Below are 57671 nucleotides of genomic sequence, written 5' to 3'. Positions count from 1 at the left end.
CTGCCTTGGCGTTCGAGTGAATTACCCTGCGACACACGTTCCGGAGTTTCTTCAGCTGTCTATCTCTCGTTCTACAGCCTGCCGGTCATGGTGCGAGCCGCCCAAGTCGTGCTCGCTCGGTTTCGGCCGTCATAGGGGCATGACCGCAGAGAAGGGAAAGTCCATGAAGAAGACCGCCGCCGTGTTCGCGGGCGCGATCCTCGCCCTGGGCGGGGCCGCCCCGGCGTTCGCCGACTCCGGTGCCGAGGGCGTCGCCGTGGGGTCCCCGGGCGTACTGTCCGGCAACGTCATCCAGATCCCCGTGCACGTTCCGGTGAACGTCTGTGGCAACAGCATCAATGTCATCGGTCTGCTGAACCCCGCGTTCGGCAACGTCTGCGTCAACCACTGACGACGTAACGCGACCAGCCTTCCGGCTGCGCCACGGCCGGCCCTGGACCACCCCGTTTCCGGTCCCGGGCCGGCTTTTCCTGGCTCTGCAGGTGTTTCGAAAGAGGAAGAGAACGAGATTGCGACAGTCCCTGAGCAAGTCGATGGTCGCGGCAGCCGCCGCGACCGGCATCCTGTCCCTGTGCGGCACCCCCGCCCTCGCCGACTCGACGGCGGGTGGCCTGGCCCAGGGCTCGCCCGGTGTGGTCTCGGGCAACGCCGTCCAGGTCCCGGTGGAGATCCCGGTGAACGCCTGCGGCAACACCGTCGACATCGTCGCCGTGCTGAACCCCGCCTTCGGCAACTCCTGCGCCAATGTGGGGGGTTCGGAGGACCGGGGCGACTCGGATGACTCCGGCTACGGCGAGGAGGACTCGGGGTACGGGGACTCCCGCGCCGAGGAGCCCCGTGCGGAGCAGCCCCGCGCCGAGGAGCCGCGCGTGGAGGTGCCCCGCGCGGAGGAGCCGCAGGCCGAGGAGCCCCGTGCCGAGGAGCCTCGCGCCGAGGAGCCGCGGGCGGAGGAGCCTCGCGCCGAGGAGCCGCGGTCCGAGGAGGCCGGGTACGGCGAGGAGGCCCCCGGGTACGGGGAGGACGCCGGGTACGGCAACTCCAAGCCCGAGAAGCCTGAGTACGGCAACTCCAAGCCCGAGAAGCCCGAGTACGGGGACTCGGGCCCGGAGAAGCCCGAGTACGGGGACTCCGGTCCCGAGAAGCCCGGGTACGGCGACTCCGGTGGCGGTGACTCCGGCTACGGCGAGGAAGGCCCGGGGTACGGCGAGGAAGGCCCCGGCTACGGCGGCGAGGAAGGTCCCGGCTACGGGGAAGAGGGCCCCGGGTACGGCGAGGAAGGTCCGGGGTACGGCGAAGAGGGCCCCGGCTACGGCGAAGAGGGCCCGGGCTACGGGGAGCACCCGCCCGGTGGCGGGGAGCACCCCCCGGGTGGGGGCGACCACGGGAAGCCGCCGGAGCTGGCGGACACCGGTAGCGCGGCCATCGCGGGCGCCTCACTGGCCGGCGCCGCGCTGATCGCCGGCGGGGCCGTGCTGTACCGGCGGGGTCGGGCCGCGTCCCGTCGATGACGGGACGGGACGGCACGGACGGAAGCCCCGGGCGGCGGTCGACCGCCGCCCGGGGCTTCCGTCTGTCCGGCGCCCCTCGCGCGGCGCTGGTCACCCGTGCGGGCGAGTGCGGGCACCCGGACGCCCCAACGGCGGTGGCGTGACGGTCTTTCATATGACTGAGTGTCAGTAACCGGCGCACGGACGACATGAGAGACCACGTCAGCCGGCACGAGAGTGGTGGAAGGAGCAGGTATGGCCCCTCAGCATCAGCCACGGTCCCGGTCCAGGCGGCTGGCCCTCGTCGCGGCGACGGTCGCTGCCTCGGCGGTCCTGGCGTCGGGACCGGTGTTCGCCGCGGGGCTGGGGGTGGTCGTCGTCGCCGATCCTCCCGCCCCTGACCCCTCCGCCGCCCCCGCACCCGCCGCCTCCTCCGCACCTGCCGCATCTGCCGCACCTGTCGTACCTACCTCACCTGCCGCGCCCGGTGAGTCCCCCTCGCCCGGGGCCTCGGGGGAGCCGGGTGCGCCGGGTCAGGTCCCCGCCTTCGGCGCCTATCTCGACTACGGGCCGCGCGGGGTCTCCCGGATCGCCGAGCTGAGCCGGTGGCTGGACGGTGCCGACCTGCGCGTGGGGCACACCTATCTCCCCGGTGACCTGTGGTCCAACATCGAGGGGCGGCCCGAGTTCCTCAAGGTGTGGGCCGACTGGCGGCAGGCCCAGGACGACCGGATGTTCGTCCTCAACGTCCCCATGCTGGAACGCAACGAGGCGGGTCTCTCCGACGCCGAGGTGCGCCGACTGCTGCGGCAGGGCGCGGCCGGACGCTTCGACCAGCACTACCGCACCCTCGCCGAGCGGCTGGTGGAGCTGAAGGTGCCGGACACGGTGATCGTGCTCGGCTGGGAGATGAACGGCATCACCTACAGCCACCGCTGCGGCCCCGACCCGGCGGCGTGGAAGCGCTACTGGAACCGGATCGTCACCACCATGCGGTCGGTGCCGGGCCAGCGGTTCGCGTTCGACTTCACCCCGAGCCGCGGCCGGGACGCCGTCCCGTGGCCGCGCTGCTACCCGGGGGACGCCACGGTCGACGTCATCGGGATGGACGCGTACGACCAGCCGTCCGGGATGTCCTTCGACGAGCAGGTGCGGGAGCCGTTCGGGCTCCAGTACCACGTCGACTTCGCCAAGGCCCACGGCAAGCCGGTGTCGTACCCGGAGTGGGGGCTGTTCCGCAACGGCGACAATCCGGAGTACATGCGGCGGATGCTCGCCTGGATGGACGAGCACAAGCCGCTCTACAACACGCTCACCGACTACTGCCCGCACGGTGTCTGGCAGTGCGGTGAGAACCCCCAGGCGTCCGAGGTCTACCGCAGTGTGCTGTCCGGCCGCGGCCGGCCGGTCACCGGACCGGAGCCCGAGCCGACGAAGCCCGGGCCCACGCCCGAGCCCACCCCGGAGCCGACGGAGCCCGGACCGACGCCCGCCACCCCGCCCGGTTGTTCACCGCTGGAGCTGGGTGACTGGGTCGAGTACTGGCTCGGCGGGAAGCTCTGCGTCCGCCTCGACTGGTGGTCGCGCAACCGGTGAGCCGGTCGTGAGTCCGGCCGTGAGTCCGGCCGTGAGTCCGGTCGTGAACCGGTCGTGAGCAGGTGAGGTGCGGAACCGGCGGCGGTCCGGTCAGGGGCCGCCGCCGGTGCCGCGTTCCTTCCCGCGGCGTTCCTGGAGGAGATGGAGAAGCCGCTTGCCGTGGCGGCGGGCGTGGGCGTCGGCGAGGGCCGTCGCCAGCAGTGGGGCGGTGGGGCGGCGGGCGAGCAGCAGCCTTTGGTTGACGACCGGTTCGGGGCGCCAGTGGTGTTTGTACGGCTCGTCGCCGCGCAGCAGGCTGAGGACGCCGGGAGCGTCGCCCGCGCGGGTGTGTTCGGCGCACGCGTCGAGCAGCATCACGGCCACGTCCGCCTTGCCCTCGCGCAGCCGGGGGTGGGCGCCGTAGAGGTAACCGCCGGTGAGGCTGGGGGACTTGAGGGTCAGGTCTACGGCGACGATCTCGTCGTACAGCCGGAACTCGGTGACCACGGCCGTGCCGGAGCGGACCATCGGGCCCGCCGAGCGGATGAGGTGCTCGCGGAAGCGGGGCTGGAGGTGTTCGCCGGTCACCTTGCGGCCCTGCCACTGGAGCCGGTGCAGTTCGACCAGCCGCCGCAGCGCGCGGTCCACGTCGTCCGGGCCGACGATCCGGCGCTCGACGCCGAGCGTGGCCAGTCGGCGCAGTTGGGCGCGGACCCGCTGGCGGGCCTTGGCGGAGGGGAGCCGGGCGACCAGTTCCTCCATCGGCAGGGCGGGCAGTTCCAGGCAGACCGAGTCCGTGACCCGGCGCCACGGTCCGGGCCAGCGGTCGAGGATCCGCTCGACGGCCGCGCCGGGCCGCACCTCGCGGAAGTCGACGAGCGCGGTACGGGCCGCGGCGGCGAGGGCGGTGGTGAGCGCGGCGGCGGCCGGGGGGCCGTGCCCGGGGTCCGGGTCCAGGAGGACGTCGGTGTAGTCGGAGATGGCCCCGCCGAGCGGGACGAGGGTGGGCAGCGGGCGGTGGACCAGCATCAGGGGGGCCGCGGCGACCAGTCGGCCGTGGGGGTCCCGGACCAGGTACAGCCGCAGCCGGCCGGGTCTCCCGTACGACAGCCACCAGGAGTACAGCCAGGGGTGGCTCTGGAAGGGGGTGGCGGTGGGGGTGCGCCGGTAGAGGTCGGCCCAGTCGGCGGCGAGGAGGGCGAAGGCGCGGGGGTCGGTCACCAGCTGGGTGGTGACCCCGGGGGTGGTGACCGTGGGGGTGGTGACAGTCCGGGTGGTGACCTGGGAGGTGGGATGGGGGACGGGTCGGCTGTGAACCCGGTTCACGGTCCTCGCGTCGCGTGTCGAGTCAACACCCCCCAGGTCCGGGGCCGGGTTCACCGGCGCCCGCTCAGATCCGCCGCCACCGCGGGCCCCGGCACGGCAGCCGCCGACCCCGGCTCCGCCGCGTTCTCCCGCGTCCCGTCCGGCCCCCGCTCCTGCCGTCGGGGCCGGACCAGCAGGGCCAGACCGCCCAGCAGACCGCCCGCCGCGGCGCCCACCAGGCCGGTCGTCGCGGGGCCCGCCGAGGACGGTTCCGTGGGCTTGGTGGCACGGGCGAACTGCCGGAGTTCGACATGGGTGGCGGACCGGTTGCCGTCGGCGTGGGCCGTCAGGGCGCGGGCCACCGCGTCGGCCATGTCGACGGCCAGATCGCGGCGGTGCGAGGTGGCGGTGACGGAGACCATCGGGGCGTCCGGCGAGGTCGCCGTCGTGACGCTCGACTTGAGGGTGCGCGCCGGCACCCCCGCCCACACCTGGGCGTCGCCGAGGACCGCGAGCTGGGTGGCGACCTTGCCGTACGCCTGGGCGAAGCCCAGTGCGGCCGTCGGGTCGGACGTGTCCTCGGGGACGGCGACGACATAGCTGGTGGCCGAGTAGGAGGGGGTGTTCAGCGCGCCGTAGCCGCCGCCGGCCAGGCCGCCCGCCAGGACGGCGGTCACGAGCAGCGACCAGGGAGGCAGGTTCCTGGCACGGGCGCGGAGTCCGGGCGCGGGGCGCTGCGGTCGGGCGGAGGTGTCGGTGATCACGGGCGGACTCCCTGGGCTGACGGGGCGGGTGCGGCGGTGGTGGTGGACGGCGGCACGGAAGAACGGGGGGAGGGCGCCGCCGACCGGGGGGTGGGGGCGAGGGCGTCGGCGTAGACCCTCATGAGCCGGGCGGCGCTGCGGGTGATGCAGTAGTGGCGGGCGGCGTCGGGGGTGGTGCGGGCGTGCGGGGGACGGGCCCGGAGTTCGGCGAGGGAGTCGGCGAACGCGGCCGGGTCGCACGGGAGGCGTCGGGCCTCGGCGGCGGAGTGCGGCGGCAGGTCCTCGATGGCGGGGCAGGAGGCATGGCGCACCGGCAGTCCGGACGCGAGGGCCTCCACGACCGCCAGCCCGAACGCCTCCTCGGGGGACGGGGAGGCCAGCGCGTCCATCGCGGACAGCAGGGCGGGCAGATCGGGGCCGGGGGAGCCGTCGTGGACGTAGGGGCGTTCCCCGGCGAACAGGACGCGGTCGGCGACTCCGGCCTCGTGGGCGGTGCGCCGCAGGACGTTCTCCTCCGGGCCGCCGCCGACGAGGAGCAGCCAGCTGTCGGCGGGGAGCCGGGCGAGGGCGCGGACGGCGACATCGAAGCGCTTGCCCGCGGTGAGCCGGCCGACGGCGCCGACGACGAACGCCTCCTCGGGCAGTCCGAGGCGACGACGGACCCGGTGGCGCTGGAGCGGGTCGAAACGGAAGCGGGCCAGGTCGATGCCGTTGGGCACCACCTCGATCCGGGCCGCGGGCACGCCCCAGCGCAGCAGCCGGTCCGCGACGGTCGGCGACACGGCCACGGTCGTGCGGCCGAGCCGCTCGCTCGCCAGATACAGCCCGCGCACCCCTGGGGTGAGGCGGCGGCCCTCCATCTGGGAGTCGCCGAGGGAGTGTTCGGTGGCGACGACGGCCCGCACCCCGGCGAGCCGGGCGGCCGACCGGCCGTAGACGCAGGCGCGGTAGAGGTGGGTGTGGACGAGGTCGTAGCCGCCGGAGCGGATCAGCCGGACCAGCCGGGGGAGGGCGGCGAGGTCACGGTTGCCCGCCATGCCCAGGTGGGTGACGTGCACCCCGTCGGCCATCAGCCCGGTGGCGACCGCGCCCGGGTTGGTCAGGGTGACGACGTCCGCCTGGACCGGCAGATGCCGCAGCAGCAGCCGCAACTGCTGCTCGGCCCCGCCGACGCCGAGCCCGGTGATGATGTGCAGCGCCTTCACGCCGGGGGTCGCCCGGGTGCCCGCCGGCATGTCAGACCCCCGCCGCGGGGCGGCGCCGCAACCGGTGCAGACGCTGCTTGAGGAGGAGTCGTACGGCGGTGTCGTGCTGGCCGATGTGGACGCGCGGGAGGGCGTGGCGGGCGGCGAGGGGGCCGGGGTCGATGGCGCAGCCGTAGTCGTAGCCGGCCTCGCGCACGGCGGCCACGACGCGGGCGTCGATCGTGCCGTACGGGTAGCAGAACCCGCCGACCGGGGTGCCGGTGAGCCGGGCCAGCAGGGCGCCGCTCTCGGCGGTCTCGGACTTGAGGGTGAGGTCGTCGGCGCGGGTGAGGTCGAGGTGGGTGAGGCCGTGCGAGCCGATCTCGACGCCCTCGGCCGCCGCCCGGCGCACCCCGTCCACGGTCAGCAGCGGCTTGCGCGGGCCGAGCGGGTCCCAGGCGTTGTCGCCGCCGAAGCATCCGGGCAGCACGAACAGGGTGGCGTTGAAGCCGTGATGGCGCAGCACCGGGAGGGCGTGGTCGAGGAAGTCGGCGTATCCGTCGTCGAAGGTGAGGCCGACGAGGCCGCGGCCTCGGCCCCGGGCGCGCGCGGCGAGGAGTTCGGCCAGGGAGACGCCCCGCAGTCCGCGCCGCCGCAGCCGGTCGAACTGGGCGGCGAGCCGGTCGGGGGTGACGGTGACGTGGTACGGGTCCTCGGTGCGGTCGCCGACGGAGTGGTACATCGCGATCCACGGGGCGGGGCCGTTGCCGGCCCGGTGGGAGAGGCGGCGGGCGGGGGTGGGCGCGTCGGGGTCAACGGCGCCGGGGTCGGTGCGGAAGCGCATGCTGAAGCCTTCGGGTCGCGGAACGGACGGAGGTCGGGAGCCTTCGGGACGTGGAGCGGACGGCCCCCGGTAGGGGTGCGCAGCCCTGGGCGCCCAGGCCCGCTCCGGTCAGGACGAACACGACGGTCACCACGAGCGCGCCGGCCAGGAGGCCGAGGGCCGGCGAGTCGGGGCCGCTCGCGGCCAGGGCGCCCGCCGCCGTCGCCACCAGCGCGGCGCGCAGCGGGCGGCTCAGTTCGGCCAGCACCGCGCGCACCCGCAGCGGCAGCACACCGTGCGAGCGGGTGCCGGACAGCATCAGGGCGGCGGTGGCGGTGATGCCGGCGGCGTTGGCGGCGGCGATACCGGTGACGCCCCAGGAGCCGACCGCCCAGGCGCCGGTCCAGGCGGTCACCACCACGCCGACGGCCATGGCGGCGAGCGGGTACCAGGTGGGGCGGCCGGTGCAGCAGTAGGCGCGGATCAGCGCCCCGACCAGGGTCTGGGCGAGCAGTCCGAGGGCGTACACCCGCATCACGGCGGCGGTCGCCGCGGTGTCCTCGGCGGTGAACGCGCCCCGCTGGAAGAGGAGTTCGACGATCTGCGGGGCGCAGGCGACGACCGCGGCCGTACCGAGCAGCACCATGCAGCCCGCCAGCGCCAGATCCCGCTCCACCCGGTCGCGGGCCTTGACGGTGTCGCCCTCGGCCAGCGCCCGCGCGACCACCGGGAAAGTGACCGTGACCAGCATCAGGGAGAGGGTCATGGGGATCTGCGCGACCTTCTGCGCGTAGTTGAGGTGCGAGATCGCGCCGGAGGGCAGATGGGAGGCGAGGAACCGCTCGATCGGCACCTGTGTCTGCCGGGTCAGCGCGAAGAGCAGGATCATCGCGACCATCGCCAGCCCCACCGCGGGCTCGCGCGCGCCCGCTCCGGCGGCTGCCTCGGGCTCCGACTTCGCCCGCAACCGCCGTACCAGCGCGGGCAGTTGGACCGCCACCATGAGCGCGCTGCCCGCCGCCACCCCGATCGCCGCCGAGCGCACCCCCCACGCGCCGCCGAGCAGGAACATCGCGGTGATGATGCCGAGGTTGTACGCCACGTAGATCGCCGCCGGGGCCAGATAGCGGCGGTGGGCGCGCAGGGCGGCGCTGCAGTACCCGGCGAGCCCGAAGCCGATGACGCACACCGCGGCCAGCCGGGTGCAGTCGACGGCCAGCGCGGGCGCGGCCAGCCCGGGCGCGAGGGCCCGGACCAGGTAGGGGGCGAGGAGTACGACGACCGCGGCGACGGCGACCAGCGCGAGGGTGAGCCGGGGCAGCGTACGGGCCACCAGCGCCCGCACCGGGTCCCCGGCCGCGCCGCCCGCCCGCCGCGCCAGCGCCAGGCTGAACGCCGGGATCAACGCGAACGCCAGCCCGTCCTCGATCAGCAGCGTGGACGCGAACTCCGGCACGGTCCAGGCCACCAGGAACGCGTCCGTCTCCGCGCCCGCCCCGAACAGCCGGGCCAGCGCCTGGTCCCGCACCAGCCCGAGCAACGCGCCCGCCACGGAGAGGGCACCGGTGAGGAGAGCGGCCCGGGCCAGGAAGTTACGGGGCTCGGGCGGGCGTTCCGTGGGGGGAGTGGTCCCAGCTTCGGGGGTGCCCTCCGTGCCGGGGGTGCTCTCTGCGCCGGGGGTGCCTTTCCCGGGCGGGGTGTTGTCCGTGCCGGGGGTCTTCTCCGTGGCGGGGGTGCTCTCTGCGCCGGGGGTGTCTTTCCCGCCCGGGGTGCTCTCTGCGCCGGGCGTGCCTTTCCCGCCCGGGGTGCTCTCCGTGCCGGGGGCGTTCTCCGTGTCCGTCGGCGGTGGTGTCCGGGTCGGGGGTACGGCGGGGAGCGGGGTGGTCGGCGGGGACGGGCGGGCCGTGAGCGGGGTGGTCGGCGGGGACGGGCGGGCCGTGGGCCCGGCGCCGTCGACCGCCGCGTCCTTGGCCTCCTCGGCTCCCTGGACCCCCGGTCCCCGCGGTGTCGCCGTCATCGCTCCCCCGCCCCCTCGCCGCTCAGCAGCGCCCACCACGCGACCAGCCCGAGGCACACGGCCGTCAGGACGGTGGAGGGGCCGCCGATGTCCGCGTACATGAAGTCGGTGAGCTGCCAGACCATCAGGCCCGTGGCGACGAGCGCGCAGTCGAGGCCGGGGCCGGTACGGCGGCGGGTGCGCCGCAGGGCGCTCAGGGTCAGGGCCAGCAGCGCGAGCCAGCCGCCCGCGAGGGTGAGCAGACCGAGCAGGCCCTGTTCGCTGAGGACCAGCAGATACATGTTGTGCGGGGAGAGCAGCGGCTGGCGGCGGAACGCCTCGCCGCCGCCCTCGGTGTCACTGGCCGCGGACAGGGCGAGAGGGGCGTGCGCGTCGCGGTGCTCGGGGAAGCCCTTGAGGCCGACGCCGGTGACCGGGTGGTCGCGCCACATGCCACCGGCCGCCGCCCACATCGCGTACCGGTCGGTCACCGACTGGTCCGGCGCGTCCGCGACCCGGGTGATGCTGCCGACCCGCTCCTGGAGCAGCGCCGAGCCGACCCCGAACCCGCCGACCAGGACCATCCCGGCCGCGACCGCCACCGCCGCCACCTTCAGCGCCCTGCGCAGCCCCCCGAGCACCAGTTGGGCGGCGCAGGCGATGGCCGTGGCGATCCACGCGCCCCGGCTGAAGGAGAGCGCGAGCGGCAGCAGCAGGGCCAGCGCGCAGCCCGCGGCGAGGAGCCGGTGCCGTAGCGGGCCGCGGCCCAGCGCGAGCCCGACCGCGCAGACCAGGCCCAGGGAGACGACGGATGCCATCCCCATGACGTCCTGGGCGCCGAAGGTACCGACGGCCCGGATCAGCCGCCCCTGGTACGAGGCCCCGGTGCCGGTGACGTACTGGTGCACCCCGACGGCGCCCTCCCAGCCCGCCAGCGCCACGAACGCCCAGGCCAGCACCCGGACGTCGGCCCGGTCGCGGATCAGCAGCGCGACCGCCGCCGGGACCAGCACGAAGATCTGGAGGTAGCGGCCGAGCCCGGAGAGCCCGGCGGTCGCCGAGGACGCCCCGGCGGCGGCCACCGCGAGCCCCACGACCGGCAGCCCGAGGACGACGGCGGCCGTACGGGACAGGGGGCGCCGCCGCTGCCGCAGCAGCCGTAGCGCGCAGTGGCCGACGACGAGCGCGGACACCACGTCGGCCGGTCCGGCCCCGCCCTCCCCGGCCACCGTGAGCGGCAGCCCGAGCAGCGCGACGACGGCCACCACGGACCACACGGGGGACCCGCGCCACCCGTGCCACTGGCTCCACTTGGGGGACGCACTCCACCCCCGGGACACCGGGCGGGGCAGCGGCCGAGCCGCGTCGCAGGGCCGTGCGGTGTCCGCGGCCGGTGCCTCCCGCCCGGTCTGCGTACCGGTGGTGATGAGGGGGCCGGTGGCCCCGCCGCGCTTCATCCGTCTCCCCCGCCCGTCACGCTCAACTCCCCGTCGGCCGCAGCAGCGCCGCCGCGGTGCGGAGCAGAATGCAGATGTCCTGCCACAGCGACCAGTTGTCGATGTAGGCGTTGTCGAAGCGCGCCCGGTCCTCGATGGAGGTGTCGCCGCGCAGGCCGTGGATCTGGGCCAGCCCGGTGATCCCGGCCGGCATCCGGTGGCGGGCCGCGTAACCGGGGTGGCTCTGGCTGAACTGGCCCACGAAGAAGGGCCGTTCGGGCCGCGGCCCGACCAGGCTCATGTCCCCGCGCACCACGTTCCACAACTGGAGCAACTCGTCCGCCGAGGTGCGCCGCAGCAGCCGGCAGAACCAGGTCATGCCCCGCTCGTCGGCCACGCTCCACCGGGTCGCCGACTCGTGCTCGTCCCTCGGGCGGTGGGTGCGCAGCTTCAGCAGGGTGAAGGGCCGCCCGTCCTTGCCGATCCGCTCCTGCCGGAACACCACCCCCGGCCCGCCGGTGAGCCGCAGCACCGCGGCGCACCCCAGCAGCAGCGGGCTGACCAGCAGCAGTGCCGTTCCGGCCAGGGTCACGTCCAGCACCCGCTTGCCGCGGCCGACCGGGCGGGCCGCGCCCAGGGGCAGCCGTCTGCACGAGAACCCGGCGAGTTGTTCGCGTGCCTCGTAGGACGGCGAGTCGGCGTCCAGTTCCCACAGCACACACCCGGACTCGGCGAGCGCCCGCAGCAGCGGCGCCTGTTCCCGCCGGACCGATGGGTGGACGGCGAGCACCTCCCGTACGCCGTTCTGGATCAGCGCCCGCTGCACCTCCTGGCCGGTCGTCAGCACCGGCAGCCCGTCGCCGCCCTCGGCCACCGCGGCGACCACACCGACCGGACGCACCCCGCACGCCGGGTGCCGCAATACCGCGGCGGCCACCCGCTGGGCGGTGTCGGCGGGCCCGATCACCAGCGCGGCGCGCGGATGGCGCCGCAGCAGGGTGCGGCGTCGCCGGTGCACCAGACCGCGCCCGGCGCACGCCGCGGCCGACTGGACGGCGAGGCCCAGCGCGAGGGTGGGGGCGGACAGCGCGTCGGAGGGGGCGTACACGGCGACGAACCCGGCGAGCGCGAGCCAGCCGACGGCGATCCGGGCGCCGACGGTGGGCAGTTCGTCCAGCACGCCCTGCATCCGGCGGGGCGGCCGGTGCGGGCGCAGCAGCATGGAGAACGTCACCAGCAGCGCGGGCAGCAGCGGCCGGTGACCGGCCAGCGCGAGCGCGCCGAGCAGCGCGGCCGTGCCGTCCGCGAGCAGCAGCGGCACCGGGGCGAGCGGACGCGCCGGGGGCCGCCGCCGTACCGGCATCCGGAACCCGCTGTCCCGGCGGCGCGGCGGCAGCAGGGAGAGGGCCGAAGGGACGCCGGGGGAGCGGGGGGAGGAGGACACGAGGGACGGCGAGCCGTGCTCCGCGGGGGAGGGGACTGGACTCTCGGCAGTGCTTTCCGCAGTCACGGGTGGATGGACTCCCTGTACTCGGGGGACTCGGGGTGCGCGGCACGGGCCGTCCGACCGGCGCCGAGGAGCGCGCCGTACACCTCGGCGACCGCCTCGGTCATGTGCCGCACGTCGTGCGCGGAGCGGACGTGCCCGAGTCCCCCGGCGCCGAGTTCCTCGCGCAGCGGCGCGTCGAGCAGGAGCGTGGTGAGGGCGCGGGCGAGCGCGGCCGGGTCCTCGGGCGGGACCAGGCAGTGCGGGGCGTGGCCCGGCGGCAGGCTCTCGCGGGCCCCGTCGACATCGCTGAGCACCACCGGGCGCCCGCACGCCATCGCCTCCAGCGGCGCGAGCGCCATCCCCTCCCAGCGCGAGGGCAGGACGACCAGATCGGCGGCCTGGTACCAGGGCACGGGGTCGGCCACCGCCCCCGGGAACAGCACCTCCGCGGGCGCCCGCAGCAGGTCCCGGCCGGGCCCGTCGCCGACCAGCGCCAGCCGCGCCCCCGGCACCCGCCGCAGCACCGACTCCCACGCCGCCAGCAGCACGTCCTGCCCCTTTTGCCGGCACAGCCGCCCCACGCACACCACCAAGGGCGCGTCGGGGGCGACGGACGGCAGCAGCGCGGCGCGTACCGCGGCCCGGTCGGCGGGGTGTTCGGCGGGGCGGAAGCGCCGTGTGTCGACGCCGTTGGGGACGACGGCCCAGCGCGCCGCGATCCCGGCGGCCACCCCGGCGACCCGCTCGGCGGCGCTCACGCACACCGTGCGGGCCGCCCAGCGCGCCCCGTACCGCTCCCAGTGCCGGACCAGTTCGGCGGCCGGTCCGCCGACGGCCTCGAAGGACCAGGCGTGCGGCTGGAACACGGTGGGGACCCGGCCCCGTACGGCCAGCCGCCCCGCGAGCCCCGCCTTGGCGCTGTGCGTGTGCACCACATCGGGCCGGACGGCTTCGATCGTCCGTACGACGTCCCGCACCTCACGGATGAGTGAACGCCCCGGCGCACGTGTCGCCCGCCAGGGGCGCAGTCCCGCGCCCAGCGCCACCACCTCATCGGCGAGCGCCCCCTCCGGGCAGGCCACGGTGACCTGGAGACCGGCCGCGAGCTGAGCCCGGGTCAGTTCGGTGACGACCCGGGCGACCCCGCCCTCCACGGGCTGGGTCAGATGGAGGACCCGCGGCCTGAAGGCGGGCGCTGACTGCTGCATGGCACGGATTCCTCGCTGGGGAACAAGGCGGAGACAGAGGGAGCCGGGGTCGGCGGGGGAGTGGCACGCGCGCCGTCTCCGGGCGTCCACGGCGGCGAAGAGGACCCCGGCCCTGGCCGCGTCCGGCCGGGGGGACGAGTCGGGACGTCTAGGTGCCGCCGGGCCGCGCGTACGTCACCCGGGGGCCGGCCGGCGGGTCGGCGGCGCCGGCGTCGGCGTCGCCGCCGACCGTCGTACGGCGCGGCAGCGGACCCAAGGAGTGCGGCATCACCGGCGTGCCCTTTCGTACGAGATCCGAGGTGCGGGTGCGTAGTGCGTGGTGCAGGTGCGAGGTGCGAGGTGCGAGGTGCGAGGTGCGAGACGTGGGGTGCGAGCGGTACGGAAGTGTGGCTGTATGCATGCGTCGAATGGTCCGCAACTCTAGTCGCTATCCGTATTAATCCGTTGAAACCGGACAAGTGTGTCGGAACGGTGAAGCCCGCCCCCCGGTGACATCACTCCTTTGGCGGCACAACTCGCAGGGGCGTGGTGCGTTGACACAACGCAGGGCATCCCCGCCCGCACGATCTGTGTCAACCCCAAGGAGCACCTCTCCATGTCGCGTATCGCGAAGGGCCTGGTCCTGACCTCCGTTGCCGCCGCGGCCGTCGCCGGCGGCGCCGGTGTCGCCGCCGCCAGCAGCGGCGCCCAGGGCGCCGCCGCTCACTCCCCGGGCGTGCTGTCCGGCAACGTCATCCAGGTCCCGGTCCACGTTCCGGTCAACGTCTGCGGCAACACGATCAACGTCGTCGGCCTGCTGAACCCGGCGTTCGGCAACACCTGCGTCAACCACTGACGTCACGACGCCTCTTCGTGGCCGGCCGCCCTCCTGCTGGAGGGCGGCCGGTTCGTTGTGCCCCCGAATGGTTGCGCCAGGTGCCCGCTCGGTTGCGGACCGCGGTGGCCGCTCCAAGGGTGGAGGCGGGGCTCCGCAGGCCGGCGGAGCTTTTCGCACCACTGAAAGGAACACCCATGCGTGGTCTGCCCCTGAGGCGTGTCGCGTCCACCGCACTCTGCGCCACCCTCGTCCTCGCCGTCGCGGGACCGGCGGTCGCGGCCGAGCACGCCCCGGCCGGGGAACGTGCCCCCGCCGCCTCCCGGACCCCCGTCCCCGCCGTGGACGCGCTGCTCGACCAGACCAGGAGCCTCAGCCGACTGGGCGGAGTCCTCACCCCGGTCACCGAACTGCTCAGCACCGCGCTCACCGCCGACCACGGCCAACTCACCCCGGACCAGGCGACCCGGCTGTCGAAGGCGGCGCGCAGCGGCATCACCGACACCGCCGCCGACCCCGCCGACGCCAAGGGTGCCGCGGGTGCCGCGGGCGGCCGGGACGACGCGAAGGCGGCGTCCGCCGACATCGAGGCCGACGCGCTCGCCGCGCTCCGCAAGGCCGTGGACGCGCTGATCGCCGCCGCCACCTCGGGCGACGCCGCCAAGGTCACCCCGGCGGCCGACGACGTCGTCACCGGTGTGGTCAACGTACTGGCCGCCGCCCTCCTCGCCGACGGGCTGCCCGCCCCGGACCTGACCGGACTGCCGTCCCTGCCGAACCCGTCGAAGCCCTCGACGCCCCCGGTCTCCGTGCCCAGCCTCCCGGCGACGCCCCCGAGCCTCCAGCCGCCGCCCAGCCCGCCCGCGGCCCCCAGCCTGCCCGCGGTGCCCAGCCTGCCCGCGGTGCCCGACGTGCCCGCCCCCGCGCCCAGCCTCCCCGCCGCGCCCGAGGTCCCGGTCCCGGCACCGAGCCACCACGCGTCCTGAGCCACGCGCCGAGCGCCGCCCGCGGACCTGGGGGCGGCGCTCGGCGTCAACCCGTCCCCTCACCTCACCGGGTGACCCCACCTCGTGACCTGACCCCGTGACCCTCACGGCGACCGGACGCGGTCCCTGACCGAAATCCAAAAACCGCGTCGAAGGCGGGCGGACCGATACCGATTCTTATGACTTCTGCGGAGTTGAGTTTCCGCGCCGGGCGGTCATCGTTAGGCACGGCGTCAGAATTATCTGAGGCGACGTGAGTTGCCGAAGAAAGGAACCCGATGAAGTCCCTCAAGGCCGCCGTTGTCGTCGCCGGAGCCGTCGCCCTCGCCGGTGCCGCCGCACCCGCGTTCGCCCACAGCACCGCCGACCTCACGCCCACCAGCCTCAACGGCGCCGTGAACACCCTCACCAGCGGCGGGCTGACGGCCTCCGACGTGATGCCGCTCCAGCACCAGTCGAACGCGCTGGACACCGAGACCAAGGGCTCCGCGCTGAACACCGTGAAGGGCGCCACCACCGCCCTCAACAAGAGCGGACTGCTCGGCGGGCTCCCCCTCCAGAGCTGACTCCTCCAGAGCTGACTCCTCCCGAGCCGACACCACACCTCCGGAGCCGCCCTCCGGAACGACGGCAGGCGCGAAAGGGCCGATTCCATTCCCCGGGAATCGGCCCTTCGGTATTCGGTAATGCCCGGGAAAAGGGGAACGGGCCCGACCGCCGGGCGTATTCCGGCGTTTCCCGGCCCCCCGGCAAGCGCTTTCCGAAAGGCCCTGACGGCCTCCCGGCCACCCCGGCGGCCCGCTGTTCGAGCCCGTCCGCCCCGGCTTCCCTCGTTCGTGTGGAGCGTCGGCGTGGCGTCGCCCGGTCGGGTGAGAAGGTGCCGGTGGTGTTCGGGCGCGTGGATAGGGTCACGCGGTGACCACAACCCCCAACGACACCCGCCCCTTCCGTCCCGCGGACCTCGGCACGCTCGTCGTGCTGGCGTGGAGCGGCGAGGCGCCCGACGGCGACATGCCCTACCTCCTCGCCTACTCCCTCGGCGACGCCGCCGACGGCCCCGAGGCCACCACCGCCGCGATCGAGCGGCTGCTCACCGACAACGACCTGCCCGTGGGCGGCGACCTCGTCGACGGCAACGCCAAGCCCAGCCTCGCGGTGACCATGCTGATCGAGGCGGGCCAGGCCGTCGTCAGCATGCCGCACCTCAACGCCCAGGTCACCCCGCCCCCGGAGTGGCTCGACGCGGTCGCCGAACGCGGCTTCGCCTACTTCGTGTTCACCACCCGCCCCTGGCCCGAGGCCGAGCCGGGCAAGCCCATCGAACCGACCGCGCTCGCCGCGTTCGCCGGTGCCGAGGAGACCCTGGACGCGGCGGCCCACGTGGTGCTGCCCGCCCGCGCCCTGCGCGGCTGATGACGACCGCCGCCGGACGGCACCGCCGCGCCTCGGGCGCGGGCCCCGCGCCCGCCCTGCTGCTGGTGCTCACCGGCGCCGCCGGGCTGCTGGCCTCCTGGGTCATCACGCTCGACAAGTTCAAGCTCCTGGAGGACCCGGACTTCACCCCGGGCTGCAGCCTGAACCCGGTGGTGTCCTGCGGCAGCGTCATGGCGAGCGACCAGGCCGCCGCCTTCGGGTTCCCCAACCCGATGCTCGGCCTGGTGGCCTACGCCGTCGTCCTCTGCGTCGGCGTCAGCCTGCTGGCCGGCGCCGCCTACCCCGGCTGGTACTGGCTCCTGTTCGACGCCGGCTGTCTCTTCGGCGTCGGCTTCGTGACCTGGCTCCAGTTCGAGTCGCTGTACCGGATCAACGCGCTGTGCCTGTGGTGCGTACTCGCCTGGATCGCGACCGTCGTGCTGTTCTGGTACGTCACCGGACACGCCGTACGCCACCGGTTCCTGCCCGCCCCGTCCTGGGTACGGGCGCTGTTCGAGGAGTACACCTGGGTGCTCGTCCTGGCCCATCTCGGGGTGATCGGGATGCTGATCCTGACCCGCTGGTGGGACTTCTGGACGAGCTGAGCGTCCCGGCCGACGAACCGACAATCCCCCCGTCGGACAACTGCGGCAGCCGGGCGAATCCTGCACTCGTCGCCGCCCCGGGATCGTTACGCGCTACGGAGGCCCGCCCGGGATCCGCGCCCGGATCCGCACCCGAAGCGAAGGACCGTGTCTGACATGAAGCCCAGCGCCCGAGGAACCCTTGCCGCCGTCGTCACCGGGGTGGCCGCCGCCCTGGGCGCCGCCGCGTCGCCCGCCGCCGCGGTCGAGACGGTTCCCGTGCCCGTGCCGCTGGAGGGCGCCGAGTACGCGCTGAACATGGAACTCCCGCAGATCGGCGCCGAACTGCCGGTGCCGGTGCCCGGCGCCCCCGACGGACCCCGCTACGTCGAGGGCCGGCTGCTCCCGGACCGGGCCCTGCCGCAGCTCCCGGTCAGCGCCGGACTGCCCGGCGCCACCCTGCGCGCCCCGCTGCCGCGTCTCCTCGGCGACCGGTTCGACCATGTCGCCGTCGAACTCCCCGCCGCCCCCGTCGACGCCGTCGCCCCCGGCCTCGCCGTCGACGCCCCGCTCACCGCGCCCGACCCGGAGCGCTTCGGACTGCCCGACGCCAAGCTCCCCCAGGCCGGCATCCTCACCCCGACGCTCCGGACCGTCCCCGGCGCGGCCCTGGTGATGGGACCTGGCCTGTAGTCCGACCCTCACATGGCCCCTCCACGGTGACCGCGCGCCCCCTCGCGCGGTTAGCGGTGTCGACATCAACCCGGGTGCCGGCGCCACCACGCTGCCGGCACCCCACGGCAACCGGACAGGGAGCACACGATGGTCGTCAGTGACAGCGGGGCAACGGCCGGCGCGGACCACGACGAAGCCGGCGCGGGCAGACCGGGCCGGGCCCGCGGGACCCGGCGGCAACTGCTGCGCGGGCTGCTCGTCTCGGGCGCCGCGCTGGCGGTCACCCCCCTGGTGGTCGCCTCGCGGCCGGACGCGCCCACCCCGGACGCCGCGTTCGACGAGGTCTACCGGGGCCACCGGATCCGCGGCGCCCGCACCACCGCGGGCCCCGCCCTCGGCGCCGCCGACTGGCAGATCACCGTCGACGGGCGCCCCCTGCATCTGATGCGCCGGGCCGACGGCACCTGGCTCAGCATGATCGACCACTACCGCTCGTACGACACCCCCTTGGAAGCCGCCCGCGCCGCCGTGGACGAACTCGGCCCCGGGGAACGGCTCCGTGAGCCGGCGCCCGCCCACCCGGAGGGACACCGTGGCGTACACGCGTAAGAGCGTCAGCGCGCTCACCGCCACCGAGAAGCGCCGGTTCGTCGAGGCGCTGCTGGAGCTGAAGCGGCGCGGCGAGTACGACGCATTCGTCCGCATGCACATCGACTACTACGTCGCCGACGGCGAGGGCGGCCTGCGCACGGCCCACATGGCGCCCTCGTTCCTGCCCTGGCACCGCCGCTTCCTGCTGGACCTGGAGGAGGCGCTGCGCCGGGTCGACTCCTCGGTGACCATCCCGTACTGGGACTGGACCCGCGACCGGAGCGCGACCTCGGTGCCCTGGACCGACGATCTGCTCGGCGGGAACGGACGCTCCCGCGACCGCAAGGTGATGGACGGACCGTTCGCCCACGGCACGGGCGGCTGGACGATCCGGGAGAACATCACCGACACCGAGTTCCTCACCCGCGACCTGGGCCGCTCCAAGGACCCGATCGGCCTGCCCACCAAGGACGACGTGGAGGCGGCCATGAAGGACTCCGTCTACGACGTCTCGCCCTGGAACTCCACCTCCAAGAGCGGCTTCCGCAACAAGCTGGAGGGCTGGGGCAGCGGACAGGGCAGTGCCTCCTGGCGCACCCACAACCGGGTCCACCGCTGGGTCGGCGGGGCGATGCTCGGCGGCGCCTCGGTCAACGACCCGGTGTTCTGGCTCCACCACGCCTACCTCGATCTGCTCTGGCAGCGCTGGCAGCAGCGGCACAAGGAGCACCGCTACCAGCCCGCCAAGCCGCCCGCCTCGGGCAGTTCGCAGCACAAGCGGGTCGTGGCCCGGCACGAGAAGCTGCCGCCCTGGGACCTGACGCCGGACCAGTTGGAGGGCACCGGCGGGGTCTACCGGTACGCGTGACACCGCGGGGCCGGCCGAGGAAGACCGGCCGGCCCCGGGGGAGTCCTGGCAGGGGGAGAGCCCCGGCGCTCGGAGGTGCCGGGGCTCTCGGGTGCCGTGCGGCCGGGGAAGCAGCCGTACGGGGGCCGGACGGTGCCGGACGGTGCGGGTCGGGTCGGGTCAGCGGCCGTAGCCGGACTCGCCGTAGCCGCCGCCGTGGCGGTCCTCGTGGCCGACGTTGGCGCAGGTGTTGCCGAAGGCCGGGTTCAGCAGGCCGATCACGTCGATCGTGTTCCCGCACAGGTTGACCGGGATGTTCACCGGAACCTGGATGACATTGCCCGACAGGACGCCGGGGGAGCCGACGGCCGCGCCCTCGGCACCCGCGTCGGCCATGGCCATGCCGGTACCGCCGATGACCACGGCACCCGCGCCGAGGGCGACCCCGGCAGCCTTCGCGATGCGAGACATCACGTTCTCCTCACTGACTCGATGAGCACGGCGGCAGGACGTGCCGTCGCACTCCTCTTCAACGCCGCCGACCCGGCGCGGGTCACGGTGTGTGAGGGGTGATCACCCTGAGTACGGCTCTGTGTGGGGCTGCGGGGCTGCGGGGCTGCGGGGCTGTGGGGGCTGCGGGCTGCCGGGCGGGGCTGTGCGGCGGGTCAGGGGAGCTGCCGCAGCGGGGTGCCCGCCAGATACGCCTCGATGCCCTCGACGGCCTGGCCGTAGTACGTCTCGTAGTTGGCGCGCGAGACATAGCCCAGGTGCGGGGTGGTGAGCAGCCGGGGGGCGGTGCGGACGGGGTGGTCGGCGGGGAGCGGTTCGAGGTCGTACACATCGAGCGCGGCGCCCGCGAACCGGCCCTCGTGGAGGGCGGCGAGCAGGGCGTCCTGGTCGACGATGGCGGCGCGCGAGGTGTTGACGAGGTAGGCGGTCGGCTTGAGCAGGGCCAGTTCGGCGGCGCCGAGCAGTCCCCGGGTGCGGTCGCCGAGGGCGAGGTGGACGGAGACGAAGTCGCTCCCGGAGAGCAGCGCCTCCTTGGTGGGGGCCAGTTCGACGCCGTGCTCGTCGGCCCGTTCCCGGGTGAGGTTCTGGCTCCACGCGCTGACCCGCATCCCGAAGGCGAGCCCGACCCGGGCCACCCGGCCGCCGATCTTGCCGAGGCCGAGCAGCCCGAGCCGGCGGCCGTGCAGGTCGGCGCCGAGCGTGGACTGCCAGGGGCCGCCCGCGCGCACCGCGTTGTGCTCCTCGACCAGGCCGCGCGCCAGGCCCAGCAGCAGCGCCCAGGTCAGTTCGACGGGCGGGGTGGACGAACTGGCCGTGCCGCACACCGTCACCCCGTGCGCCCGCGCCGCCGCGTAGTCGATGACCGAGTTGCGCATCCCGGAGGCGACCAGCAGCCGCAGCCGGGGCAGCCGGGCCAGGACGGCGGCCGGGAACGCGACGCGTTCGCGCAGGGTGACCACGATGTCGTAGCCGTCGAGCGCCGCCACCAGGGCGTCCTCGCCGTGGAGGTGTTCGCGGAACGGTACGACCTCGACCCGGTCGGCCAGTGCCGACCAGTCGGCCACCTCGGTGGCGATGCCCTGGAAGTCGTCGAGCAGGGCGCAGCGCAGGCGCACGGGTCCCTCCCTGGTGGGTGTGTGTGGGGACCGACTCTAGAACGTGGGTGCGGTCGGGTGGACGGTGTCCCCGGTCACAGGATGCGGGCCGCCGCCTGGGCCGCCGTGCGCTGGACGGCCCGGCGGTCGACGCGGACCGTCTCGCCGTCCACGACGACGGGTTCGCCCGCGACCCATACGTCGGTGACGGCGCGGGAACCGGCCGCCCACAGGAGGTTGGCGAGCACCTGGTCGTCCGGCACGTCCAGACCCGCGATGAAGTACGGGTTGTCCACGCTGACATGGGCCAGGTCGGCCCAGTTGCCCGTGCGCAGCGAGCCGATGTCGGTGCGGCCGAGGGCCGCCGCGCCGACGGAGGTGGCCATCAGGAAGGCGTCCCGGGCGCCGAGCGCGCGGGGGTCGGAGGCGGCGAGCCGGGCGTGCATCATCGCCAGCCGGGCCTCCTCCCACACGTCGAGGTCGTCGTTGCTGGGGGCGCCGTCGGTGCCGAGTCCGACCTGGACGGAGGCGGCGCGCAGCGCGGACAGCCGGGCGGTGCCGGAGGCGAGTTTGGCGTTGGAGGACGGGCAGTGGGCGACGCCGCTGCCGGACCCGGCGAGCAGGGTGATGTCGTCGTCGGACAGGTGCACTCCGTGGGCGGCCAGCAGACGGCCGTCGAGCAGTCCGGTGAGCTGGAGCAGCCGGGTCGCGGAGCCGTACCGCTCGCGGGTGGTGATGTCCTCGGCGAGGGTCTCGGAGAGGTGGATGTGCACCAGCGCGCCGTGCCGGGCCGCCTCCTCGGCCGTCCTGCGCAGCGCCTCGGGCGGCAGGGTGTACGTCGAGTGGGGGCCGTAGCACAGTTCGACGCGCTCGCCGGGGCCGAAGCGCAGTCCGTCCGCCTCGATCCACTTGCCGATCGCGTCGATGTCGCGCCGCCAGTCGTCCCCGGGCCGGGCGAAGTAGGCGGGCGCGATGAGGGCGCGGCTGCCGGCCTGGAGGGTGGCGTCGGCGGCCTCCTCGCCGAAGGCGTACATCTCGGCGCTGGTCGTCACTCCGTAGCGCAGCATCTCCACACAGCCGAGCAGCATGCCCGCGTGGGCGTCCGCCCCCGTCATCCGGGCCTCGACCGGCCAGATGGCCTCCTCCAGCCAGCGCAGCAGCGGCAGATCGCTGCCGAGGCCGCGCAGCAGCGTCATCGGGGCGTGGGCGTGGGCGTTGACCAGGCCGGGGGTGAGGATGCCGGACAGCCGGGTGCGGGGCACGCCGTGGGGGAGGGCGGGGGCGTCGGCGGCCGGACCGCAGTAGGCGATACGGCCGTCCGCCCCCACGTCGACGGCGGCGTCCCGCAGGACAGGGCAGGACGGTCCGGCGGGCAGGACGACCGGGGCGAGCAGGCGCCGCGACAGTGATATTGACGGTGACATGTGACCGGATTTTCCCACGCCGGGACCGGCCGGAACGTCCAACTCCAGCCGGATCCCGGGGAGGATATCGGCCGGGGGCGGGGCCGGGGCCGGGGGCGGGTGCTCGGGGTGGTCGGGGTGCTCGGGGCGGTCGGGTGCGGACTGGTGGTCGGGTGCGGACCGGTGGTCCGGGTGTCCGGGTGTCCGTCGGTCGGAAGCCGGTTCCTGGCCTGCCCCCGGCCCCCGCCCCGCCCCGGCTCACTCCTCCCGGAGGTCCTTGACCCGCTTCAGTTTGCCCATGGAGCGTTCCAGGGTGTCGGGGTCGACCACCTCGACGTCGACCGTCACCCCGACGGCGTCCTTGACCCCGCGGGCGATGTGCCGCGCGGCGGCCTCGCGCCGGGCGGGGTCGCTGCCGGGGCGGCTCTCCACGCGGACGGTCATATGGTCCATGCGGCCCTTGCGGGTGAGGCGGATCTGGAAGTGCGGGGCGAGCGCGGGGGTGCGGAGCACGATCTCCTCGATCTGGCTGGGGAACACATTCACCCCGCGCAGGATGATCATGTCGTCGCAGCGGCCGGTGATCTTCTCCATCCGGCGGAACCCGGGACGGGCGGTGCCCGGCAGCAGCCGGGTCAGGTCCCGGGTGCGGTAGCGGATGACGGGCAGCGCCTCCTTGGTGAGCGAGGTGAAGACCAGTTCACCGCTCTCCCCTTCGGGCAGCACCTGGTCCGTGAACGGGTCCACCACCTCGGGGTAGAAGTGGTCCTCCCACACCTGGAGCCCGTCCTTGGTCTCCACGCACTCCTGGGCCACGCCCGGGCCTATCACCTCGGACAGCCCGTAGATGTCCACCGCGTGGATGTCCAGCCGCTCCTCGATCTCCCGGCGCATCTCCTCCGTCCAGGGCTCGGCGCCGAAGATGCCGACCCGCAGGGAGGTGGAGCGCGGGTCGATGCCCTGGCGCTCGAACTCGTCCAGCAGGGTGAGCATGTAGGAGGGGGTGACCATGATGATCTCGGGCCGGAAGTCCTGGATGATCTGGACCTGGCGGGCGGTCATGCCGCCGGAGGCGGGGATCACCGTACAGCCCGCCCGTTCGGCGCCGTAGTGGGCGCCGAGGCCGCCGGTGAACAGGCCGTACCCGTAGGAGATATGGACCTTGTGACCGGGGCGGCCACCGGCCGCGCGGATGGAGCGGGCCACCACGTCCGCCCACATCGACAGATCGTTCTCGGTGTAGCCGACCACGGTCGGGCGGCCGGTGGTGCCGCTGGAGGCGTGCACCCGCCGCACCTCGTCCATGGGGACGGCGAACATGCCGAAGGGGTAGGTGTCCCGCAGGTCCGCCTTGGTGGTGAAGGGGAACCGGGCCAGGTCCTCCAGGGTGCGGCAGTCCTCGGGGGTGAGTCCGGCCGAGTCGAACTTCTTGCGGTACAGCTCGACATGGTCGTACGCGTGCCGCAGGGTCGTACGCAGCCGGGTCAGTTGCAGTGCCCTGACCTCGTCGCGCGACAGCCGCTCGGCGTCGTCCAGCAGCCCTTCGGGGAGCGGCTCTCCCCGGCGGGCCGTCGTGTGCTGCGTCCCGGGCCCCGTCATGTCACTTCCCCTGCTCATCGCGGCTCCTCGTACTGTGTCCTGCGCGGGGTGCGGCTGCGACCGCGGAACTCCGCGATCACCTCGTCACCCCGGACCACCGTCACGTCGTAGATGCCGCTGCGTCCGAAGCGGGTGCGTTCCCGGGCGTCGGCCAGCAGGACGTCGCCCTCGAACGCGGGGGCGACGAAGTCGATGTCGGCGCCCGCGGCGACCGTCATCGGGCCGTGGCTGTTGCAGGCGCAGGCGAACGCGGTGTCGGCGAGCAGGAAGAGATAGCCGCCGTGCGCGATCCCGTGCCCGTTGACCTGCGCGGCGGTCACCGTCATCCGGACCGTGGCGAACCCGGCGCCGTGGTCGAGGAGTTCGATGCCGAGTCCGCCGGACGCCTCGTCGGCCGCGAGCATCGCCTCCGCCGGACTGAGTGAGGCACCGGATACCTGGGATGTCATCTGCACTCCACCACCTTGGGCCCTCTCACCGCCTTGTGAACCGACCGAACATTCGGTTAGCGTGCGGCGTGGTCAAGTAATCCAGCCGGACCCCCACCTGTCAAGGGGTGGCGGGCAGGCCGCCGCGCCCCAGCCGAGGAGCCTTCCGTATGTCCGACGTCTATCTGGTCGACGGGGCCCGCACCCCGCAGGGACGCTACGGCGGGGCACTCGCCGCCGTACGCCCCGACGACCTCGCCGCCCTCGTCGTGGGCGAGGCCGTACGCCGCGCCGGGGTCCCGGGGGAGGCCGTGGACGAGGTGATCCTCGGGGCCGCCAACCAGGCCGGTGAGGACAACCGGGACGTGGCCCGGATGGCCGTACTGCTCGCCGGACTGCCGCACACCGTGCCCGGCTACACCGTCAACCGGCTCTGCGCCTCCGGGCTGACCGCGGTCGCCTCGGCGGCCCAGTCGATCCGCGCGGGCGAGGCCGACCTGGTGGTGGCCGGGGGCGTGGAGTCCATGACCCGGGCCCCCTGGGTGACGGAGAAGCCGGGGACCCCGTGGGCCAAGCCGGGGCAGACCTTCGACACCGCGCTCGGCTGGCGGTTCACCAACCCGCGCTTCACCGCCGCCGACCGGGCGGTGCCCGCCGATGCCGGGCCCGGGACGGTCCGGCTCACCCTGTCCATGGGGGAGACGGCCGAGGAGGTCGCGGCCCTGGACGGCATCACCCGCGCCGACTCCGACGCCTTCGCCCTGCGCAGTCACCAGCGGGCCGTGGCCGCCCAGGAGGCGGGGCACTTCGTCCGCGAGATCGTGCCGGTGCCGGTCGAGGGCGGCGAGGTGACCCGCGACGAGGGCCCCCGCCCCGGCACCACCCTGGAGAAGCTGGGCCGGCTGCGGACCGTGTTCCGCGCCGACGGCATCGTCACCGCGGGCTCCGCGTCACCGCTGTCCGACGGGGCCGCCGCGCTGGTCGTGGCGAGCGCGCAGGCCGTCGAGCGGTACGGGCTCACGCCCCGCGCGCGGATCGTCACCGCCGCCTCCGCGGGGGTCGCGCCCCAGCTCATGGGCCTCGGCCCGGTCCCCGCGACCGAGAAGGCCCTCGCGCGGGCCGGATGGGCGGTCGGCGACCTGGACGCCGTAGAACTCAACGAGGCGTTCGCCGCGCAGGCCCTCGCCGTGATCCGGCGGCTGGGGCTGACCGAAGGGGCCGACGCGTCCGGCGCGGGGAAGGTCAACGCCGACGGCGGGGCCATCGCCCTCGGTCACCCCCTCGGCTGCTCCGGCGCCCGCATCCTGCTGACCCTGCTGGGCCGGCTGGAACGGGAGAACGGCCGCCGGGGCCTCGCCACCCTGTGCGTGGGCGTGGGACAGGGCGTCGCGATGCTGGTGGAGACGGTGTGAGCGGCGTGAGCGACATCAGCGACAGCACGCCTGCGCAGGCGTACGACACCCTCCGCGTCGAGGAGCGGGACGACCGGGTCGTCGTCACCCTCCACCGGCCCGAGGCGCGCAACGCCATCAGCGCGTGGATGATCGCCGAACTCCACGAGGTGTGCGAGCGGCTGGAGCGCGACCCCCGGCTGCTGCTGCTCATCGGCCACGGCGGGGTCTTCGCGGGCGGTGCCGACATCGCCGAACTGCGCGAACGCGGCCGGGACGAGGCGCTGCGCGGTATCAACAGCCGGCTCTTCGAGCGGGTACGGCGGCTGCCGATGCCCACCCTCGCCGCCGTCGACGGCTGGGCGCTGGGCGGGGGCGCCGAACTGGCCTACGCCTGCGATCTGCGGATCGCCGGGCCTGACGCGGTGTTCGGCAACCCCGAGCCCGGCCTCGGCATCCTCGCCGCCGCCGGTGCCTGCTGGCGGCTGCCGGAACTGGTCGGGGAGTCGGTCGCCAAGCAGATCCTGCTGGCCGGGCGGCGGCTCGACGCCCGGGAGGCGTACGCGGCGGGGCTGGTCCTGGACGTCGTGGCGGCCGGGGAACTGCTGGAGCGGGCCCACGCGGTGCTCGACCGGATGGCCCGCTCCTCCGCCCTCGCGCTACGGCTGACCAAGCTCGTCGTGGACGCGCCGGGCGCGCATCCGGTCGCCGACGACCTGGCGCAGGCCGTGCTGTTCGAAGGGCAGGACAAGAGGGAGCGGATGACCCGCTTCCTGGAGCGGAGGAACGGCTCATGACAGCGGTACCCGGGACGGTCGCCGTCCTCGGCGGTGGCCGGATGGGCGCGGGGATCGCCCAGTCCTTCGCCACCGCCGGGTCCTGCGTGACCGTGGTGGAGAGCGGCGCCGAGGCCGCCGCGGCGGCGCTGGAGCGGATCGGCGCGAGCCTGCGCCGGGCCGAGGAGCGCGGGCTGGTGCGCGAACCGGCCGGGCGGGTGCTGGAGCGGCTGACCGCCGTGCCCTCGGTGGACGCGCTGGACCCGGCCACCGAGCTGGTCGTGGAGGCGGTGCCCGAGGACGCCGGGCTCAAGGCGCGGCTGCTGCGGGCCGCCGAGGAGGTGGTGGACGCGAGCGCCGTCCTGGCCACCAACACCAGCTCGCTCTCCGTCACCGACCTCGCCGCCGCCCTGCGCCGCCCCGAGCGCTTCCTCGGCCTGCACTTCTTCAACCCGGTGCCCGCCTCCGCGCTGGTCGAGATCGTGGTCGCCCCCGACAGCGCCGACCGGGTCGTACAGGCCGCGCGGGGCTGGACCGCGGCGCTCGGCAAGCAGGACGTGGTGGTCAAGGACTCGCCCGGGTTCGCCAGCAGCCGCCTCGGGCTCGCCCTCGGCCTGGAGGCGATCCGGATGGTGGAGGAGGGGGTCGCCACCCCCGAGGCCATCGACGACGCCATGCGGCTCGGCTACAAGCACCCCATGGGCCCGCTGCGGCTGACCGACCTCGTGGGTCTCGACGTACGGCTCGCCATCGCCGAGTATCTGCACACCACGCTGGGTGACCGGTTCGCCCCGCCGCGGCTGCTGCGGGACAAGGTGGCCCGTGGTGAGCTGGGGCGCAAGACGGGGCAGGGCTTCTACCCGTGGTGACGGCCCGCCGCCCCGCCGTCATCACGGGGAGAAGCCCCTCCGTCGCGCCCCGTCGCCCCGCCGTCACCACGCGTAGAAGCCCTGCCGTCACCACGGGGAGAAGCCCCGTCGTCGCGCCCCGCCGGGCCGCTCAGGGCTTGCCAGGGCGGGGGAGGTGCGCCGTATGATGAACCGAACGAATGGTCGGTTGGGTGGTGAGGGGAGAGTGGGAGACACCGTGGGAGACAAGGTCACGACGGACCCGGCGACGCGGGAGGACCTGCGGCAACCCGTGCGGGACGCCCCGCAAGAAGACCCGCGGGACGACCTGGAGTCCTCCTTCGAGGCCACGATCGCGCGGGACCAGCGCATCGAGCCGAGGGACTGGATGCCGGACGCCTACCGCAAGACGTTGGTCCGCCAGATCGCCCAGCACGCGCACTCCGAGATCATCGGCATGCAGCCCGAGGGCGAGTGGATCACCCGCGCGCCCTCACTGCGCCGCAAGGCGATCCTGTTCGCCAAGGTCCAGGACGAGGCCGGCCACGGCCTGTACCTGTACTCGGCCGCCGAGACCCTCGGCGCCGACCGCGCCGACCTCACCGAGCGGCTGATCGAGGGCCGCCAGAAGTACTCCTCGATCTTCAACTACCCCACCCCCACCTTCGCCGACGTCGGTGTCATCGGCTGGTTCGTGGACGGCGCCGCGATCTGCAACCAGGTGCCCCTGTGCCGCAGCTCCTACGGCCCCTACGCGCGCGCCATGGTCCGCATCTGCAAGGAGGAGTCCTTCCACCAGCGCCAGGGCTACGAACTGCTGATGACCATGATGCGCGGCACCGACGCCCAGCGCGCCATGGTGCAGGACTCCGTGGACCGCTGGTGGTGGCCGTCCCTGATGATGTTCGGCCCGCCCGACGACGACTCGCCCAACTCCGCGCGGTCCATGGCCTGGAAGATCAAGCGGCACAGCAACGACGAACTGCGCCAGCGGTTCGTGGACATGACCGTCCCGCAGGCCGAGAAGCTGGGCGTCACCCTGCCCGACCCCGAACTGCGCTGGAACGAGGAGCGGGGCCGCCATGACTTCGGCCGCCCGGACTTCGCCGAGCTGAAGCGCGTCATCAGCGGCGACGGCCCGTGCAACGCACAGCGGGTACGGGTGCGCCGCTCCGCCCACGAGGACGGCGCCTGGGTGCGCGAGGCCGCCACCGCCCACGCCGCCAAGAAGGCGGCCCGAGCCCGTACGGAGGCGGCGGCATGAGCGACCACCCCCAGCAGCACCACCCCCAGCGGCACCACGCCGAGCAGCACCACCCCCAGCAGCACGACGGCTGGCCCCTGTACGAGGTCTTCGTCCGGGGCAAGCGCGGACTCAACCACGTCCACGTCGGCTCGCTGCACGCCGCCGACGACGAGATGGCCCTCACCCACGCCCGCGACCTGTACACCCGGCGCAACGAAGGCGTCAGCATCTGGGTGGTGCGCTCCGAGCACATCGCCGCGACCACCCGCGACGAGAAGGACCCGTTCTTCTCCCCCAGCGCGGACAAGGTCTACCGCCATCCGACGTTCTACGACATCCCCGAGGACGTCCCGCACATCTAGGGACAGCGGATGACCGCAACGACAGACACCGAGAGAGGCGAGCGGGGATGAGTGACGACCACGTCTATCTGAGCCTGGCCGAGACCCATGACGACAGCGACGCCCGCTGGGCGTTCGGCACCGGCTTCGAGGACCCGCTGCACGGCGTGGACACCACCGTGCCCGCGGGGGTGGACGCCGCCCGGCTGGCCGCCGACTGCCTCGCGCTCGGCGATGACGCGCTGGTGCTGGCCCAGCGGCTCGCCGAGTGGGTCACCCGGGCCCCCGAACTGGAGGAGGAGGTCGCCCTCGCCAACATCGGCCTCGATCTGCTCGGCCAGACCCGGCTGCTGTACTCCCGCGCCGGCCAGGCGGACGGCACCGGGCGCGGCGAGGACGCGTACGCCTACTTCCGCGACCCCGGCGCGTTCCGCAACGTACGCCTCGCCGAACTCCCCGACGCCGACTTCGCCCACGCGATCGTCCGGCTGCTGGTCTTCGCGAGCTGGCGCCTCGCCCACCTCACCGAGCTGTCCGGCGCCCCCGACCCGGTGCTCGCGGCGATCGCCGCCAAGGGCGTCAGGGAACTGACCTACCACCGCCAGTACGCCGCCGAGTGGGCCGTACGGCTCGGCGACGGCACCGACGAGTCCCGCGCCCGTACGACGGCCGCCCTGACGGCGCTCGCGCCCTACTGGGAGGAACTGTTCCGGGCGTACGACGCCCGCGCGGCGGTCCTCGGCGATCTGCGGCAGGTCCTCGACGCCGCCGGACTCGCCCTGCCGGAGCCCGCCGCGCTGCCCGGCGACGGCCGCGCCGGCGACCACACCGCCCATCTGGCCCCGCTGCTCACCGAGTTGCAGAGCGTGGCCCGCGCCGACCCGGAGGCGACATGGTGACCGTCCTGACCGAGCTGCGGCGGGCCCGGTACATCGCCGAACAGGTGCCCGACCCCGAACTCCCCATGCTCACCCTGGCCGACCTGGGAGTCCTGCGGGACGTCTCCCTCACCCCGGACGGCACCGTCGTCGCCGGACTCACCCCGACCTACTCGGGCTGCCCGGCCATGGCCGAGATGCGCGCCGACGTCGCCGCCCGGCTGCGGCAGGCGGGGTTCGAGCGGGTGGAGATCCGTACCGTCCTGGACCCGCCCTGGACCAGCGACTGGATCACCGACACCGGCCGCCGCAAGCTCGCCGAGCACGGCATCGCCCCGCCGGGCCCGGCCCCGCACCGCCCCGCCGGTCCCGTCCCCCTCGTCCTGTCCCCGACCCGGCCCCCCGTCACCTGCCCGCGCTGCGGCTCCGCCGACACCGAGGAGACCTCCCGCTTCGCGGCCACCTCGTGCAAGGCCCTCTGGCGCTGCCGGGCCTGCCACGAGCCGTTCGAGTACGTCAAGGAGATCTGATGGCTGAGAGCGCCGACGTGGCCGGAGCGGCCGGAGCGGCCGACGCGGCGGAGGTGTCCGGGACGACCGCTCCCGGAACCGGGGTCCGGCGCAGGCGGCCGGCGTTCCACGCGCTGCGGATCGCCGCCGTGGAGCGGCTGTGCGACGACGCGGTCGCCGTCACCTTCGAGGTGCCCGCGGCGCTCGCCGAGGAGTTCGCGTTCCGGCCCGGCCAGTCACTCACCCTGCGGCGCCCGGCGCACGGGCGCGACGAGCGGCGGTCGTACTCCATCTGCTCCCCGGCCGGTGCCGCGCCCCGGATCGGGGTGCGGGAGGTGCCCGGCGGCTTCGTCTCCTCCTGGCTGGTCCGCGCGGCCCGGCCCGGTGACACCGTCGAGGTGATGGCCCCCACCGGACGCTTCACCCCCGACCTCTCCGCGCCCGGCCACCATGTGCTGATCGCCGCCGGTTCCGGCATCACCCCCATGATGTCCATCGCCGAGTCCGTACTGGCCGCCGACGACCGCTCCCAGGTCACCCTCTTCTACGGCAACCGCCGCACCGACACCGTGATGTTCGCGGACGAACTCGCCGACCTGAAGGACGAGTACCGTACGCGCTTCCAGCTCGCCCATGTCCTCTCCCGTGAACCGCGCGAGGCCGATCTGCTCTCCGGCCGGCTCGACGCCGAACGCCTCACCGCTCTGGTCGGGGCGCTGGTCGACGTCCCCGCCGCCGACCACTGGTGGCTGTGCGGGCCGCACGGCATGGTGACCGACGCGCGCGAGGTCCTCGGCGGCCTCGACGTGCCCCGCGAACGGATCCACCAGGAGCTGTTCTACGCCGACGAACCACCCGTGCCCGTACGGCACGAGGAGCCGAAGGCCGACGGACCGGTCAGCGAGGTCACCCTCACCCTCGACGGCCGCACCACCACCGCCGCGCTGCCCCGCGGGCGCTCGCTGCTCGACTCCGCCGCGCGGGTCCGCTCCGACGTCCCGTTCGCCTGCAAGGGCGGGGTGTGCGGAACCTGCCGGGCGCGGATCACCGACGGCGAGGTGGACATGCGGCGCAACTACGCGCTGGAGCCGGGTGAGGTGGCGGCGGGGTATGTGCTGACCTGCCAGTCGTACCCGGTGTCGGAGAAGCTCGCGGTGGACTTCGACAGCTGAGCCCCGCTCTCTCTTTCTTGAGGCTGCGTGAGGCTGCGTGAGGGTGCTTGGGGCTGCGTGAGGGTGTCCGACGGTTCTTGCAGGGCGGTCTGAACCGGCCTCGCCGGTCGTGCGTGCTCCGTGTGCCCGGGATCCCGTTCGGCGGGGCCCGGGCGCCGTCGCCGACGAGAAGTGAGGACGTGGAGACCATGCGCAGGCTCCTCAGCGCCGCCCAGGCCGTACTGCTGAGCGCCGGACTGACCGCCGGGCTGACCGCGTGCGCCGCGCCGGTCACCGGCGGGGCGGACACCGGCGCGGCTCCCCGCGGCACCGGCCGGGCCACCGCGCCGGGCACGGCGACCGGTTCCCCCGGCGCGGTGCCGGGCGGCCCCGGTACGTCGCTGATCGCCCGGCTCGGCGGACCGGGCGCCGGCGCCGCCGTACTGGCCAAGGTCTCGGGCGAGCGGGTCACCTTCTCGCTGAGCTGGAGCGGCGTCGAACCGCCGCGCCGTGCCGAGGTGCGGCGCACGGCGGGGGACGCGGGGACCGGCGGGACGGTGCTGCTGTTCGACGCGCCGCTGCCGGACGGCACATCGGCCGCCGCGGGACAGCTCACCCTCACCGACGCCGCCCTCGCCGAGGCACTCCGGGGGAGGCCGGGCGACTTCACGGTCACCCTGACCGCCGCCGGGGCCCCCGACGGGGTGCTGAGCGGGCCCGTCACCGTCTCCGACACCCCCGTCGACCCGCTCGGAGTGATCCCCGGCGGGGCGCTGCGGGCCACGGCGGACGGGACCCAGGAGTCGGAGGCGGCGCCCGGCGGGGGCGGGACACCCGGAGCCGACGGGGCCGACGGGGCGGCCGGAGAGGCCGGAGAGGCCGGAGAGGCCGGAGGGGCCGGAGGGGCCGGTGACCCCGACGCGAGTACCACCGTCTCGCTCGACCCGGGCCAGGGCACCCTCGGCTACTCCCTGGCCTGGGTCAACCTCGAACCGCCCACCCAGGCCCACCTCCAGCGCGGCGCCCTCGGCCAGGACGGCGAGATCGCGGTGCCGCTGTTCACCTCCGCCCTGCCGGACACCGTCATCGCCCTGGCCGGCACGGCCCCGGTGAGCGACCCGGCCACCCTGCGGGAACTGGCGTCCGCGCCGGGCGGCTTCTACGTCAGCCTGCACACCGCGGACTTCCCGCAGGGGGCGGTGCGCGGTCAGGTCTTCCGCTGACCGCGCACCGCCCCCCACCGCCGTACCGGAAAGGGCGGGGCGGCTCCCCTCAGGGAACCGCCCCGCCCCTCCAACGGGCCTGGCCCACCGGCTACTTGGCGAGCGTGCCGTCCGCGCGGACCGCGAACCAGGTGCCGCCGACCCCCTGGCCGGCCGTGTCACCGGGCTCCTGGTCGCCGGTGAACCAGTACAGCGGCCAGCAGTCGATGGTCAGCTGACGGGTCCCGTCGGGCCGCTCGAACGCGATGACGTCCTTGCGGTCGATGCCCTCGACGTCGTCCAGCGCGTCCTTGTCCAGCATGGTGGCCGGCTTCCACTTCTCCAGGCAGGCGCCGGTGCACGCGGACGTCATCGGCCAGTCGGTGTCCTTGGTGAAGCGGTACAGCGTACGGCCCTTGGCGTCCCGGACGATGTCACCCAGCTCGGCGTCCTCGCGCACCGACAGCGGCGGCAGCGCCCCGGCGTCCCCGCCCTTCGCGCCGCCCGCGCCGCCTCCATCGCCCGCGCCGCCCGCGCCGTCGGCCCCCGCCTTGCCGCCGTCGGGGGCGGCGGCGAACCAGGTGCCGCCCACGCCCTGGCCGTTGGTCTGCCGGGGCCGGGTGTCCTTCACGTACCGGTACAGCGGCCAGCCGTCGAGGGTGAGCTGCCGGGTGCCGTCGGAGCGGGCCACCGTGCCGACCAGCGCCGGGTCCATGCCCTCGGCCGCCTCGGCGTCGGCCGCGAGCACCGGCGGCCAGGTTGTCGCGCAGTCGCCCTCGCAGGTGGACCTGGGCGGGGAGGCGGTGTCGTCGTCGAACCGGTACAGCGTGAAGCCCGCGCTGTCGGTGACGACCGGCCCGAGGGCCTCGCTCCGCCAGACGCTCAGCGTGCCCGCGGCGGTGGGCCGGGCGCCGGAGTCCTGGGCCGCGCCCGCCTCGGCCGCCGCCACCGTGGACCGCGCGTCCTCGGGTGCCGCGTCCCCGCCGCTCCGCTCCCCGCCGCAGGCGGTCAGCAGGACGAGTGCCGTGGCCACGCCGGTCGCCGTGATCGCCGCGTTCCGCGTTTTCCGCATGGCTGTGCCTTTCCCGTGCATCTCAGGTGGTTGTCCGTGGCTCTGTTCCGGCCGCGGAAGGGGGCCGTTCGGCCTTCGGCCGGGGGACCGTCCCGGTGACCGGGGAGGAGGCCACCGGTCACCGGAACGGAGTTTCGTGCGGCCCCGCCGCTGTGTCCGTCTCGCCGTCAACACGACGGGATCGGGCGAAGGGTTCACCCGACTTTCAGCGGGGTCGGCACGATCACCGTCAGGCCCAGCACCCCGAGGTCGACCGTGCCCTCCGGGGCGGCGTACCAGCGCCAGTGCGCGCCCGGGACGTCACCGGCCGCCAGGACGGTCCACCGGCCGCGCGGCGCCGCCAGCCCGGCCAGCGCGCGCGCCTCGGCACGGTCCGGCGGGCGCGGCACGAGGACGAAGCCGGTGATACGGTCCGGGCCCTCGGGCGCGCGTACCAGGCCCAGCCCCAGCCGCCGCGCCACCTCGAAGACCTGCACCGGCTCCCGGGCCGCCACCTCCGCCAGCGAGCCCACCCGCACCACACCGTGCAGCCCGGGCAGCACGTCCCCGTCCGGGTCGAGGACCACGACCACCGTGTTCTGCCAGGGCAGTTCCAGCAGTCCGTGGCCGAGCGCGGTCACGGTGTCCTGGGCGACCCGCTGATCGCCGCCGACGCTCAGCGCCCCGTTGATCTGGCCGAGCCCGACCATGACCTGGGCGCCGCGTTCGTCCACCCCGACCCGGGCCAGATGGGGCAGGGTCAGCACCGACCCGGCCGGGGCCACGGACGTACCGGCGGCTTCGCGGGGGGCCTTGTCGCCGCCCGCTCCGTGACCGAGCGCGGACGGCAGGCCCTCGCGCCGCCAGGCGTTGGCCTCCAGCGCCGTCCAGTGCTCGGGCGCCGCGAAGGCCCCCGACACCGAGGCGAGGAGTTCCTCGTCTCCGGCGCGGACCGAGTACACCCGGGGCGGCGACCCGGGCCCGCCCGCGCGGACCAGTTCGGCGAGCGCGGACCGTACCCGCACCGGCGTACGGCTGTCCGCGGCGAGCCGCCGGGCCAGCGCGGCCCGGCGCCGGCGCAGCAGGACGAGCGCCAGCGGACGCGGCAGCCGAGGGCGCAGCACCCGCGCGGCTCCGGCGACGCCCCGGCCCAGCGCCCGCGCCCAGCGGGCCAGCGGACGGCGGGCCAGGATGGACACGGTCAGCAGGACCACCGCCACGATCCCGCCGATCAGCAGCGGCATGGGGACCTCGGGGCCACCGAAGGCGCCGGTGGGACGGCCGGTCGCGGGGGCGCCCCCCGGCCCGGCGGGCTCCTGCTGCTCCTCGCCGGGCGTCTCCTCGGGGAGGGGGCCGACCTGGACGTCCGGCCCCTGCGCGTCGGTCGGCAGCCGCAGCGCGAAGCCGGGCACCACCTGGTCCGCGCTGACGAAGACCTCGCCGCCCGGCAGCAGCCGGCCGGTGTTGAGCACCAGGATCTCCTGGACGCGGTCGGGGGTGCCGAGGAGCCGGGCCGCGATCCCGGGCAGCGCGTCCGCCTCGCCGCCGTTCTCCCGCGGTGACTTGACGACGTAGAACTTGGTCACCTCGTCGGCGGTGACGAGGACGGGAGCCGCGACGGCGGTCATCGCCGTGCGCCCGCCGCCCGGTGCCCCGGCGCTCACCTCGGCCGTCGGCCGGTCGGGCGGCGCGGCCGGTGCGGTGGCGCGGGCGGGTGCGGGCAGCAGCAGTACGGCGGTCAGCGCCAGCCCGGACAGGGCGGCCACCTGTGCCGTGTGCCGCCGTCCGCACCCCCGGCCGCTCGTCGTTCTCGGGTCGTCTCGCATCGTCCCGTCTCCTCCTCCGGCAGATCGCGCCCGCGCGCCGTCGGCGCACGTCGGGGGGCACACGGACGGTGGCGCCGATCCGGTTCAACGCCGGTGTGTCGCGGCCGGGTTGAACCGGGGCGGGGCGGTCGTACGTGCCCTGCGCGGTGAGCAGACCCGGAGCCAGGAGGCCGTACACATGCCGCGACGACACACCACGGGCTGGCAGATCCTCGGGTTCGGTGAGGACCCCACGCCCGGAGAGCCGGAGCGGATCCTGACCCTCTCCGGGACCTACCGGCACATCGGCGAGCAGGCCGGGGAGGGCGTCGACCTGCTGCGCGGCGAGGCCATCGCCCAGGGCAAGGGCCAGGCCATGGACGCGCTCAAGGGCCGGATCAAAGAGGTCCCGGTCATGCTGGAGCACGCCCGGGACTCCTTCACGGCCGCCGCCGAGGCGTACAACCACTACGGGCGTGAACTGGAGCGCGCGCAGGCGTTGTTGGACGAGGCGATCGACCAGGGGCTCGCGGTGGAGGCGTTGGCGAGGAGTCAGGTGCCCGCGCTCGCGGCGGACGCCACCCCGGAGCAGGTGACCGCCGACAGCGAGGAGCGGGCCCGGGTCGAGGCCGCCCAGCAGCGGCTCGCGGAGGCCGTCAGGAAGGGGGAGGAGGCGCGCGACACCAGGGAGACAGCGTCCGACCAGGCCGCCAGGACCCTGCGGGAGGCCGCCGCGGTGGCCATCCCGGCCCGCGATGTGCTCACCCAGCTCGGTGAGTTCTTCGCCGACAACCCGCTGATCGAGATCATCGCGGGGATCGTGATCGGCATCGTCGCGGTGTTCGTCCCGGTGCTCGGGGTCCTCCTCGGCGCGGCCCTGCTCGCGGTCAGTCTCATCCGGATGATCGGCACGGGGAAGATCGACGTCGGTGAGCTGCTCATCGGCATCGTCTCCCTCATCCCGGGCGCCGTGCTGCTGGGCGGGCTCGGCAAGCTCGGCGCCGGGCTCGCGAAGCTCGCCAAGGTCGCCCCGCTGCTGTCCAAGCTCGGCAAGGGCACCGGGACCATCGGCAAGGCCATCGGCGCGATCCTCGACGGCAACACCCTGTTCCGTAAGTTCATCGGGCCGCTCGGCAAGGGCGTCACCGGGCTGAAGATCTCCCCGCTGGGCTCGGTGGCCATCAAGGTCACCATCGACGCCGGGACGGAGTTCGCGCTCGGCTTCCTCGCCTCCTGCATCACGGCCCTCGTGGAGAAGAAGGCGTTCGACGCCAAGGGGGCCGCGATCGGGGGTGCCATCGGTGCCGCGATCGGTGGCAGCCTCTCCGTCTTCGGCGGCAGCGCGCTGGCCAACAACTTCAAGAACTCCTTCACCGTCGAGGGCAAGTTCAAGAGCAACATGAGCAAGGTGTTCTCGAAGGAGAGTTTCGGGTTCGCCCCGGACGGGACGTTCGGGTTCACCAACTTCTTCTTCGTCAACGGGCCCGGCTTCAGCCAGAAGACCAACTTCCACGGGATCCAGGCCACGACGACGTCGACCCCGAACACGGGGGCCCTCGGTACCACCGTCAAGACACCGGACGGTCTGACCACCTCGACCAAGACCGACCCCGGGGCGCACAAGCCGCCGACCGCCGCCGACGCCCCGGCGCCCGTCGTCACCACCACGACGACGACCACGACGCCCGACGGATTCACCTCGGAGACGGTGAACGGGGTCAACACCATCAGCTCGCCCCGGGGCGACACGGTCGTCTCGGACGGCACCACGACGACGGTGTCGACGCCGGTCGACGTGAAGGGGGACCTGACCACCACGCTCACCCCGGGGGGCTTCACCACGAGCGGCGCCTTCGGCGAGATCAGCGCGGAGGGCCCCACCACGACCATCACCGGGCCACGGCCCGAGCCGGTACCGCAGACACCGGGGACCGGGGGCGGGGGCCAGGAGCTGGGCGACGTAGGCCAGAACCCCGGCGATGGCGGTAACCCCGGCGATGGCGGTAACCCCGGCAATGGCGGTCAGAACCCCGGTGACGCCCCCGAGGCTGCTCCTCCCGTGCCCGACGCCCCCGTGGACGACCCTGACGCCATCGGGATCCACCCGGAGGACCTGCATCTCGTCCCCGACCCCGGCGCCCCCCAGGCCCCGCAGGGCAACGCGCCCGCCGACAGCGGTCAGAACGGACCGGCCGCCGGCCCCGATCCCGGCCCCGGCTCCGTGCCCGGTCCGGGCAAGTTCACCCTCGACGGCACCGGGGTCACGACCGGCGACGGCGCCCTGAAGGTCGGCGGTGACGGGGTGTCCCACACGGTGACCACGGACACCGTCGTCGTGAGCAACCAGACCAATGTGACCACGGTCTTCGGCCCGCAGAACGGTGTCGACGGCCCGCCCCTCGCCACCCACGACCCCGCCGACAACAGCGTCACCTTCCAGCCGGGCGGCGGCCACACCTTCACCGCCGACACCACGGCACCCGGTCAGGCCACCTTCGACGGGAACACGGTCGGCGTCGACGGCACGGGCACGCTCACCTTCACCGACGGGACCAACGGCCAGCAGGTCACCCTGCCGCCGGCCGCCGGCCGCCGGCCCCCTGGACCCGCCGGTCGCCGTCACCGTCAAGGACGGCCCCACCAGCACGGTGATCAACGGCGACGGCACCGCGCAGGTGAGTACGCCGGGCGGCCCTCGGACCGCCCTCACCGACACCGGCTTCACCGTCGGCACCGGGTCGGGCAACCCCACGACGATCCGGTTCGACGGCACCGCCGACACCCTCACCGTCGCCCCCGGCACCGCGACCCCGGTCACCGTCACCCCCACCGGCACCACCACCGCCCCCGGCGTCAGCACCGACGGCGCCGGAGGCGGCACCGCCGGCACCCCGGGCCTCGGCACCGCCTTCACCCCCGACGGCCAGATCCTCGACGGCGGCCCCGACGTCACCCCCGTCACCGTCGACGCCGACGGCGGCTTCGACACCGGCGACATCAAGAGCGATACGGGCGACGCCCCCGTCGTCACCGGGAAGGGCGACGCCACCACCACCGTCGACCGGCCCGCACCCGACGGGTCGATCACCCTCACCCACCACGGCATGGAAGTGACCGTCCCCGCCCACGGCCCCCTCACCGTCAAGAACGGCAACGGCCAGGACGCCCCGCTGCCCGCGCAGCCCACCCCGACCCATCCGCTCGACCTGGGGCCGGTCACCGTCGTCCGGGACGGCGCCGGCGGCAACCGGACCAATGTCAACGGCCAGCACAGCACCGTCGGTCTCGGCCCCCACGGCACCACCGTGACCAGCGGCCCCTTCACCTCCGTACAGAACGACACGGGCGTCACCACCACCTTCACCACCGGAGCGGGTACCAGCACCACCGTCACCACCTCGCCCACCGGCGCCACCACCGTCACCAGCGGCCCCACCCAGGTCACCACCGGACCGGACGGCAAGACCACCGTCACGCCCATCGGCGCCCAGGCGGGCAACCCGACCGTGACCGTCACCCCGCCGGACGGGAACGGCCCGACCACCGTCACCACCTCCGACCACACGGTCACCACCCTCACGCCGGACGGCGCCGGCACCTCCGTGGGCGGCACCCCCGTGGCCTCCGCCACCACCGACGCGACCGGTGTCACCTCCGAGGCCCCGGCCGGACCGCACACCAAGGCCGTCCACCGGCCGGAGGGGACGTACGCGCAAGGGGACCCGGACGACGGGGGCGGCTTCACCGCCGGCCCGCAGGGCGTCACGACCGGCACCGGGGCCACCGTCACCCCCGGCACCACCCCTGGCGGCAGCCCCACCGCCGACATCACCGTCACCGGCACTGGCACCGGCACCGGCACTGGTACCGGTACCGGTACCGGGGAGAAGAACTCCGTCACCCCCAAGGGCGTCATCACCCCGGACGTCATCGTCGGGTTCCCCGGCAACGGCGACGCGGTGTTCGTGCCCCGGACCGGGGAGGGAGTCGCCCCCACCGCGGTCAAGTCGGCACCCGACGGCACCCTGACCGTGCAGGAGCCGCACGGCAACACGGCGACGGTCGGACCGCCCACCACCGGCCCCACCGCCGACCCCACCGCGACCGGCGGCGCGCCCCGCCCCGGCCCCACCACCGTGCGGGGCGCCGACGGCAGCACGCTCACCTCCGACGCAACCGGCCACACCTTCACCGACCAGGGCTTCAGCACCACCTTCACGACCGACGCCCACGGCACGACCACCACCACCGTCCACCAGCCGACCGGCATCACCCACAGCGTCGGACCCGACGGCCAGGTCACCGTGCAGAACCTGCCGAACGGCGCCACCGTCAGCGCCCACCACACCGGCGGCAGCGTCCAGACCCCGCCGAGCACCGGCCCGCTCGGCTTCCCCCGGACCTACGGCGGCGCGAACACCCTCGACAACGGCGCCGACGGCATCACGATCACCAGCCCCGGCAGCCATCCCGTCCACGACCCCGGCAGCACGGTCACCCACCACCCCGGTCAGGTCGGCGGTCTCCCGGGCGTCGTGGACGTCCACCACGGCCCCGCCACCGCCACCTTCGCCCCCGGCGGCCCCCTCGAACTCAAGCCGTCCGGCCACCAGGTCGACGGGCAGCCGGTGGACACCGCGGGCAACCCCGTCGGCACCGCCCCCGGTTCCACCACCATCAGCACGGTCACCGGAGACGGCAAGGGCGCCGTCACCGTCCCCGCCTTCGGCGGCGCCGGCACTCTCGGCCACAGCGGCGCCTTCGGCGGACCCACCACCGTGGACACCGGCGACATCACCATCCACAAGACACAGGACCCGTACGCCGACAGCTCCCTCACCCCGGCGCAGAAGGCCACCCTCCAGGACGGCCCCGCCCATCCCGGCAACGCCGCCGACCCCAAGGTCCCGCCGGTCTTCACCGTCGGCCCCACCGCCGGCCCCGGCGCCGCGCCCACCGTGGAGATGCCCCTCAAGGGCCCGACCGGTGCCACCGTGCACGGCGACGGCTTCGACGTGAAGGCCAACGGCGACGGCTCCTTCGAGGTGTCCGTGCCGAACTCCACCGACCCCGGCGACAAGGTGACCGTCCACCCCGACGGAACCCTGGACGGCCCCGGAGTCGTCCAGCCGGCCCCGCCCGCCCCCCACGCACCGGCCCCGCCCCCGCAGGTCACCTTCAGCAACAACGCCACCGTCACCTCGGGTTCACCCCCGGCGGCGACCCTGACCGGCGGCGGCCCCGGCGGCGTCACCGTCACCCCCGGGACGCCCGCCGTCTACACCCCGCCGCCGGGCACCAACGGCACCACCCTGACCTTCGGCAACGGCGACGGCACGGCCACCGTCACCGACCACGCCAACGGCGTCACCGTCACCCAGGACGCCCAGGGCAACGCCACCTTCCAGAGCACCGCAGACACGCAGACCACGTCCCTCGACATCAAGCACGACGGCGTCAAGGGCACCGTGACCACCCACGGGGACACCCCCCAGACCCACACCGTCGAAGTCGGCGACAGCGGCGCCGCCAAGGTCAAGGACGGCCACGGCAACACCACCGAGATCGACCCGGCCGGCTCCTACAACGAGCAGCACGCGCCGTCCCACGCCTACGACGCCTACGCCAACACCCCGCTCTCGCCCGACGAGTACCGGGCCTACGCCTACGAGGCGGTCACCAACCTCATCAAGGGGACCATCGGCAACATGGTCACCGTCCTCTACCAGATCGAGCAGCAGGGCCTGAACAAGGAGGACGCCCTGGAGAACGCCGCCGTACGCATCTTCAACGGCCTCGGCACCGGACTGGCCGGAAAGAAGCTGGAGAACCAGTACGGCTTCAAGACCGACGGACTGGAGACCGCGCTGGCGGCCTTCCCGACCAAGACGCTCGGCAACCTCAACAACAACACCGACACGGCGGCACTCAACCCGCCCGCGCCGGCATCCGTCTGAACCACTTCGGCGCCCTCCTCGTGTTCAGGGTGCGCGCCACCCGCCCACGGCAGGCACCCGGCGCCCGACCCGCACCTCACCCCCCTTCCGGAGGAGACCACCCATGGCCCAGTACTTCGTGGACGACGCCATCACCGCACAGACCTCGCTGAAGACCATGAACCAGTACGAGCAGGCCATCGCCCTGCTGGAGGAGATCGACCGCGAACTCGACAACCTCGTCGCCACCGGCTACCGGACCGAGACCTCGGAGAGCAAGTTCACCCCGTTCTACAAGCAGTTCAACAGTAACGTCGGCCGGACCCTCGAAGGGCTGCGGGGCATCGCCCAGTACGTGAAGAGCGTCGGCGACAGCTTCGGCGAACTGGACCGCACGATGGGCACCAACCTCACCGCCTGAGAGGAACGCCATGCGTCTCACCGTCACCGCGGTCGACCCCCGTGAGGGGCAGCGCGCGGACTTCCTGATCGAGGCCGATCCGGCGACCCCCACCGGTGAGATCGCCGTGGAGCTGGGCCGTCGGCTGGGCACCCGCCCCGCCGACGGCGAACGGCCCGCCCTCTACCTCGGCACCCACCGCACCCCCACCGAGCGGCCGGTGGGGGAACTGGACCTGCGCGACGGCGGGCTGCTCGGCCTGGGCGGCCCGCTGCCGGTGCCGCCCGCCGAACCCGAGGGGGTGCTGGAGCTGAGGGCCGTCGGCGGCACGGGCGCCGGAGCGGTGTTCCGGCTGCCCGCCGGGGAGTACACCGTGGGCGCCGGTCCGCAGTGCGCCGTACGGATCGCCGCCGAGGACCTGCCCGCCGTCGCGGCCCGGCTGCGGATCGCCGCCGACGGCACCGCCGAGGCCCGCGCCGTCGCCCCCGACGGTGTCCTCCTGGACGCCGGACCCGCCCCCGACTGGACCCCCTTCCCCGTCGGCGGCGTCCTCACCGCCGGACCCGTGCTCCTCGAACTCGCCGAGCCCACCCGGCCCGACGCCGCCGTCCAGCCCGCCGCCGACGGCACCGTCGAGTACAACCGGCCGCCCCGGCTGCTCCCGCCCCCCGTCGACCACCGCTTCCGGCTGCCCCAGCCCCCCGGCCGCGCCCCCCGCCACCCCCTCCAGCTCGCCCTCGTCTTCGCACCCCTGCTGATGTCCCTCGTCGGCGTCATGGTCTTCAACAACGCCCGCTATCTCGTCCTCGGACTGCTCTCCCCGGTCATCGCCCTGGTCGGGCAGCTGTCCCACAAACGGCGCGGCAAGGACGACCACCAGGAACAACTGGAGGAGTACGAACGCCACAAGACCCGCCTCGACGAGGACGTGGCCGCCGCCGTCCTCGCCGAACAGCGGGCCCGCCGCACCGCCTGCCCCGACCCCGCCGCCGTCACCCTCATCACCACCGGCCCCCGCCAGCGCCTGTGGGAACGCCGGTGGCGCGACCCCGACTTCCTGCTGCTGCGCCTCGGCACCGGCGACCGGCCCGCCCACCTGGAACTCCAGGACCCCACCGAACCCGAACACCGGCAGCGCATCACCCGGATCACCCACGCCGTGCCGGTCACCGTGCCGCTGCGCGGGGCCGGCGTCCTCGGGGTCGCCGGGGGAGCCGCCGCCGTACCGCTCACCCGCTGGATCGTCGCCCAGTGCGCCGCCCTGCACAGCCCCGCCGACCTGCGGATCTGCGTACTGTCCGGCAACCGCGACAAGACGGCGGACGCGGACCGGTGGTCCTGGGTGCACTGGCTGCCCCACACCGCCCCGCTGGACGACCGGCTCGGCCTCGGCACCACCGCCGAGTCCACCGCCCGCCGGATCGCCGAACTCACCGCCGTCGTCCAGGCCCGCACCGAGGCCCGCACCGAGGCCGGCGGACGGGCCGCGCGCGGCGGCGCCGCGGGCGAACCCGACGTGCTCGTCGTCCTGGACGGCGCCCGCCGGCTGCGGGCCCTGCCCGGGGTGATCGCCCTGCTGCGCGACGGACCCGCCGTCGGCGTCCACTTCGTCTGCGTGGACGAGGAGGCCCGGCTGCTGCCGGAGGAGTGCCGGGCCGTCGCCGTCGCCTCCCACCGCGGACTGCACGTCGGCCAGGACGCCGCCGACCCCGTCGAAGGCGCCCTGATGGACGCCCCCGACGCCGCCTGGGCGCTCGGCGTGGCCCGCGCCCTGGCCCCCGTACGGGACGTCGGCGACGACACCGAGGAGAACCTGCTGCCCGGCTCCGCCCGGCTCCTGGACGTCCTCGGCCTCGAACCCCCGACCGCCGGGGCGATCGCCGCGGGCTGGGCGGCGGGCGGCGGGCGCACCACCCGCGCCGTCCTCGGCGAGGGACTCGACGGCCCCTTCGCCGTCGACCTGTGCGCCGACGGCCCGCACGCCCTGATCGCGGGCACCACCGGCTCCGGCAAGTCCGAACTGCTCCAGACCCTGGTGGCGTCCCTCGCCGTCGCCAACCGGCCCGACGAACTCACCTTCGTCCTGGTCGACTACAAGGGCGGCAGCGCCTTCGCCGAGTGCGCCGACCTGCCGCACACCGTCGGCATGGTCACCGACCTCGACACCCACCTCGTGGAGCGCGCCCTGGTCTCCCTGGGCGCCGAACTCAAACGGCGCGAACATCTGCTGGCCGCCGCCGGCGCCAAGGACATCGAGGACCACGCCGACCGCCGCACCCGGGACCCCGCGCTCCCGCCGCTGCCCCGGCTGGTGCTCGTCATCGACGAGTTCGCGTCGATGGTCCGCGAACTGCCCGACTTCGTCACCGGACTGGTCGGCATCGCCCAGCGCGGACGCTCCCTCGGCCTCCATCTGATCCTCGCCACCCAGCGGCCCTCCGGCGCCGTCACCGCCGACATCCGGGCCAACACCAATCTGCGGATCGCCCTGCGCACCACCGACCAGGGCGAGAGCCGCGACATCATCGACGCCCCCGACTCCGGCACCCTCTCGCCCCGCACCCCGGGCCGCGCCTACGCCCGGCTCGGCCACGCCGCGCTGCTGCCCTTCCAGACCGGCCGCATCGGAGGCCGCCGCCGCGCACCGGACCGTGGACAGGAGAGCGAGGAGCGCCCCGCGCCCGTCCTCACCGAGATCCACTGGGAGACCCTCGGCGACCCACCGCCCCCGCCCCGTACCGGGGAGGGGACCGCCGTGCAGTCCGTCACCGATCTGTCGGTCCTGGTCACCGCCGTCAAGGAGGCCGCCGCGGGCCTGACCGGCCTGAAATCCCCGCGCCGCCCCTGGCTGCCCCCGCTGCCCGATCTGCTGACCCTGGACGAGACCCGCCTCCTCCCCGCCCCACCGGGCCGACCGGAACCCGGCGCCCTCGCCCCCGTCGCCTACGGTCTGATCGACCTCCCCGACCAGCAGTCCCGCGCACCCCTGACCCTGGACCTGGACACCCAGGGACATGTCCAGCTCATCGGTGCCCCGCGCAGCGGACGCTCCCAGTTCCTGCGGACCGTCGCCGCCGCCCTCGTGTCCGCGCACAGCGCCGCCGACGTCCACCTGTACGGGCTCGACTGCGGCACCGGCGCGCTCCAGGCCCTGGCCGCGCTGCCCCACACCGGAGCGGTCGTGGACCGCACCCGCACCGACCGGGTGGCCCGGCTGCTGACCCGGCTCGCCACCGAGACCGGACGCCGCCGCACCCTCATCGGCCGCGAGGGGGCCGCGGACCTGACCGAACTGCGGCGCCGGCTGCCCGCCGGGGAACGCCCGGCCCATCTCGTCCTGCTGATCGACCGGTTCGAGGCGTTCGAACGGGACTTCGCCTCGTACGACCAGGGCAGTGTGAGGGAGACGATGCACCTGCTGCTGCGGGAGGGCCCCGGCGCGGGGGTCCATGTGGTGGTGACGGGCGACCGGGTTCTCACCCAGGCCCGCTACGCCGCCACCACCGAGGACAAGCTGATCGCCCGGCTCCACGACAAGGGCGACTACTCCATGGCCGGTCTCGCCCCGCGCCAGATCCCCGACCGTCTGCCCCCGGGCCGGGTCGTCGTGGCCGGCGGCCTGCGTGGCGCGCAGATCGCGCTGATCGGCCCCGACCCCTCCGGCGCCGCCCAGGCCGAGGCGCTGCGGACCCTCGCCGAGGAGGTCGGCGCGCGGGACGCCGAGGTCCCGCGCGCACTGCGGCCGTTCCGGGTGGACGACCTGCCCGAGGCGCTGACCTTCGAGGACGCCCTGGCCCGGCGCCCCGAGGGCACCTCACCGCTGTGGACGATGATCGGCGTCGGCGGAGACGATCTGACCGCCGTCGGTCCGGACCTGTCCCGCGTCCCGTCCTGTCTGATCGCCGGCCCGCCCCGCTCGGGCCGCAGCACCGTGCTGCTGACCGGCGCCCGCTCCCTGCTGACCCGGGGCACCAAGATCGTGGTCGTCGCCCCGCGCGCCTCCCCGCTGCGCGACCTCGGCGACCACCCCGGTGTGGTGGAGGTGTTCACCGACCCGGGGGTGACCGTGGCCGACTTCCGCGCCGCGCTCGGCAAGGTCGACAGCCCGGCCGGGGCGATCGTCGTGGACGACGCCGAACTGATGCTCGACAGCGATCTGGACGGCGACCTGAGCGCCGTCGCGCGCGGCACCGCGGGCGACGGCTGGGGGCTGCTGGTGGCGGGCGACAACGAGGCGCTCGACAGCGGTCTCCCGGGCTGGCACACCCAGGTGCGCCGCAACAGGTGCGGGGCACTGCTCGCCCCGCGCCGATGGAGCGACGGCGACCTCCTCGGCCAGCGGGTGCCGGCCGGGCTGCTGGGCACGGACAGTGAACCGGGCCGCGCCCACGCCCACCTCGGCGACAGCCGCTGGGTCACCCTGCGCGTCCCGGCGACCACCGCCGCCGAGGCCCTGACGGACGACTGACCGTGCCACCCACCGGCGAAGGGTCCGGCACCCTCCCCGAGGGAGGTGCCGGACCCTTCCGCGCGCGGGCCGTGGGGGCGGCGGCCGTCAGGACACCGGGCCCTCCCGCAGACTGGTGAACCGGAAGGTGGCCGTGATCGCGTCGAAGACCCGGTACAACTGGCCCGCCCGCGGCAGGTTCGGGCTGAAGCAGCTGATGACCAGGGCGCCGGACGACCCCGGCACCGGCACCACCGTGTTCACCGCCAGCAGTTGGTACGTCAGATCGCTGGTGGGGTGACTCACCTCGATACCGGTGAGCCGTCCCACCGGGCCGACATGCGGCAGTTCGTGCGCGGTGAACCGCCGGGTGCCCGGCCGGGTGAGGCGCCCGGCCGTGGCGAACTGCCGCCCCAACTCCTCGGCGGAGAAGGTCTGTCCGGGCGGCGGGGACACCTTGAAGACCATCACCCCGGCCAGCAGCAGCCCGTCCTCCAGCAGGGTGGTGGTGCCCGCCGCGTACAGCGCGCCGCGCTGCCGGGCCGACTGGAGGATCCGCCGCGCGGTCCGGAACACCCTGTTGACCTGCTCCCGCTCGTCCCGGTCCGCGGTCTCCCGCAGCACCCGGACACGGGCCTGGGCGAGGGTGTCGCCGTACAGGTCGTAGACGCTCCAGGTCTCCGGGACGGAGAGCGTGAACGAATCGGGCCCGGGGGGTGCGGGGGGCCCGGGGAGCGCGGTCAGGGGCGGGTCATCGGTGGGACGAGGCTCGGGGGTGCACCCCGGCGTCGTCACGCGATCACCGAGCCGGCGGTGGCCGCGGCGGAGAACCCGCCCTCGGCGGGACCGGGCGCGGCGGAGAACCCGCCCTCGGTGGGACCGGGGGCGGCGGTGACCCCGCCGTCGGTGGCACCGCCCCCGGCGTCGGTCAGCGCGGCGCCCATCTCGGCGTCCAGGTCCGCGAAGGACTTCACGACCGCCTCGCAGCCGTCCTTGAGGTTCCGGCAGTTCTTCTTCAGCTGGACCCGCCCGTCGTCCCACGCGCGGTCGAACTCCATGCCCGCGTCGACCAGCGGGGCTCCCACGGCACGGGCGTCGAACCCGGAGTTCTGGGTGTCGACCAGGTCCATTACCCGGCCCAGGAGCACCCCCACGCGCGCCACCTCGTCACCCGGTACGAAGATCTCGGCCACGGCCGCCTCCCGCTCTCTCTCATCCTGGCTGGTTCCCCCCGTCCGGTCGGGCACCACACGGCTGCGGAGGCCGAAAGGTTCAACGCGTCCTTGTTGAACCGTCGGTCAGGAGCTGGAACCCTGTTCCCGTGGGGACCCAGAGCCGTACGACGCGCCGGAAGCTGACCAGGAACGCCGCCGCACTCGCGGTGTGCGTGACGTTCGTCGTCGTGGCGATCGTCGCCAGCCGTCCCTCCGGCGGATCCGGCACCCCACCCGAACGCCTCTACGTCTCCGAACTCCCGCCGGCCGCCCCCGAGCCCGCGCGGGGGCCCGACGCGTCCACCGGCTCGGTCACCGTCGACTGCGGGCGCAACGAGCGCGGGCACCGCAACACCGACAACGTGGTGACCTCGCCCGGAGTCGTCGGCGGCGCCCATCACACCCACGACTACGTCGGCAACACCACGACCGACGCCCTGTCCACCACGGCCGGCCTCGCCGCCGCGCCCACCACCTGCGAGAACGGCGACCGCTCCACCTACTACTGGCCCGTGCTGCGCCGCCTCGACCACCCCGGTCCCGACGCCCGCGCCCACGGCGGCGGACGGCACGGCAACACCGGTCGGATCATGGTGCCGACCGCCGTGCGGATCGAGTACCTCGGCAACCCCGTCGGCCAGGTGCTGCCCCAGCCCGAGGGACTGCGCATGATCACCGGCGATCCCTTCGCCGCCACCCTGGGCGACACCAACGCCCGTGCGCAGTGGGGTTGTTCGGGTACCCCCGGCCACGCCACCAGCCTGTATCCGCGCTGCCCGGACGGCCAGGACACCACCCGCACCCTCACCTTCCCGAGCTGCTGGAACGGACTGCATCCCGACAGCACCGACCACCGCTCGCACATCGTCTTCCCGGCGGCGAACGGCGTCTGCCCGCCGCACACCTTCCCGGTGCCCGCCTTGAGGGTCACCCTCGCCTACGACGTCCCCGAAGGCGTCCCTTACGCGGTCGACTCCTTCCCCGAGCAGAAGCGGCATCCCACGACCGATCACGCCATGTTCATCAACGTCATGACGGACACCCGACGGGAGCGGATCGCGGCCTGTGTGAACGAGGGCAGACACTGCTGACCGCGGGGGCGACGGCCGTTGAACCCTCCGCCGTCCGCGTCCGTGTTCAGCACATCGGACCGGCGGAGGACGGAGTGAGTGGATGGCGGCACTGTGGTCGCGCACTCGGCAGAGGACGAGTGACGAGGTAGTAGTCAAAGCTCTCTACGAAGAACACGGCCGGGCGCTGCTGGCGTACGCGCAGCGGCTCACCGGTGATCGCGCCGCCGCGGAGGACGTCGTCCAGGAGACGCTGATCCGGGCGTGGCGGCATCAGGACAAACTCACCAACGGCAAGGGCTCGGTGCGCGGCTGGCTGCTGACCGTCGCCCGCAATATCGTCACCGACCGCTGCCGGGCCAGGGCGTCACGGCCCACCGAGGTCGCCGAGAACCCGTCCCGGGTGCCCGTCGAGAACGACCACGCCGAGAGCGTCGTCGACTCCATGGTGGTCATGGAGGCCCTGGACCGGCTCTCGCCCGACCACCGCGAGGTGCTGGTCGAGATCTACTTCCAGGGCCGTACGGTCAACGAGGCCGCCGAGGTCCTCGGAATACCGGCCGGAACGGTCAAGTCCCGGTCACACTATGCGTTGAGACAGCTCAGGGAGCTGTATCGCGAGAAACCCGGTACCGCGCGGCTGGTCGTGTTGAAGGAGGCGGTGGCATGAGCACCCGGCAGCATGACAGCGCCCTGCTCGGCGCCTATGTGCTCGGCGCCCTGGACGAGACGGAGATGCGGGAGGTCGACGGCCATGTGGCCGGGTGCGAGGAGTGCCGGGTGGAACTGGAAGCACTCAGGGAACTGGAGTCCACCCTCGGCGAGGTCCCGCCCGAGGCGTTTCTCGACGGCCCGCCCGAGGGCGGCGACCTGATGCTCCAGCGGACCCTGCGCGAGGTCCACGCGCAGCGCTCACGCTCCGAGACGCGGCGCCGGACGCTGCTGTCGGCGGCGGCGGTCGTCACGGCCGCGGCCCTGCTCGGCGCGGGCTTCCTGCTCGGCGCCGGTGACCGGGACACCGCCGACGAGGCCGGTACGCCGGTCGGCCCCACCCCCACCCTTCCTGTCGAGGGCGTCCGGGTGGCCTCCGCGACCGACCCCGCGACCGGTGCCCGGATGGCGGTGCGGATGACCCCGGCCGCCGGCTGGGTCCGCGTCAACGCGGCCGTCAGCGGCATCCCCGCCGGTGAGCTGTGCCGGCTGGTGGTCGTCACCAAGGACGGGAAACGCGAGATCGCCGGAAGCTGGCATGTCGGCAGCGCCGAGAAGGGCACCAACCTCGACGGCTCCGCCGCCGTACCGGCCGACGACGTCCAGGAGATCCTGGTCGAGAACGAGGCCGGCGAACGGTATGTGACGGCACCGCTGGTCTAGGGGCCGGGGGCCGGGGTTCCGGGGGCGCGGGGCCGTGGGCCGTGGGCCAGGGTTCGGGTGCCGGGGGCGCGGGGCCGTACGGGTGGGGAGGGCCTACGGGTCCCCTCCACCCGTACGCCGTTCCGCCACATCCCTCTCGGGACATCACCGCGACACATCACCGCGACACATCACCGCGACATATCGCCGCGACACTTCACTGTGAGACATCACCGCGAGGCGTCGCCGTGAGACATCACCTGAAGGAGTCACCCCGGGTGGTCAACGCGGGGTGATCGCACACCAGTCGGACTACTGGGTCACTGGCCTTCGACGGCGGCCGGCTTCGCGTCCGCCGAGGTGCCGGAGTAGAAGACCGACGTGCCCTGCTTTGAACGCTGCGCGAGGCTCTTGGCGACCAGACCCTCAAGGGTGGTGCGGACGACCGTCGTCTTCACCGTGCGGTCCGGGTGCTGCTCCGTCAGGGCCGTGGCGACCTCGGCCGCGGAACGGGGCTCCTGCTGACCGGCCAGGTGCTCGCGGATGAGCTGGACGAGCGTGGGCTGGGCGGACGCGTCGGCGGGCGCGCTCGGCTTGGCGGCGGCCTTGCGGGCGGCGGGCACGGCGGCCTTCTTCTTGCCCCCGGCCTCGCTCTTCGCCACTGCCGCCTCGGCCTTGGGCTTGGCGGCGGTGGTCTGCGCCTTGGACGCGGGAGCCGGCGCCTTGGCGGCCGACTTCGCGGCGGGCTTGGCCGCCGGCTTGGCGACGGACTTCGCGGCCGGCTTGGCAGCCGCCTTCGTGGCCGTCTTGGTGGCCGTCTTGGTGACCGTCTTCGGCTTGGCGGCCGACTTGGTGGCGGCGGCCTCCGGCTTGCCCTTGGCAGCCTGCTTCTTGCGCGGCGCGGGCACCACCGCGGCGGCCTCGGCCTCCTTCTCCTCGGCCTCGGCGCCGGTCTCCGCGGCCTTCGTGCCGGTCTCCTCCGCCTTGGCACCGGCCTCCTCGACCGGCTCACCCGCCGCGGCCTCATTCACCCCGAGCGCCTGCTGGAGGTTGGTGAGCACGACATGGTCGTCGCGCAGGGCACCCAACTGCGACTGGAGTGCGGTGATGTCGGAGGCGATGCGCTGTTGCTCGTTGAGGTTGTGCTCCAGATCCTCGGTCACCTTCGCCGCGTACTGCGATGTCACCCCGGTGACTCCGGTGGTGGATTCGGACATCGTGCTCACAACCTTCCTTGGGTTCGCCGCTCATGAGGCGCGAAAGACGGCAGCGGTCACTGCCGGCTGCTTGTTGACCCGATAGTACGGAACCACCGTGCGCACGGACATCAGGGTCCCGAGGAGTAACCCGAAAGGGAAGACCTTGTGCTATGCCCGTCTCCGCTGCTCAGCGCCCGTGTCCGGGCGGGCGGCGACAGCGTTGACTGACTCAACTCTGATGGCACGCCAGGGAAATGACCATGTCGGGGCCCCTGTCAGGGACGGTGTCACCGGGACATCTGTTCCTGAAGTTCCCGCGTCGGGTCCAGGCTCAGGTCCCGAAGTGAGGCCGAAAGTGAGTGCCAAGGTCACTCCCGGAGCGCCGGACCGCAGTCAGGCCCGGACTCCTGATCGGGGTCCCTGGCCGGAGTGTCCCTGCCCGGAGTGCCCCTGACCGAGGTGCGCCTGTCCGGGGTGCGCCTGTCCGGGGTGTCCCTGTCCGGGGTGTCCCTGTCCGGGGTGCGCCTGCCCGAGGTGTCCCTGCCCGAAGTGCGCCTGCCCGAGGTGTCCCCGCCCGGGGTATCCCTGCCCGAGGTGTCCCTGTCCGGGGTCTCCCGGTACGGGGATTCCCTCGGCGGGGTTTCCCGGCGCGGGATCTCCCCCACCGGGCCCCACCGGGCCCCACCGGGCCCCACCGGGCTCCGCCGCCCCGCGGAAATTGCGTTGCCGACGCCCCTCCGGGCCCCGACAGTGATGCGATGGACCTTGTCATCCGCCCCGCCATGCCCGCAGACGCCCCGGCCGTCACCCGACTGCTCAACGCCGTGGACCTGATCGAGATCGGCCGCGAGGAGTCCGACGTGGCCGACGTGGAGGCCGATCTGGTGCACCCCGAGGCGGCCCTGGAGGACAACTCCTGGCTGGCCTTCGCGGGTGACGAACTGGTGGCGTACGGGCTGGTGTGGGACGACTCGCGCGGCGAGCGCATCGACATGGACCACTATGTGCTGCCGGGCCACCAGGACGCCGGGGAGCGGCTGCTCGGCCTGATGGAGGCGCAGACCGTGCGCCGCGCCCGCAGCAACGACGCCGAGCGGGCGGTCGTCCATCTGCATCTGAACGTCCGCCCCACCCTGGACACCACGCTGCTCACCGCCCGCGGCTGGTCGGTCGTCCGCCGCTACCACGTCCTGACCCGCCCCCTCACGCCGGACGCCGATCCGCTGCCGGCCGGGCCCGGGGGACTGCGGCTGCGTGACTGCCGCGAGGAGGCGGACCGCCGTACGGCGCACGCGCTGGTGGAGGAGACGTTCCTCGACCACTTCGACAACGTCCCGCTCACCTACGAGCAGTGGGCCAACAACCTGGGCGCCCATGTCGACTGGGGGCATGTGTGGGTGGCCTCCTTCGACGGCGAGGGCGACGCCGCCGTCCTCGTCACCTCCAACCACCGCACCCCGTACGCCTGGGTCAACACCCTCGGGGTCCGCAAGGGGTTCCGCGGCCGGGGCGTCGCGAGCCATCTCCTGCGTCACGCCTTCGGGTTCTACGCCGCTCTCGGCCGCGACACCATCGGCCTGGGCGTCGACACCGGCAACGAGACCGGCGCCCTGCGCCTCTACGAGAAGCACGGCATGACCACTCACTTCGCGGTGGACACCTGGGAGGTCGTCCTCCCGGTACCGGCGATGTCCTGAACCACGCGCCCGTCCGGATCACGCCCGTCGCAGCCGGCGCAGCACCCGCAGTGACAGTGTCATGAGCCGGGCGTACCTCTCCACGCTCATCCCGTCCGCCGGGCCGAAGCGCGTCACGTACTGGCGTGCCACGGCCTGCGGCTCGGTGAACCGGAGGATCCCCTCGCGGCCCTGCCGACGGCCCAGTCCGGACTGGCGCATGCCGCCCATGGGGGAGTCGATGCTCGCGAAGGAGGCGGCGTAGCCTTCGTTGATGTTGACGGTGCCCGCCACCACACCCCGGGCGAACGCGCGCGCCCGGCGACCGCCGAAGACCGACGCGTTGAGCCCCATGTCGCCCGCGTTGACCTGGCCGAGGACCGCCCGCTCGTCATCGAACGGGTGAACGGCGACGACTGGTCCGAACGTCTCCTGGAGATGACACTCCATGTCTGCCGTGACCCCGGTCAGGATCGTCGGCTCGAAGAAGTAGGGGCCGTGCTCCGGGCGCGGGGCACCGCCGGTCAGTACCGTCGCGCCCTTCACGACCGCGTCCTCCACATGCGTGGCGACCTTGTCCAACTGGTCCCGGGAGATGAGCGAGCCCATCGCGTTCTCCCAGGATCCGTCCCCGGTGAACACCATCGCCCTCGTCCGGGCGACGAAACGGTCCACGAACGCGTCGAGGACCGCGCGGTCGACGTAGAAGCGTTCGCTGGAGACACAGAGCTGCCCGGCGTTGGGGAAGGCCGCGCGGACCGCGCCCTCGGCGGCCTTGTCGAGGTCGGCGTCGCGCAGCACCACGAACGCGTTCTTGCCGCCCAGCTCCAGCGAGCAGCCGATGAGCCGCTCCGCGCACTGCCGGGCCACCACCCGCCCCGTCGCCACCGAGCCGGTGAAGCACACATGGTCGGCGTGGGAGATCAGCTCCTGACCCACCGACGGGCCCGGACCGGCCACGATCTGCCAGAGGTCCTCGGGCATTCCGGCCTCCACCAGCAGCCGCTTCCCGATGAGGGCCGAGAGCATGGTGCGCTCGTCGGGCTTCAGGACCACCGCGTTGCCGGCCATGACCGCCGCCAGACCGTCGCACGACGCCAGCGTGAAGGGGTAGTTCCAGGGTGAGATGACCCCGACGACTCCCTTCGGGACCTGATGGACCCGTACCCGGGTCAGCCCAGGGATCGCGCCCCTCGCCCCGCGGCTGCGCACCTGCCGTGCCCCCGTGCGGGCGTAGTAGCGCGCGGTGAGGGCCAGGTGCAGCACCTCGTCGAACGCGTGACGGCGGGCCTTGCCCGTCTCCGCCGTCACCACCTCCATCACGGTGTCCTGCCGGGTGACGAGCAGGTCGTGGAAGCGCAGCAGTACCCGGGAGCGGGTGCGGGCCGGAAGACGGGCCCACCGTCGCTGCGCCGCGCGGGCCCGCGCGAACGCCGCTGCCACGCCCCGGGCCGTGGTGTGCGGCACCCGGGCCAGTTCCTCGCGGGTGAGCGGACTCCGTACGATCGTCCGCCCCCCGCCGACACCGTCACCGTCACCGTCACCGACCCCGCCGTCACCCTCCTCGGCCAGGAGCGCCAACAGGTCGGCCGCGAGCCGCGCATCGAGCGTGCCCGCCTGCGGCGGCGTGGCTGCCGCGGAGTCGTCGGGTGCGCCGCCGACCGCCGCGGCCCGGGTCATGACGTCCGCCCGTCGCCCTGCGTCGCCGCCACCGGCATGGCCGCCCGCATCGCGATGCCGTCGACGTACGAGTGTTTCTCCTTCACCGCTGCGTCCTGGACGAGGACGAAGTCCGCGAGATCCACGTCGATCGCGGCCCCGGTGGCCGCCGCCGTCCCCGTGAGCCGGAACCGGGTGACCCAGAAGTCGTCCCCGGCGCGCAGCGAGACCAGGGTGAAGGCGAGGTCCGGGACCAGGGCGAAGGTGTCCGCCACAGCCGCGCGGATCTCGGTACGGCCGCGGGCGGGTGGCTGGGCGAGATGCAGATGGAAGAGCGAGTCCTCGGTGTGCAGGGCGGCGACCCGGTCGGGGTCCCGGACCTCCCAGGCGGCGTGGTAGTGCGCGAAGAGTTCAAGGGTTCCGTCGGTCATGTCATGCCTCCCATTAGAAAACAATCAGACTGTTTGTAACTGAAGGCAAATGCTCAAGTCAACACCTTCATAGGCGATGACAAACAGGCGGACGGTATGTATCTTCGCCTTCCCCTACCCGTTGAGCGGCCCTTCCCGGGCCCTCCCGTGAGAAGAAGGTGCACCATGACCGGCAGCAGCCCCCCGCGGACCGCGCGGACGCGTACGGCGCCCGGGACCGGCTCGCGCACGATGGCGGACCTTGTCCCGCGCGCCGCCGAACGGTACGGCCCGAGCGTCGCGCTGCGGTTCAAGGAGGACGGCGTCTGGAAACCCGTGAGCTACTCGGCGCTCTGGGAGGCCGTGTCGGAGGTCGGGCGGGGCCTGCTCGCGCTGGGGCTGCGGCCGGGCGCCAAGGTGGCGATCCTGGCCCACTCCCGGCCGGAGTGGACGTATGCCCACTTCGGGATCCTGGCCGCCGGCGGGGTGTCGGTGTCGGTGTACCAGACCAACTCGCCCGAGGAGTGCCGGCATGTGCTGGGGCACTCCGGCGCCGAGTTCGTGTTCGTCGAGGACGCCGAGCAGTGGGAGAAGATCGCGGCGGTCCGGTCGCGGCTGCAGCGGCTGCGCGAGGTCATCGCCTTCGACCCGGTGCCGCAGGCCCCCGGGGCGCTGACGCTGGGGGAGTTGCGGCGGCGGGGGCGGACGGCGGACTCGGCGGCGTTCGAGACCGGTGCCGCGGCGATCGAGCCCGAGCGACCCTGCCTCATCATGTATACGTCCGGGACGACGGGCGCGCCCAAGGGCTGCGTCCTCACCCACGGCAACTACCGCGCGGTGGTCGACATGATCGCGGCGACCGGGACCATCGTGCCGGACGACCGGGTCTATCTCTTTCTTCCGCTGGCCCACGCCTTCGCCGCCGTGGTCCAGTTCCTCTCGCTCGATCTGGGCGCCTCGATCGCCTTCTGGGAGAAGGATCCCGACAGGATCATTCCCAACCTCCTGGAAGTGAGGCCCACGTACTTCCCGTCCGTTCCGAGGATCTTCGAGAAGGTGTACGCGCGGGCGACGGCGCTGGTGGCGGACCCCGAGCGGTTGCGGAAGGCCGTGGAGACGGGGAAGCGGGTACGGGCCCTGACCGCGGCCGGTCAAGAGGTCCCCGAGGAGGTGCGCGCCGACTTCGATGAGTTCGACAAGGAGTTGTACGCGAACGTGCGCGGGATGTTCGGCGGCGGGATACGGCAGTGCACCTCCGGGGCCGCGCCCATCGCCCAGGACATACTGGAGTTCTTCCACGCCTGCGGGGTGCCGGTGCTGGAGGCGTACGGACTCACCGAGACCGCCACCGTCTCGACGGTCAACTCGCTGCGGGAGTTCCGGCACCGCTCGGTGGGCAGGCCACTGCCCGGCGTCGAGGCGAGGATCGCCGACGACGGCGAACTGCTGCTCCGTGGCGGACAGGTGTTCCAGGGCTACCACGACGACCAACCGTCCACCGATCAGGTTCTCGACGCCGACGGCTGGTTCCGCACCGGTGACCTGGCCTCGATCGACGAGGACGGATATGTGTTCATCACCGGCCGCAAGAAGGACCTCATCATCACGGCCGGCGGCAAGAACATCGCGCCGGCCCGGGCGGAGAACGCGCTCAAGGAGAGCGCCTGGATCTCACAGGCGGTTCTCGTCGGCGACCTCCTGCCCTATCTCGTGGTCCTGATCACCCTGGACCAGGAGGAACTGGACTCCTTCGCCGCCGCCCACGACATGACACCCGAAGAAGCGGTGCGATCACCGGAGACACACGCCGCCGTGCGACGCGAGATCGACCGGGTGAACGCACAGGTCGGCCGGGTCGAGCAGATCAAACGATTCGCGATCCTGCCCCGGGACCTCACGGTCGAGGCCGGTGAGCTGACAGTGAGCTTCAAGGTGCGGCGCGCCCAGGTGCTCATCAACCACAAGGAGGTCATCCAGTCCCTGTACGACACTCCGATGCCCGGATAAGGCGTGGAACAGGCCGGTCCGGTCGACTCCGACCAGGTCGGGGTGGGTGTCGAGCCCGCTGGCCTATACTGGCCCGCGCCCGCCCGCCCTAGCGAACAATGGACCGATGAGCGCCGACCGCCGGACCCAAGCCGACCGTTCCGCAGCGACACGGAAGGCCCTCCTGGAGGCGGGCCGCACGTTGTTCGGCGAGATCGGCTACGCCGAGGTCAGCACGGCGGCGATCGTCAAAGCGGCCGGGGTCAGCCGGGGCGCGATGTACCACCAGTTCGCCGACAAACGCGCCCTGTTCGAGGCGGTGCTCGAAGACGTCGAGCGGGACCTGGTGCGGAGCATCGGCTCGGCCGTCGCCGCGGCCGGTCCGGCCGACCCCGTCGAGAGTCTCGTCGTGGGCTGTCTGGCCTGGCTGGATGCCTCCGCCGAGCCCGGCGTCCAGCGCATCGCCCTGCTCGACGCCCCCGCCGTTCTCGGCTGGGAGCGGTGGCGCGAGATCGAGTACCGTCACACCATCGGCCTGATGGAGGAACGCCTCGCCGGGGCCATGGCCGCGGGCCGTATCCCCCCGCAGGCGACCCGCCCCCTCGCCCTCGTCCTGGTCGGCGCCCTGGACGAGGCGTCACAGCATCTGGCGACGGGCCGGGAGTCCCCCGAGGCCATGAAGTCGGTGATCGTGCAGCTCATCTCGGGACTGGCCGGGAACACGGGCGGCCACCCGTAGCCGGGCGTCCCGCATCCCCGACGCCACCCGCCCGACAGGACGTCGAGGGCCGCATCCCCCGGCGGACCATCTCCTGATCATCGGCGATGAGCACACCGATCGTCATGGGACCCATTCTCCCGCCCGCCCGCTCAGCCCGCTCAGGCCCGCTCACGCCCTCTCAGGCACGCTCC

Annotated in this window: 52 protein-coding genes; 30 read left to right on the top strand and 22 right to left on the bottom strand. The window is 73.9% G+C overall.

The genetic code is table 11. From position 1 onward, the window contains the following. The first annotated feature begins 163 nt into the window (after nt 1-163). The 3 genes from chpD (at nt 164) to ACIQNG_RS05950 (ending at nt 3083) form a co-directional block, all read left to right on the top strand. Nucleotides 164-391, top strand: a complete 228-nt coding sequence (chpD, locus tag ACIQNG_RS05960; RefSeq protein WP_401433507.1) for a chaplin ChpD — start codon at nt 164-166, stop codon at nt 389-391. A 118-nt stretch (nt 392-509) separates the two neighbouring features. After that, a complete protein-coding gene (locus ACIQNG_RS05955) occupies nt 510-1508 on the top strand; it encodes a chaplin family protein (RefSeq protein ID WP_401482788.1) in 999 nt (332 codons plus the stop codon). A gap of 234 nt (nt 1509-1742) precedes the next feature. Further along, entirely contained in the window at nt 1743-3083 is a 1341-nt protein-coding gene (locus tag ACIQNG_RS05950; RefSeq protein WP_401482787.1) for a glycoside hydrolase family 26 protein, read from the top strand. A gap of 90 nt (nt 3084-3173) precedes the next feature. On the opposite strand, the gene ACIQNG_RS05945 is transcribed toward ACIQNG_RS05950, so the two are convergent. The 9 genes from ACIQNG_RS05945 to ACIQNG_RS05905 all read right to left on the bottom strand — a co-directional run bounded on the left by ACIQNG_RS05945 (nt 3174) and on the right by ACIQNG_RS05905 (nt 13667). After that, a complete protein-coding gene (locus ACIQNG_RS05945; protein ID WP_401483052.1) occupies nt 3174-4286 on the bottom strand; it encodes a GNAT family N-acetyltransferase in 1113 nt (370 codons plus the stop codon). Between the two features lie 152 nt (nt 4287-4438). Next, nucleotides 4439-5128: a lipopolysaccharide biosynthesis protein gene (locus tag ACIQNG_RS05940; protein ID WP_401483050.1), complete on the bottom strand. Its 690-nt coding sequence runs from the start codon at nt 5126-5128 to the stop codon at nt 4439-4441. Next, nucleotides 5128-6336 (bottom strand): glycosyltransferase, encoded by a 1209-nt coding sequence (locus tag ACIQNG_RS05935; RefSeq protein ID WP_401483048.1) that lies wholly within the window; start codon nt 6334-6336, stop codon nt 5128-5130. The genes ACIQNG_RS05940 and ACIQNG_RS05935 overlap by 1 nt, the downstream gene beginning before the upstream one ends. Nucleotides 6337-6367: 31 nt before the next feature. Beyond that, nucleotides 6368-7057 (bottom strand): polysaccharide deacetylase family protein, encoded by a 690-nt coding sequence (locus ACIQNG_RS05930; RefSeq protein ID WP_401483046.1) that lies wholly within the window; start codon nt 7055-7057, stop codon nt 6368-6370. A 70-nt stretch (nt 7058-7127) separates the two neighbouring features. Beyond that, nucleotides 7128-9155: a lipid II flippase MurJ gene (locus ACIQNG_RS05925; RefSeq protein WP_401482786.1), complete on the bottom strand. Its 2028-nt coding sequence runs from the start codon at nt 9153-9155 to the stop codon at nt 7128-7130. After that, nucleotides 9152-10402: an O-antigen ligase family protein gene (locus ACIQNG_RS05920; protein WP_401482785.1), complete on the bottom strand. Its 1251-nt coding sequence runs from the start codon at nt 10400-10402 to the stop codon at nt 9152-9154. The genes ACIQNG_RS05925 and ACIQNG_RS05920 overlap by 4 nt, the downstream gene beginning before the upstream one ends. 211 nt (nt 10403-10613) lie before the next feature. Continuing rightward, nucleotides 10614-12080, bottom strand: a complete 1467-nt coding sequence (locus ACIQNG_RS05915; RefSeq protein WP_401482784.1) for an exopolysaccharide biosynthesis polyprenyl glycosylphosphotransferase — start codon at nt 12078-12080, stop codon at nt 10614-10616. Further along, entirely contained in the window at nt 12077-13267 is a 1191-nt protein-coding gene (locus tag ACIQNG_RS05910) for a glycosyltransferase family 4 protein (protein ID WP_401432998.1), read from the bottom strand. The genes ACIQNG_RS05915 and ACIQNG_RS05910 overlap by 4 nt, the downstream gene beginning before the upstream one ends. 148 nt (nt 13268-13415) lie before the next feature. Further along, complete coding sequence (locus ACIQNG_RS05905; protein ID WP_401482783.1) at nt 13416-13667, bottom strand: hypothetical protein; 252 nt, start codon at nt 13665-13667, stop codon at nt 13416-13418. A gap of 195 nt (nt 13668-13862) precedes the next feature. Between ACIQNG_RS05905 and chpG the strand changes: the two genes are divergently transcribed. The 8 genes from chpG (at nt 13863) to ACIQNG_RS05865 (ending at nt 19198) form a co-directional block, all read left to right on the top strand. Then, a complete protein-coding gene (gene chpG / locus ACIQNG_RS05900; protein ID WP_401432996.1) occupies nt 13863-14102 on the top strand; it encodes a chaplin ChpG in 240 nt (79 codons plus the stop codon). Between the two features lie 176 nt (nt 14103-14278). Next, the gene (locus ACIQNG_RS05895; RefSeq protein WP_401482782.1) at nt 14279-15067 is read left to right on the top strand and encodes a hypothetical protein; all 789 of its coding nucleotides are present in this window, start codon (nt 14279-14281) and stop codon (nt 15065-15067) included. A gap of 278 nt (nt 15068-15345) precedes the next feature. Next, nucleotides 15346-15633, top strand: a complete 288-nt coding sequence (locus ACIQNG_RS05890) for a hypothetical protein (RefSeq protein WP_401432990.1) — start codon at nt 15346-15348, stop codon at nt 15631-15633. Nucleotides 15634-15982: 349 nt separating this feature from the next. Further along, nucleotides 15983-16480 (top strand): DUF5949 family protein, encoded by a 498-nt coding sequence (locus ACIQNG_RS05885; protein ID WP_401432987.1) that lies wholly within the window; start codon nt 15983-15985, stop codon nt 16478-16480. Beyond that, nucleotides 16480-17085, top strand: a complete 606-nt coding sequence (locus ACIQNG_RS05880; RefSeq protein WP_401482781.1) for a vitamin K epoxide reductase family protein — start codon at nt 16480-16482, stop codon at nt 17083-17085. The genes ACIQNG_RS05885 and ACIQNG_RS05880 overlap by 1 nt, the downstream gene beginning before the upstream one ends. Before the next feature lie 156 nt (nt 17086-17241). Continuing rightward, entirely contained in the window at nt 17242-17757 is a 516-nt protein-coding gene (locus ACIQNG_RS05875; protein ID WP_401482780.1) for a hypothetical protein, read from the top strand. A 129-nt stretch (nt 17758-17886) separates the two neighbouring features. Further along, nucleotides 17887-18348, top strand: coding sequence for a tyrosinase family oxidase copper chaperone (locus ACIQNG_RS05870; RefSeq protein WP_401482779.1), 462 nt, complete (start codon nt 17887-17889; stop codon nt 18346-18348). Further along, nucleotides 18332-19198 (top strand): tyrosinase family protein, encoded by an 867-nt coding sequence (locus ACIQNG_RS05865; protein WP_401482777.1) that lies wholly within the window; start codon nt 18332-18334, stop codon nt 19196-19198. Before ACIQNG_RS05870 ends, ACIQNG_RS05865 begins: the two co-directional genes overlap by 17 nt. A 159-nt stretch (nt 19199-19357) precedes the next feature. Here ACIQNG_RS05865 and ACIQNG_RS05860 read toward each other — a convergent pair whose 3' ends face one another. The 5 genes from ACIQNG_RS05860 to paaI form a co-directional block, all read right to left on the bottom strand. Beyond that, nucleotides 19358-19648: a chaplin gene (locus ACIQNG_RS05860; protein ID WP_401432973.1), complete on the bottom strand. Its 291-nt coding sequence runs from the start codon at nt 19646-19648 to the stop codon at nt 19358-19360. 194 nt (nt 19649-19842) lie between these two features. Then, nucleotides 19843-20802, bottom strand: a complete 960-nt coding sequence (locus ACIQNG_RS05855; protein WP_401482776.1) for a D-2-hydroxyacid dehydrogenase family protein — start codon at nt 20800-20802, stop codon at nt 19843-19845. Between the two features lie 74 nt (nt 20803-20876). Beyond that, complete coding sequence (locus tag ACIQNG_RS05850) at nt 20877-22205, bottom strand: amidohydrolase family protein (protein WP_401482775.1); 1329 nt, start codon at nt 22203-22205, stop codon at nt 20877-20879. A 237-nt stretch (nt 22206-22442) separates the two neighbouring features. Further along, nucleotides 22443-23801, bottom strand: coding sequence for a phenylacetate--CoA ligase PaaK (gene paaK / locus ACIQNG_RS05845; protein WP_401482774.1), 1359 nt, complete (start codon nt 23799-23801; stop codon nt 22443-22445). Further along, on the bottom strand, nt 23798-24232 hold the full coding sequence (paaI, locus tag ACIQNG_RS05840; RefSeq protein WP_401432962.1) for a hydroxyphenylacetyl-CoA thioesterase PaaI: 435 nt from the start codon (nt 24230-24232) through the stop codon (nt 23798-23800). The genes paaK and paaI overlap by 4 nt, the downstream gene beginning before the upstream one ends. Nucleotides 24233-24381: 149 nt before the next feature. Here paaI and ACIQNG_RS05835 point away from each other — a divergent pair, with 149 nt between their 5' ends. The 9 genes from ACIQNG_RS05835 to ACIQNG_RS05795 all read left to right on the top strand — a co-directional run bounded on the left by ACIQNG_RS05835 (nt 24382) and on the right by ACIQNG_RS05795 (nt 32574). Further along, on the top strand, nt 24382-25623 hold the full coding sequence (locus tag ACIQNG_RS05835; RefSeq protein ID WP_401482773.1) for a thiolase family protein: 1242 nt from the start codon (nt 24382-24384) through the stop codon (nt 25621-25623). 14 nt (nt 25624-25637) lie between these two features. After that, nucleotides 25638-26399 (top strand): enoyl-CoA hydratase/isomerase family protein, encoded by a 762-nt coding sequence (locus ACIQNG_RS05830; protein ID WP_401483044.1) that lies wholly within the window; start codon nt 25638-25640, stop codon nt 26397-26399. Continuing rightward, nucleotides 26396-27247, top strand: a complete 852-nt coding sequence (locus ACIQNG_RS05825) for a 3-hydroxyacyl-CoA dehydrogenase family protein (RefSeq protein ID WP_401482772.1) — start codon at nt 26396-26398, stop codon at nt 27245-27247. Before ACIQNG_RS05830 ends, ACIQNG_RS05825 begins: the two co-directional genes overlap by 4 nt. Before the next feature lie 259 nt (nt 27248-27506). Next, a complete protein-coding gene (gene paaA / locus ACIQNG_RS05820) occupies nt 27507-28490 on the top strand; it encodes a 1,2-phenylacetyl-CoA epoxidase subunit PaaA (RefSeq protein ID WP_401483042.1) in 984 nt (327 codons plus the stop codon). Beyond that, nucleotides 28487-28834: a 1,2-phenylacetyl-CoA epoxidase subunit PaaB gene (paaB, locus tag ACIQNG_RS05815; protein ID WP_401482771.1), complete on the top strand. Its 348-nt coding sequence runs from the start codon at nt 28487-28489 to the stop codon at nt 28832-28834. Before paaA ends, paaB begins: the two co-directional genes overlap by 4 nt. Before the next feature lie 47 nt (nt 28835-28881). After that, nucleotides 28882-29712, top strand: coding sequence for a 1,2-phenylacetyl-CoA epoxidase subunit PaaC (gene paaC, locus ACIQNG_RS05810; protein WP_401482770.1), 831 nt, complete (start codon nt 28882-28884; stop codon nt 29710-29712). Beyond that, entirely contained in the window at nt 29706-30221 is a 516-nt protein-coding gene (paaD, locus tag ACIQNG_RS05805) for a 1,2-phenylacetyl-CoA epoxidase subunit PaaD (protein WP_401482769.1), read from the top strand. The genes paaC and paaD overlap by 7 nt, the downstream gene beginning before the upstream one ends. Then, entirely contained in the window at nt 30221-31372 is a 1152-nt protein-coding gene (gene paaE, locus ACIQNG_RS05800) for a 1,2-phenylacetyl-CoA epoxidase subunit PaaE (RefSeq protein ID WP_401482768.1), read from the top strand. Before paaD ends, paaE begins: the two co-directional genes overlap by 1 nt. A 188-nt stretch (nt 31373-31560) precedes the next feature. Next, the gene (locus ACIQNG_RS05795) at nt 31561-32574 is read left to right on the top strand and encodes a CHRD domain-containing protein (RefSeq protein WP_401482767.1); all 1014 of its coding nucleotides are present in this window, start codon (nt 31561-31563) and stop codon (nt 32572-32574) included. Between the two features lie 91 nt (nt 32575-32665). On the opposite strand, the gene ACIQNG_RS05790 is transcribed toward ACIQNG_RS05795, so the two are convergent. From ACIQNG_RS05790 to ACIQNG_RS05780, 3 genes are all read right to left on the bottom strand, one after another. After that, nucleotides 32666-33625 (bottom strand): SCO0930 family lipoprotein, encoded by a 960-nt coding sequence (locus ACIQNG_RS05790; protein ID WP_401482766.1) that lies wholly within the window; start codon nt 33623-33625, stop codon nt 32666-32668. 194 nt (nt 33626-33819) lie between these two features. Beyond that, nucleotides 33820-35430 carry a hypothetical protein gene (locus ACIQNG_RS05785; protein ID WP_401482765.1) on the bottom strand — a complete coding sequence of 537 codons (1611 nt, stop codon included), beginning with the start codon at nt 35428-35430 and terminating at the stop codon, nt 33820-33822. A 531-nt stretch (nt 35431-35961) separates the two neighbouring features. Further along, a complete protein-coding gene (locus ACIQNG_RS05780; protein WP_401482764.1) occupies nt 35962-37293 on the bottom strand; it encodes a hypothetical protein in 1332 nt (443 codons plus the stop codon). Nucleotides 37294-38057: 764 nt separating this feature from the next. Between ACIQNG_RS05780 and ACIQNG_RS05775 the strand changes: the two genes are divergently transcribed. From ACIQNG_RS05775 to ACIQNG_RS05765, 3 genes are all read left to right on the top strand, one after another. Then, nucleotides 38058-41366: a hypothetical protein gene (locus tag ACIQNG_RS05775; RefSeq protein WP_401482763.1), complete on the top strand. Its 3309-nt coding sequence runs from the start codon at nt 38058-38060 to the stop codon at nt 41364-41366. Nucleotides 41367-41469: 103 nt separating this feature from the next. Further along, a complete protein-coding gene (locus ACIQNG_RS05770) occupies nt 41470-41766 on the top strand; it encodes a hypothetical protein (protein WP_401482762.1) in 297 nt (98 codons plus the stop codon). A 10-nt stretch (nt 41767-41776) separates the two neighbouring features. Beyond that, on the top strand, nt 41777-46213 hold the full coding sequence (locus ACIQNG_RS05765) for an FtsK/SpoIIIE domain-containing protein (RefSeq protein WP_401482761.1): 4437 nt from the start codon (nt 41777-41779) through the stop codon (nt 46211-46213). An 87-nt stretch (nt 46214-46300) separates the two neighbouring features. On the opposite strand, the gene ACIQNG_RS05760 is transcribed toward ACIQNG_RS05765, so the two are convergent. Further along, nucleotides 46301-46987 (bottom strand): hypothetical protein, encoded by a 687-nt coding sequence (locus ACIQNG_RS05760; protein WP_401482760.1) that lies wholly within the window; start codon nt 46985-46987, stop codon nt 46301-46303. After that, nucleotides 46984-47385: a hypothetical protein gene (locus ACIQNG_RS05755; protein ID WP_401482759.1), complete on the bottom strand. Its 402-nt coding sequence runs from the start codon at nt 47383-47385 to the stop codon at nt 46984-46986. Before ACIQNG_RS05755 ends, ACIQNG_RS05760 begins: the two co-directional genes overlap by 4 nt. 128 nt (nt 47386-47513) lie before the next feature. Here ACIQNG_RS05755 and ACIQNG_RS05750 point away from each other — a divergent pair, with 128 nt between their 5' ends. The 3 genes from ACIQNG_RS05750 to ACIQNG_RS05740 all read left to right on the top strand — a co-directional run bounded on the left by ACIQNG_RS05750 (nt 47514) and on the right by ACIQNG_RS05740 (nt 49850). Then, on the top strand, nt 47514-48497 hold the full coding sequence (locus tag ACIQNG_RS05750) for a DUF1996 domain-containing protein (protein ID WP_401482758.1): 984 nt from the start codon (nt 47514-47516) through the stop codon (nt 48495-48497). Between the two features lie 82 nt (nt 48498-48579). After that, nucleotides 48580-49146: a sigma-70 family RNA polymerase sigma factor gene (locus ACIQNG_RS05745; protein WP_401482757.1), complete on the top strand. Its 567-nt coding sequence runs from the start codon at nt 48580-48582 to the stop codon at nt 49144-49146. Beyond that, a complete protein-coding gene (locus ACIQNG_RS05740; protein WP_401482756.1) occupies nt 49143-49850 on the top strand; it encodes an anti-sigma factor family protein in 708 nt (235 codons plus the stop codon). Before ACIQNG_RS05745 ends, ACIQNG_RS05740 begins: the two co-directional genes overlap by 4 nt. A 299-nt stretch (nt 49851-50149) precedes the next feature. Here the strand turns inward: ACIQNG_RS05740 and ACIQNG_RS05735 are convergent, their stop codons facing one another. Continuing rightward, complete coding sequence (locus ACIQNG_RS05735; protein ID WP_401482755.1) at nt 50150-51046, bottom strand: hypothetical protein; 897 nt, start codon at nt 51044-51046, stop codon at nt 50150-50152. Between the two features lie 411 nt (nt 51047-51457). Here ACIQNG_RS05735 and ACIQNG_RS05730 point away from each other — a divergent pair, with 411 nt between their 5' ends. Continuing rightward, on the top strand, nt 51458-51862 hold the full coding sequence (locus tag ACIQNG_RS05730; RefSeq protein ID WP_401482754.1) for a pentapeptide repeat-containing protein: 405 nt from the start codon (nt 51458-51460) through the stop codon (nt 51860-51862). Then, entirely contained in the window at nt 51787-52725 is a 939-nt protein-coding gene (locus ACIQNG_RS05725) for a GNAT family N-acetyltransferase (RefSeq protein WP_401482753.1), read from the top strand. Before ACIQNG_RS05730 ends, ACIQNG_RS05725 begins: the two co-directional genes overlap by 76 nt. A gap of 18 nt (nt 52726-52743) precedes the next feature. Here ACIQNG_RS05725 and ACIQNG_RS05720 read toward each other — a convergent pair whose 3' ends face one another. Both ACIQNG_RS05720 and ACIQNG_RS05715 read right to left on the bottom strand, forming a co-directional pair. After that, nucleotides 52744-54384: a succinic semialdehyde dehydrogenase gene (locus tag ACIQNG_RS05720; RefSeq protein ID WP_401482752.1), complete on the bottom strand. Its 1641-nt coding sequence runs from the start codon at nt 54382-54384 to the stop codon at nt 52744-52746. Further along, nucleotides 54381-54794, bottom strand: coding sequence for a nuclear transport factor 2 family protein (locus ACIQNG_RS05715; protein ID WP_401482751.1), 414 nt, complete (start codon nt 54792-54794; stop codon nt 54381-54383). The genes ACIQNG_RS05720 and ACIQNG_RS05715 overlap by 4 nt, the downstream gene beginning before the upstream one ends. A gap of 165 nt (nt 54795-54959) precedes the next feature. On the opposite strand from ACIQNG_RS05715, the gene ACIQNG_RS05710 reads away from it, so the two are divergent. Then, nucleotides 54960-56780 (top strand): AMP-dependent synthetase/ligase, encoded by a 1821-nt coding sequence (locus ACIQNG_RS05710; RefSeq protein WP_401482750.1) that lies wholly within the window; start codon nt 54960-54962, stop codon nt 56778-56780. A 106-nt stretch (nt 56781-56886) separates the two neighbouring features. Continuing rightward, entirely contained in the window at nt 56887-57498 is a 612-nt protein-coding gene (locus tag ACIQNG_RS05705) for a TetR/AcrR family transcriptional regulator (RefSeq protein WP_401482749.1), read from the top strand. Nucleotides 57499-57671: the final 173 nt, after the last annotated feature.

The organism is Streptomyces sp. NPDC091377 (genome assembly GCF_044757045.1).
GTDB lineage: Bacteria > Actinomycetota > Actinomycetes > Streptomycetales > Streptomycetaceae > Streptomyces.
Note: the sequence above shows the minus strand (reverse complement) of the source record. Positions and strands in the feature narration are given on the sequence as shown.

Coding starts and splice junctions, on each gene's coding strand:
- ACIQNG_RS05875 (WP_401482780.1), top strand. CDS start 17,242: ATGAAGCCCAGCGCCCGAGGAACCCTTGCCGCCGTCGTCACCGGGGTG.
- ACIQNG_RS05950 (WP_401482787.1), top strand. CDS start 1,743: ATGGCCCCTCAGCATCAGCCACGGTCCCGGTCCAGGCGGCTGGCCCTC.
- paaE (WP_401482768.1), top strand. CDS start 30,221: ATGGCTGAGAGCGCCGACGTGGCCGGAGCGGCCGGAGCGGCCGACGCG.
- ACIQNG_RS05770 (WP_401482762.1), top strand. CDS start 41,470: ATGGCCCAGTACTTCGTGGACGACGCCATCACCGCACAGACCTCGCTG.
- ACIQNG_RS05825 (WP_401482772.1), top strand. CDS start 26,396: ATGACAGCGGTACCCGGGACGGTCGCCGTCCTCGGCGGTGGCCGGATG.
- ACIQNG_RS05895 (WP_401482782.1), top strand. CDS start 14,279: ATGCGTGGTCTGCCCCTGAGGCGTGTCGCGTCCACCGCACTCTGCGCC.
- paaK (WP_401482774.1), bottom strand. CDS start 23,801: ATGAGCAGGGGAAGTGACATGACGGGGCCCGGGACGCAGCACACGACG.
- ACIQNG_RS05850 (WP_401482775.1), bottom strand. CDS start 22,205: ATGTCACCGTCAATATCACTGTCGCGGCGCCTGCTCGCCCCGGTCGTC.
- ACIQNG_RS05785 (WP_401482765.1), bottom strand. CDS start 35,430: ATGCGAGACGACCCGAGAACGACGAGCGGCCGGGGGTGCGGACGGCGG.
- ACIQNG_RS05710 (WP_401482750.1), top strand. CDS start 54,960: ATGACCGGCAGCAGCCCCCCGCGGACCGCGCGGACGCGTACGGCGCCC.
- ACIQNG_RS05745 (WP_401482757.1), top strand. CDS start 48,580: ATGGCGGCACTGTGGTCGCGCACTCGGCAGAGGACGAGTGACGAGGTA.
- ACIQNG_RS05705 (WP_401482749.1), top strand. CDS start 56,887: ATGAGCGCCGACCGCCGGACCCAAGCCGACCGTTCCGCAGCGACACGG.
- ACIQNG_RS05795 (WP_401482767.1), top strand. CDS start 31,561: ATGCGCAGGCTCCTCAGCGCCGCCCAGGCCGTACTGCTGAGCGCCGGA.
- ACIQNG_RS05870 (WP_401482779.1), top strand. CDS start 17,887: ATGGTCGTCAGTGACAGCGGGGCAACGGCCGGCGCGGACCACGACGAA.
- paaI (WP_401432962.1), bottom strand. CDS start 24,232: ATGACATCCCAGGTATCCGGTGCCTCACTCAGTCCGGCGGAGGCGATG.
- chpG (WP_401432996.1), top strand. CDS start 13,863: ATGTCGCGTATCGCGAAGGGCCTGGTCCTGACCTCCGTTGCCGCCGCG.
- ACIQNG_RS05860 (WP_401432973.1), bottom strand. CDS start 19,648: ATGTCTCGCATCGCGAAGGCTGCCGGGGTCGCCCTCGGCGCGGGTGCC.
- ACIQNG_RS05720 (WP_401482752.1), bottom strand. CDS start 54,384: ATGACCCGGGCCGCGGCGGTCGGCGGCGCACCCGACGACTCCGCGGCA.
- ACIQNG_RS05930 (WP_401483046.1), bottom strand. CDS start 7,057: ATGTACCACTCCGTCGGCGACCGCACCGAGGACCCGTACCACGTCACC.
- ACIQNG_RS05925 (WP_401482786.1), bottom strand. CDS start 9,155: ATGACGGCGACACCGCGGGGACCGGGGGTCCAGGGAGCCGAGGAGGCC.
- paaD (WP_401482769.1), top strand. CDS start 29,706: ATGGTGACCGTCCTGACCGAGCTGCGGCGGGCCCGGTACATCGCCGAA.
- paaB (WP_401482771.1), top strand. CDS start 28,487: ATGAGCGACCACCCCCAGCAGCACCACCCCCAGCGGCACCACGCCGAG.
- ACIQNG_RS05740 (WP_401482756.1), top strand. CDS start 49,143: ATGAGCACCCGGCAGCATGACAGCGCCCTGCTCGGCGCCTATGTGCTC.
- ACIQNG_RS05725 (WP_401482753.1), top strand. CDS start 51,787: ATGGACCTTGTCATCCGCCCCGCCATGCCCGCAGACGCCCCGGCCGTC.
- ACIQNG_RS05905 (WP_401482783.1), bottom strand. CDS start 13,667: ATGCATACAGCCACACTTCCGTACCGCTCGCACCCCACGTCTCGCACC.
- ACIQNG_RS05880 (WP_401482781.1), top strand. CDS start 16,480: ATGACGACCGCCGCCGGACGGCACCGCCGCGCCTCGGGCGCGGGCCCC.
- ACIQNG_RS05790 (WP_401482766.1), bottom strand. CDS start 33,625: ATGCGGAAAACGCGGAACGCGGCGATCACGGCGACCGGCGTGGCCACG.
- paaC (WP_401482770.1), top strand. CDS start 28,882: ATGAGTGACGACCACGTCTATCTGAGCCTGGCCGAGACCCATGACGAC.
- ACIQNG_RS05765 (WP_401482761.1), top strand. CDS start 41,777: ATGCGTCTCACCGTCACCGCGGTCGACCCCCGTGAGGGGCAGCGCGCG.
- ACIQNG_RS05910 (WP_401432998.1), bottom strand. CDS start 13,267: ATGCAGCAGTCAGCGCCCGCCTTCAGGCCGCGGGTCCTCCATCTGACC.
- ACIQNG_RS05835 (WP_401482773.1), top strand. CDS start 24,382: ATGTCCGACGTCTATCTGGTCGACGGGGCCCGCACCCCGCAGGGACGC.
- chpD (WP_401433507.1), top strand. CDS start 164: ATGAAGAAGACCGCCGCCGTGTTCGCGGGCGCGATCCTCGCCCTGGGC.
- ACIQNG_RS05715 (WP_401482751.1), bottom strand. CDS start 54,794: ATGACCGACGGAACCCTTGAACTCTTCGCGCACTACCACGCCGCCTGG.
- ACIQNG_RS05890 (WP_401432990.1), top strand. CDS start 15,346: ATGAAGTCCCTCAAGGCCGCCGTTGTCGTCGCCGGAGCCGTCGCCCTC.
- ACIQNG_RS05735 (WP_401482755.1), bottom strand. CDS start 51,046: ATGTCCGAATCCACCACCGGAGTCACCGGGGTGACATCGCAGTACGCG.